At 35.3% G+C, this 57,671-nt stretch carries 52 protein-coding genes, 2 tRNA genes, 1 rRNA gene and 5 pseudogenes (1 of these 60 only partly in view); 31 read left to right on the top strand and 29 right to left on the bottom strand.

What is annotated here, in order from left to right; translation table 11 throughout:
- Positions 1 to 203: 203 nt before the first annotated feature.
- The gene (locus tag ACE38O_RS01960) at positions 204 to 818 is read right to left on the bottom strand and encodes a hypothetical protein (RefSeq protein WP_374698909.1); all 615 of its coding nucleotides are present in this window, start codon (positions 816 to 818) and stop codon (positions 204 to 206) included.
- Between the two features lie 153 nt (positions 819 to 971).
- Between ACE38O_RS01960 and ACE38O_RS01965 the strand changes: the two genes are divergently transcribed.
- The 12 genes from ACE38O_RS01965 to ACE38O_RS02020 all read left to right on the top strand — a co-directional run bounded on the left by ACE38O_RS01965 (position 972) and on the right by ACE38O_RS02020 (position 13,448).
- Positions 972 to 2,475, top strand: a 16S ribosomal RNA gene (locus tag ACE38O_RS01965).
- 100 nt (positions 2,476 to 2,575) lie between these two features.
- Positions 2,576 to 2,953 carry a succinate dehydrogenase, cytochrome b556 subunit gene (sdhC, locus tag ACE38O_RS01970; protein ID WP_010963112.1) on the top strand — a complete coding sequence of 126 codons (378 nt, stop codon included), beginning with the start codon at positions 2,576 to 2,578 and terminating at the stop codon, positions 2,951 to 2,953.
- Positions 2,950 to 3,306 carry a succinate dehydrogenase, hydrophobic membrane anchor protein gene (gene sdhD / locus ACE38O_RS01975; protein WP_374698910.1) on the top strand — a complete coding sequence of 119 codons (357 nt, stop codon included), beginning with the start codon at positions 2,950 to 2,952 and terminating at the stop codon, positions 3,304 to 3,306. Before sdhC ends, sdhD begins: the two co-directional genes overlap by 4 nt.
- A gap of 81 nt (positions 3,307 to 3,387) precedes the next feature.
- A complete protein-coding gene (locus ACE38O_RS01980; protein ID WP_374698911.1) occupies positions 3,388 to 4,668 on the top strand; it encodes a hypothetical protein in 1,281 nt (426 codons plus the stop codon).
- A gap of 117 nt (positions 4,669 to 4,785) precedes the next feature.
- The gene (locus tag ACE38O_RS01985) at positions 4,786 to 6,078 is read left to right on the top strand and encodes a sugar phosphate nucleotidyltransferase (RefSeq protein ID WP_374698912.1); all 1,293 of its coding nucleotides are present in this window, start codon (positions 4,786 to 4,788) and stop codon (positions 6,076 to 6,078) included.
- Positions 6,079 to 6,196: 118 nt separating this feature from the next.
- Positions 6,197 to 7,426: a lipoprotein-releasing ABC transporter permease subunit gene (locus ACE38O_RS01990; protein WP_374698913.1), complete on the top strand. Its 1,230-nt coding sequence runs from the start codon at positions 6,197 to 6,199 to the stop codon at positions 7,424 to 7,426.
- On the top strand, positions 7,419 to 8,150 hold the full coding sequence (locus ACE38O_RS01995) for a hypothetical protein (RefSeq protein ID WP_374698914.1): 732 nt from the start codon (positions 7,419 to 7,421) through the stop codon (positions 8,148 to 8,150). Before ACE38O_RS01990 ends, ACE38O_RS01995 begins: the two co-directional genes overlap by 8 nt.
- Entirely contained in the window at positions 8,147 to 9,367 is a 1,221-nt protein-coding gene (locus ACE38O_RS02000; protein ID WP_374698915.1) for a heme biosynthesis protein HemY, read from the top strand. Before ACE38O_RS01995 ends, ACE38O_RS02000 begins: the two co-directional genes overlap by 4 nt.
- Before the next feature lie 209 nt (positions 9,368 to 9,576).
- Complete coding sequence (atpG, locus tag ACE38O_RS02005) at positions 9,577 to 10,449, top strand: ATP synthase F1 subunit gamma (RefSeq protein ID WP_374698916.1); 873 nt, start codon at positions 9,577 to 9,579, stop codon at positions 10,447 to 10,449.
- A gap of 18 nt (positions 10,450 to 10,467) precedes the next feature.
- On the top strand, positions 10,468 to 11,802 hold the full coding sequence (locus ACE38O_RS02010; protein WP_374698917.1) for a TldD/PmbA family protein: 1,335 nt from the start codon (positions 10,468 to 10,470) through the stop codon (positions 11,800 to 11,802).
- A gap of 174 nt (positions 11,803 to 11,976) precedes the next feature.
- A complete protein-coding gene (locus tag ACE38O_RS02015; RefSeq protein WP_006279919.1) occupies positions 11,977 to 12,228 on the top strand; it encodes a cold-shock protein in 252 nt (83 codons plus the stop codon).
- A gap of 38 nt (positions 12,229 to 12,266) precedes the next feature.
- Complete coding sequence (locus ACE38O_RS02020) at positions 12,267 to 13,448, top strand: DEAD/DEAH box helicase (protein WP_374698918.1); 1,182 nt, start codon at positions 12,267 to 12,269, stop codon at positions 13,446 to 13,448.
- A 10-nt stretch (positions 13,449 to 13,458) separates the two neighbouring features.
- On the opposite strand, the pseudogene ACE38O_RS02025 reads toward ACE38O_RS02020, so the two are convergent.
- Positions 13,459 to 14,547: pseudogene (locus tag ACE38O_RS02025) on the bottom strand (IS481 family transposase).
- 46 nt (positions 14,548 to 14,593) lie between these two features.
- On the opposite strand from ACE38O_RS02025, the gene ACE38O_RS02030 reads away from it, so the two are divergent.
- Both ACE38O_RS02030 and ACE38O_RS02035 read left to right on the top strand, forming a co-directional pair.
- On the top strand, positions 14,594 to 14,887 hold the full coding sequence (locus ACE38O_RS02030; RefSeq protein WP_374698919.1) for a hypothetical protein: 294 nt from the start codon (positions 14,594 to 14,596) through the stop codon (positions 14,885 to 14,887).
- Positions 14,888 to 15,009: 122 nt separating this feature from the next.
- On the top strand, positions 15,010 to 15,369 hold the full coding sequence (locus ACE38O_RS02035) for a TrbC/VirB2 family protein (protein ID WP_374698920.1): 360 nt from the start codon (positions 15,010 to 15,012) through the stop codon (positions 15,367 to 15,369).
- A gap of 2 nt (positions 15,370 to 15,371) precedes the next feature.
- Here the strand turns inward: ACE38O_RS02035 and ACE38O_RS02040 are convergent, their stop codons facing one another.
- Complete coding sequence (locus tag ACE38O_RS02040; protein WP_374698921.1) at positions 15,372 to 16,370, bottom strand: pyruvate dehydrogenase complex E1 component subunit beta; 999 nt, start codon at positions 16,368 to 16,370, stop codon at positions 15,372 to 15,374.
- 247 nt (positions 16,371 to 16,617) lie between these two features.
- Positions 16,618 to 16,740, bottom strand: a complete 123-nt coding sequence (locus ACE38O_RS02045; protein WP_374698922.1) for a hypothetical protein — start codon at positions 16,738 to 16,740, stop codon at positions 16,618 to 16,620.
- Between the two features lie 355 nt (positions 16,741 to 17,095).
- On the opposite strand from ACE38O_RS02045, the gene topA reads away from it, so the two are divergent.
- The 3 genes and pseudogenes from topA to ACE38O_RS02060 all read left to right on the top strand — a co-directional run bounded on the left by topA (position 17,096) and on the right by ACE38O_RS02060 (position 20,661).
- Positions 17,096 to 19,546 (top strand): type I DNA topoisomerase, encoded by a 2,451-nt coding sequence (gene topA / locus ACE38O_RS02050; RefSeq protein WP_374698923.1) that lies wholly within the window; start codon positions 17,096 to 17,098, stop codon positions 19,544 to 19,546.
- A gap of 482 nt (positions 19,547 to 20,028) precedes the next feature.
- Positions 20,029 to 20,088, top strand: a pseudogene (locus ACE38O_RS02055) (hypothetical protein); the annotation flags it as partial.
- 318 nt (positions 20,089 to 20,406) lie between these two features.
- Complete coding sequence (locus tag ACE38O_RS02060; protein ID WP_374698924.1) at positions 20,407 to 20,661, top strand: hypothetical protein; 255 nt, start codon at positions 20,407 to 20,409, stop codon at positions 20,659 to 20,661.
- Between the two features lie 124 nt (positions 20,662 to 20,785).
- Here ACE38O_RS02060 and ACE38O_RS02065 read toward each other — a convergent pair whose 3' ends face one another.
- A complete protein-coding gene (locus ACE38O_RS02065; protein ID WP_374698925.1) occupies positions 20,786 to 21,613 on the bottom strand; it encodes a rhodanese-related sulfurtransferase in 828 nt (275 codons plus the stop codon).
- A 268-nt stretch (positions 21,614 to 21,881) separates the two neighbouring features.
- Between ACE38O_RS02065 and ACE38O_RS02070 the strand changes: the two genes are divergently transcribed.
- Together ACE38O_RS02070 and ACE38O_RS02075 are read left to right on the top strand one after the other, a co-directional pair.
- Positions 21,882 to 23,480 carry an ABC transporter permease gene (locus tag ACE38O_RS02070; RefSeq protein ID WP_374698926.1) on the top strand — a complete coding sequence of 533 codons (1,599 nt, stop codon included), beginning with the start codon at positions 21,882 to 21,884 and terminating at the stop codon, positions 23,478 to 23,480.
- Between the two features lie 93 nt (positions 23,481 to 23,573).
- Positions 23,574 to 24,812 carry an IS256-like element ISWpi15 family transposase gene (locus ACE38O_RS02075; RefSeq protein WP_374698228.1) on the top strand — a complete coding sequence of 413 codons (1,239 nt, stop codon included), beginning with the start codon at positions 23,574 to 23,576 and terminating at the stop codon, positions 24,810 to 24,812.
- A 19-nt stretch (positions 24,813 to 24,831) separates the two neighbouring features.
- Here ACE38O_RS02075 and ACE38O_RS02080 read toward each other — a convergent pair whose 3' ends face one another.
- From ACE38O_RS02080 to ACE38O_RS02105, 6 genes are all read right to left on the bottom strand, one after another.
- Positions 24,832 to 25,737 (bottom strand): Rpn family recombination-promoting nuclease/putative transposase, encoded by a 906-nt coding sequence (locus tag ACE38O_RS02080; RefSeq protein WP_374698927.1) that lies wholly within the window; start codon positions 25,735 to 25,737, stop codon positions 24,832 to 24,834.
- Positions 25,738 to 25,907: 170 nt separating this feature from the next.
- Positions 25,908 to 26,924 carry a DNA polymerase III subunit delta gene (gene holA / locus ACE38O_RS02085; RefSeq protein ID WP_253307336.1) on the bottom strand — a complete coding sequence of 339 codons (1,017 nt, stop codon included), beginning with the start codon at positions 26,922 to 26,924 and terminating at the stop codon, positions 25,908 to 25,910.
- A gap of 5 nt (positions 26,925 to 26,929) precedes the next feature.
- A complete protein-coding gene (locus ACE38O_RS02090) occupies positions 26,930 to 27,118 on the bottom strand; it encodes a hypothetical protein (RefSeq protein ID WP_374698928.1) in 189 nt (62 codons plus the stop codon).
- 131 nt (positions 27,119 to 27,249) lie between these two features.
- A complete protein-coding gene (locus ACE38O_RS02095) occupies positions 27,250 to 28,059 on the bottom strand; it encodes a metal ABC transporter permease (RefSeq protein ID WP_374698929.1) in 810 nt (269 codons plus the stop codon).
- 1 nt (position 28,060) lies between these two features.
- Positions 28,061 to 28,417 carry an Mth938-like domain-containing protein gene (locus ACE38O_RS02100; protein ID WP_374698930.1) on the bottom strand — a complete coding sequence of 119 codons (357 nt, stop codon included), beginning with the start codon at positions 28,415 to 28,417 and terminating at the stop codon, positions 28,061 to 28,063.
- 4 nt (positions 28,418 to 28,421) lie between these two features.
- Complete coding sequence (locus ACE38O_RS02105) at positions 28,422 to 29,288, bottom strand: 4-(cytidine 5'-diphospho)-2-C-methyl-D-erythritol kinase (protein ID WP_374698931.1); 867 nt, start codon at positions 29,286 to 29,288, stop codon at positions 28,422 to 28,424.
- Positions 29,289 to 29,369: 81 nt separating this feature from the next.
- Here ACE38O_RS02105 and ACE38O_RS02110 point away from each other — a divergent pair, with 81 nt between their 5' ends.
- Complete coding sequence (locus ACE38O_RS02110; RefSeq protein WP_374698932.1) at positions 29,370 to 32,786, top strand: UvrD-helicase domain-containing protein; 3,417 nt, start codon at positions 29,370 to 29,372, stop codon at positions 32,784 to 32,786.
- Positions 32,787 to 33,264: 478 nt separating this feature from the next.
- Here ACE38O_RS02110 and ACE38O_RS02115 read toward each other — a convergent pair whose 3' ends face one another.
- Both ACE38O_RS02115 and radC read right to left on the bottom strand, forming a co-directional pair.
- Positions 33,265 to 33,555 carry a GIY-YIG nuclease family protein gene (locus ACE38O_RS02115; RefSeq protein ID WP_007549156.1) on the bottom strand — a complete coding sequence of 97 codons (291 nt, stop codon included), beginning with the start codon at positions 33,553 to 33,555 and terminating at the stop codon, positions 33,265 to 33,267.
- A 381-nt stretch (positions 33,556 to 33,936) separates the two neighbouring features.
- Entirely contained in the window at positions 33,937 to 34,611 is a 675-nt protein-coding gene (gene radC, locus ACE38O_RS02120) for a RadC family protein (RefSeq protein ID WP_374699063.1), read from the bottom strand.
- A gap of 921 nt (positions 34,612 to 35,532) precedes the next feature.
- On the opposite strand from radC, the gene ACE38O_RS02125 reads away from it, so the two are divergent.
- From ACE38O_RS02125 to ACE38O_RS02135, 3 genes are all read left to right on the top strand, one after another.
- The gene (locus ACE38O_RS02125) at positions 35,533 to 36,639 is read left to right on the top strand and encodes a D-alanyl-D-alanine carboxypeptidase family protein (RefSeq protein WP_374698933.1); all 1,107 of its coding nucleotides are present in this window, start codon (positions 35,533 to 35,535) and stop codon (positions 36,637 to 36,639) included.
- 108 nt (positions 36,640 to 36,747) lie between these two features.
- On the top strand, positions 36,748 to 37,062 hold the full coding sequence (locus ACE38O_RS02130) for a DMT family transporter (RefSeq protein ID WP_064124961.1): 315 nt from the start codon (positions 36,748 to 36,750) through the stop codon (positions 37,060 to 37,062).
- A gap of 16 nt (positions 37,063 to 37,078) precedes the next feature.
- On the top strand, positions 37,079 to 37,423 hold the full coding sequence (locus ACE38O_RS02135; protein WP_096616925.1) for a DMT family transporter: 345 nt from the start codon (positions 37,079 to 37,081) through the stop codon (positions 37,421 to 37,423).
- Here ACE38O_RS02135 and ACE38O_RS02140 read toward each other — a convergent pair.
- A pseudogene (locus ACE38O_RS02140) lies at positions 37,376 to 37,876 on the bottom strand (PD-(D/E)XK nuclease family transposase); the annotation flags it as partial. The gene ACE38O_RS02135 and the pseudogene ACE38O_RS02140 overlap by 48 nt on opposite strands.
- Positions 37,877 to 37,947: 71 nt before the next feature.
- Between ACE38O_RS02140 and ACE38O_RS02145 the strand changes: the two are divergent.
- Positions 37,948 to 38,076 (top strand): annotated as a pseudogene (locus ACE38O_RS02145) (helix-turn-helix domain-containing protein); the annotation flags it as partial.
- A 35-nt stretch (positions 38,077 to 38,111) separates the two neighbouring features.
- On the opposite strand, the pseudogene ACE38O_RS02150 reads toward ACE38O_RS02145, so the two are convergent.
- Positions 38,112 to 39,200 (bottom strand): annotated as a pseudogene (locus ACE38O_RS02150) (IS481 family transposase).
- 54 nt (positions 39,201 to 39,254) lie between these two features.
- Positions 39,255 to 41,663 carry a tetratricopeptide repeat protein gene (locus ACE38O_RS02155; protein ID WP_374698934.1) on the bottom strand — a complete coding sequence of 803 codons (2,409 nt, stop codon included), beginning with the start codon at positions 41,661 to 41,663 and terminating at the stop codon, positions 39,255 to 39,257.
- Positions 41,664 to 42,035: 372 nt separating this feature from the next.
- Between ACE38O_RS02155 and secA the strand changes: the two genes are divergently transcribed.
- Entirely contained in the window at positions 42,036 to 44,696 is a 2,661-nt protein-coding gene (secA, locus tag ACE38O_RS02160) for a preprotein translocase subunit SecA (RefSeq protein ID WP_374698935.1), read from the top strand.
- 3 nt (positions 44,697 to 44,699) lie between these two features.
- On the opposite strand, the gene ACE38O_RS02165 is transcribed toward secA, so the two are convergent.
- From ACE38O_RS02165 to ACE38O_RS02180, 4 genes are all read right to left on the bottom strand, one after another.
- On the bottom strand, positions 44,700 to 45,257 hold the full coding sequence (locus ACE38O_RS02165; RefSeq protein ID WP_374698936.1) for a hypothetical protein: 558 nt from the start codon (positions 45,255 to 45,257) through the stop codon (positions 44,700 to 44,702).
- A gap of 263 nt (positions 45,258 to 45,520) precedes the next feature.
- A complete protein-coding gene (gene guaA, locus ACE38O_RS02170; RefSeq protein WP_374698937.1) occupies positions 45,521 to 47,083 on the bottom strand; it encodes a glutamine-hydrolyzing GMP synthase in 1,563 nt (520 codons plus the stop codon).
- Positions 47,084 to 47,179: 96 nt separating this feature from the next.
- Positions 47,180 to 47,659 (bottom strand): hypothetical protein, encoded by a 480-nt coding sequence (locus ACE38O_RS02175; protein WP_374698938.1) that lies wholly within the window; start codon positions 47,657 to 47,659, stop codon positions 47,180 to 47,182.
- Positions 47,660 to 47,803: 144 nt separating this feature from the next.
- The gene (locus tag ACE38O_RS02180; protein WP_374698939.1) at positions 47,804 to 48,289 is read right to left on the bottom strand and encodes a hypothetical protein; all 486 of its coding nucleotides are present in this window, start codon (positions 48,287 to 48,289) and stop codon (positions 47,804 to 47,806) included.
- A 152-nt stretch (positions 48,290 to 48,441) separates the two neighbouring features.
- Between ACE38O_RS02180 and ubiH the strand changes: the two genes are divergently transcribed.
- Positions 48,442 to 49,599 carry a 2-octaprenyl-6-methoxyphenyl hydroxylase gene (gene ubiH, locus ACE38O_RS02185; protein ID WP_374698940.1) on the top strand — a complete coding sequence of 386 codons (1,158 nt, stop codon included), beginning with the start codon at positions 48,442 to 48,444 and terminating at the stop codon, positions 49,597 to 49,599.
- 15 nt (positions 49,600 to 49,614) lie between these two features.
- Here ubiH and ACE38O_RS02190 read toward each other — a convergent pair whose 3' ends face one another.
- Positions 49,615 to 50,610: a glutamine amidotransferase gene (locus tag ACE38O_RS02190; protein ID WP_374698941.1), complete on the bottom strand. Its 996-nt coding sequence runs from the start codon at positions 50,608 to 50,610 to the stop codon at positions 49,615 to 49,617.
- A 77-nt stretch (positions 50,611 to 50,687) separates the two neighbouring features.
- A tRNA-Phe gene (locus ACE38O_RS02195) sits at positions 50,688 to 50,760 on the bottom strand.
- An 81-nt stretch (positions 50,761 to 50,841) separates the two neighbouring features.
- On the opposite strand from ACE38O_RS02195, the gene coaD reads away from it, so the two are divergent.
- Positions 50,842 to 51,348 (top strand): pantetheine-phosphate adenylyltransferase, encoded by a 507-nt coding sequence (gene coaD, locus ACE38O_RS02200; RefSeq protein ID WP_374698942.1) that lies wholly within the window; start codon positions 50,842 to 50,844, stop codon positions 51,346 to 51,348.
- 68 nt (positions 51,349 to 51,416) lie between these two features.
- Positions 51,417 to 51,608, top strand: coding sequence for a zinc-finger domain-containing protein (locus ACE38O_RS02205; protein WP_374698943.1), 192 nt, complete (start codon positions 51,417 to 51,419; stop codon positions 51,606 to 51,608).
- A gap of 24 nt (positions 51,609 to 51,632) precedes the next feature.
- Here ACE38O_RS02205 and ACE38O_RS02210 read toward each other — a convergent pair whose 3' ends face one another.
- The 7 genes from ACE38O_RS02210 to rpsB are packed head-to-tail and all read right to left on the bottom strand — an operon-like array spanning position 51,633 to position 56,414.
- Positions 51,633 to 52,259 carry a phosphatidate cytidylyltransferase gene (locus ACE38O_RS02210; RefSeq protein ID WP_265032577.1) on the bottom strand — a complete coding sequence of 209 codons (627 nt, stop codon included), beginning with the start codon at positions 52,257 to 52,259 and terminating at the stop codon, positions 51,633 to 51,635.
- The gene (gene uppS, locus ACE38O_RS02215) at positions 52,249 to 52,944 is read right to left on the bottom strand and encodes a polyprenyl diphosphate synthase (protein ID WP_015589050.1); all 696 of its coding nucleotides are present in this window, start codon (positions 52,942 to 52,944) and stop codon (positions 52,249 to 52,251) included. Before uppS ends, ACE38O_RS02210 begins: the two co-directional genes overlap by 11 nt.
- Complete coding sequence (locus ACE38O_RS02220) at positions 52,938 to 53,399, bottom strand: hypothetical protein (RefSeq protein WP_374698944.1); 462 nt, start codon at positions 53,397 to 53,399, stop codon at positions 52,938 to 52,940. The genes uppS and ACE38O_RS02220 overlap by 7 nt, the downstream gene beginning before the upstream one ends.
- A 6-nt stretch (positions 53,400 to 53,405) precedes the next feature.
- Positions 53,406 to 53,963 (bottom strand): ribosome recycling factor, encoded by a 558-nt coding sequence (frr, locus tag ACE38O_RS02225; protein WP_164224746.1) that lies wholly within the window; start codon positions 53,961 to 53,963, stop codon positions 53,406 to 53,408.
- A gap of 7 nt (positions 53,964 to 53,970) precedes the next feature.
- The gene (pyrH, locus tag ACE38O_RS02230) at positions 53,971 to 54,708 is read right to left on the bottom strand and encodes a UMP kinase (protein WP_374699064.1); all 738 of its coding nucleotides are present in this window, start codon (positions 54,706 to 54,708) and stop codon (positions 53,971 to 53,973) included.
- Positions 54,709 to 54,724: 16 nt separating this feature from the next.
- The gene (gene tsf / locus ACE38O_RS02235; protein WP_374698945.1) at positions 54,725 to 55,585 is read right to left on the bottom strand and encodes a translation elongation factor Ts; all 861 of its coding nucleotides are present in this window, start codon (positions 55,583 to 55,585) and stop codon (positions 54,725 to 54,727) included.
- Positions 55,566 to 56,414 (bottom strand): 30S ribosomal protein S2, encoded by an 849-nt coding sequence (rpsB, locus tag ACE38O_RS02240; protein WP_374698946.1) that lies wholly within the window; start codon positions 56,412 to 56,414, stop codon positions 55,566 to 55,568. Before rpsB ends, tsf begins: the two co-directional genes overlap by 20 nt.
- A gap of 184 nt (positions 56,415 to 56,598) precedes the next feature.
- Between rpsB and ACE38O_RS02245 the strand changes: the two genes are divergently transcribed.
- The 3 genes from ACE38O_RS02245 to glmS all read left to right on the top strand — a co-directional run.
- Positions 56,599 to 56,675, top strand: a tRNA-Asp gene (locus ACE38O_RS02245).
- A gap of 137 nt (positions 56,676 to 56,812) precedes the next feature.
- Positions 56,813 to 57,259, top strand: coding sequence for a preprotein translocase subunit YajC (gene yajC, locus ACE38O_RS02250; RefSeq protein WP_374698947.1), 447 nt, complete (start codon positions 56,813 to 56,815; stop codon positions 57,257 to 57,259).
- Between the two features lie 32 nt (positions 57,260 to 57,291).
- Positions 57,292 to 57,671 carry the 5' end (the start) of a glutamine--fructose-6-phosphate transaminase (isomerizing) gene (gene glmS / locus ACE38O_RS02255; protein WP_374698948.1) on the top strand. 1,432 nt of this gene lie beyond the right edge of the window, so the window shows 380 of its 1,812 coding nt (coding positions 1-380); it begins with the start codon at positions 57,292 to 57,294; its stop codon lies beyond the right edge, outside the window.

Genomic DNA, 57,671 nt, shown 5'->3' on the forward strand with positions numbered 1-57,671 from the left:
AAAATGTTGTGAAGACATAAGGTGCACATAGTGCAAAAAATTAAAAATAAGACACCAACTACGTTGTTTTCTTGCTGTTTAATCTGCACAGATGAAGATAACTGAATACCTTCAGTTTCATGATAAGGGAGCTGGCGGAGTTTGTCAAGTGGTTTTTCGTTTCTAACGGTTGTTGCCAAAAACTATACAAAAAGTCTAATGAGTTAACTTCCATATATCCTGAGTAGTTCTTGTGCATTAGCTTTGATTAGGATAGGGCATTTTCTGTCATTTAATAGGGAACGCAATATTTCAGTTGCACCTTTAATGTCGTTATTATGTATCTTTACTACAGCGATAGCTTCTTGGCTTGAATAAGGATACACTGCACTTGATTCTAAATTATCAATTTTATCTTTATTTATTTTTTCACCGTTGGAGTGAAGTAAGCTTATTACCTCTAAGTATTGTGCTAACTCACGCAAAACATTAGGAGCATCTTTATCATCTGCCAAATCATTATAAATAGATGCTGTGTTTGTTGGCATTGAATCTGAGATATGATTGAATGCGTGTTCAAAATTTGCTAAATACCCCCAATTTGAATCTATTTCTTCTAGCAGCGGCTTATTATCTTTTTTAAAGAATAATACTTCGTAAAACTTGTCACCCGCAGTTATAGATTGTTTTGTGTTATCAATGTTGCGCAATAAGTATAATGTGATGCCAACTAACATTGGTGCGAGTGCAAGCAGAAAGATGTATTTTTTCATGGTAATGTTCCAAATAGTTATATATTTATACATTAATGCTTTTGATTTGCAAAAACATATTGACATAGTGATTATATCACATAATAATATTCTCAAAGTTGTTTGAATAGTTGGAGATTAAAATATTTCTAAAGTAGAAATAAAGACAGCAGTATTAAGCTAAATTATTTTTTGTCGGATTTATCCGATGTACCCTCAACCTTTTATAGGTTGAAGTCTAAATTTGAGAGTTTGATCCTGGCTCAGAATGAACGCTGGCGGCAGGCCTAACACATGCAAGTCGAACGGAGTTATATTATAGCTTGCTATGGTATAACTTAGTGGCAGACGGGTGAGTAATATATAGGAATCTACCTAGTAGTACGGAATAATTGTTGGAAACGGCAACTAATACCGTATACGCCCTACGGGGGAAAAATTTATTGCTATTAGATGAGCCTATATTAGATTAGCTAGTTGGTGGAGTAATAGCCTACCAAGGCAATGATCTATAGCTGATCTGAGAGGATGATCAGCCACACTGGAACTGAGATACGGTCCAGACTCCTACGGGAGGCAGCAGTGGGGAATATTGGACAATGGGCGAAAGCCTGATCCAGCCATGCCGCATGAGTGAAGAAGGCCTTTGGGTTGTAAAGCTCTTTTAGTGAGGAAGATAATGACGGTACTCACAGAAGAAGTCCTGGCTAACTCCGTGCCAGCAGCCGCGGTAATACGGAGAGGGCTAGCGTTATTCGGAATTATTGGGCGTAAAGGGCGCGTAGGCTGGTTAGTAAGTTAAAAGTGAAATCCCGAGGCTTAACCTTGGAACTGCTTTTAAAACTGCTAACCTAGAGATTGAAAGAGGATAGAGGAATTCCTAGTGTAGAGGTGAAATTCGTAAATATTAGGAGGAACACCAGTGGCGAAGGCGTCTATCTGGTTCAAATCTGACGCTGAGGCGCGAAGGCGTGGGGAGCAAACAGGATTAGATACCCTGGTAGTCCACGCTGTAAACGATGAATGTTAAATATGGGAAGTTTACTTTCTGTATTACAGCTAACGCGTTAAACATTCCGCCTGGGGACTACGGTCGCAAGATTAAAACTCAAAGGAATTGACGGGGACCTGCACAAGCGGTGGAGCATGTGGTTTAATTCGATGCAACGCGAAAAACCTTACCACTCCTTGACATGGAAATTATACCTATTCGAAGGGATAGGGTCGGTTCGGCCGGATTTCACACAGGTGTTGCATGGCTGTCGTCAGCTCGTGTCGTGAGATGTTGGGTTAAGTCCCGCAACGAGCGCAACCCTCATCCTTAGTTACCATCAGGTAATGCTGGGGACTTTAAGGAAACTGCCAGTGATAAACTGGAGGAAGGTGGGGATGATGTCAAGTCATCATGGCCCTTATGGAGTGGGCTACACACGTGCTACAATGGTGGCTACAATGGGCTGCAAAGTCGCGAGGCTAAGCTAATCCCTTAAAAGCCATCTCAGTTCGGATTGTACTCTGCAACTCGAGTGCATGAAGTTGGAATCGCTAGTAATCGTGGATCAGCACGCCACGGTGAATACGTTCTCGGGTCTTGTACACACTGCCCGTCACGCCATGGGAATTGGTTTCACTCGAAGCTAACGACCTAACCGCAAGGAGGGAGTTATTTAAAGTGGGATCGGTGACTGGGGTGAAGTCGTAACAAGGTAGCAGTAGGGGAATCTGCAGCTGGATTACCTCCTTGGGCTTTGCGCATAACTTACCATTTTTAATGATGGTGTTGTTATGTGCTATACTGCTGTCTTTACTTCTACTTTATTTTAATTTCCCGATAACGGAATTTTATGAGTGATAGGCCTCTTTCTCCACATTTACAAATATATAAAGTACAAGTTACTAGTTTTTTCTCTATTATGCACAGATTGACTGGTATCTTGCTATTCCTTTTATTAATGATACTTTCTTGGTATTTCATATTACATGTTTACTTTCCTGAGTTACTTATAGTAAGGTACTTAAATGCATTATTATTCACTCCTGTTGCTAAATTAGCTTATGTCTTATGTTTTATAAGTTTTGTATATCATTTTCTTAATGGTATTCGTCATTTATTGTGGGATGTTGGGCTTAATTTAGAAATTACTGGCGTTTCAAGGAGTGCTATACTGCTGACAGTAACGTTACTTCTTTCTACTATGGCTTTTTTATTTATGTTCATATGAATCAACCTGGAAATTCAGTACATTACTGGTGGGTGCAGCGTGTTTCTGCAGTAATTTTACTGTTTTTATTTCCTTGGTTTATCTATTCATTTTCTTGCGCATTTTATACTGATAGCTCTTTGTCTTTTAGTGAAAAATTTATTAATCACCCTCTAGAGCTTTTATTTTTTGTTGTATTGTTGTTTTGCATTTTTTGGCACGCAGTTCTTGGAATGCAGGTAGTGTGTGAAGATTATATACACAGCGTATCTCTAAGGATTTTCACAATTACATGCATAAAGTACTTATCAAGCATTACTTATATAACCCTCGCTTTTACAATCTTTGTCTTCTACAGGCATATTTTCTTGTAAAATTGCCAATTCTGTGTTAATATATTATTAGTGTACTAGTTCTATTATTAAGCTATAGCATTATGGTTTTGGTTTAGCAATATGTTGGAAACATTGAAAGAGTGGGGAACGAGCCTTGTACTGAAAACAAAGGATCTATTTACTCCATCTGAATCTCAAGTTTATGTCAAAGACCTTAGAAAGGTAATGATGTATGATGGAAGGAAATGCCAATATCCAAAAAATTATGATCAGATTGTAAAATCTGGGAAAATTATGGAAAACAAGGATACGCATGGAAAAGCTATACTAGATAAAGATAAAAATCCAACCTATAAACTTTTATATGGCAAGGAAGACAAAAATGGAGAACAACCAAGTTTTGAATTAACTGAAGTTACTAAGATTGACGGCAAGTCTTACTTTACTATTGATTTTTTAGTTAGTAAAGGTAGGCACGAGATTGATAATTATAGTGCATTTTATAAACCATTTGGTTTTTCAAAAATAGATCTCAAAAAACATATTCCAGTTTTTGAGGTTCAAGAAAAAGACAGTAAGTTCGAATTAACTAATTCCTCTGTGCTTACTAAAAAAGTTAAGGAAAGTGGTAAGATCAAGGAAGTTGTCGATGAGAAAGGAAGAAATGGAGAATTATTATACACTAGTGATTATAAGAAATTAAACACTAGTTTTTCTGAAGTTAGAGATCAGAACGGTAATCTAGAACTAGATAAAAGTTTAATATCTGTTCCCATCGTTCTTGTTGCAAGCTTGGCTAAAGTTTGTACTAGGTTGTTAACTTTGATTCCTATAAAATTCGGGGAATATTTAATAAGCAAAGAAAATCCAATTGCAAAGTCTTTTGGCTATCTTTTGTTCACCCCTGCAATGGCAGTAAAAAATTTAGTGAATATGGGAGCTACCATACTTAAGGCTCCAATTTTATTATTTGTAGCAGATAAGAAGAAGTATGGTGATGCTTACTTCACTATGTGGAAACACCAATTGAAAGGATGTTGGGAAGAAGCAAAAAGTGACTTTAATGTTATTAAAGGTGGAGAAAGGCTAAAGCCAGGGCAAAAGGATCATAAGCCACTTAGTATAGTGGGCACATGGGATGAGCTTAACGCTAGAAGGCCAGGTATTGAAGAAGACTTAGAGAAGCCGTCAAATAAAAGTAGTGAAAGTATAGATAAATCTAGAGAACCAGATATTGGAAAAAGCTTAAAGAAGGAGAAGTTGCAAAACAAAAGTAATGAGAAAATAGCTGCGTCTAAAAAAGCAGATGTTGAAAAAGTGAGTGATACTCCTCATGTTAATGAAGTACTAAGCAGACGGAATTCATTGCAAGACGAAAAAATTCAATTACCTACTCGCTAACCGGCCACTACTTTAAATTAACATTTACTTTCTTTATTAACTATTCCACAACAAAAACTTGCATGCATTTTACTCTTAGTATAAGATGTTAATTATTTAATTAATTTTCTTAACTATATGCGCCCTGTAATACTATGTGGTGGTAGTGGCAGCAGACTTTGGCCTTTATCGAAGCCAAAGCAATTTCAGAAAATATTTAGTCAGAACACTATGTTTCACAACACTTTGTTGAGGCTAAAAAGTGATTATATGCCGCCCATAATTGCCACAAACGTGCAGTACGAGTCATTAGTGATGGAGGAGTTGCATGCGCTGCAAGAATATAAAGTGATTTTCGAACTAGTGAAAATTGGAACAGCAGCGGCAATATTAATTGCTGCACTTCTCTGCAATGGAAACGAGACAATGTTAATTCTGCCTTCAGATCATTTTATAGGTGATTTGAATAGTTTTTATGCTTCTGCTCAAAAAGCGTCTAAACTAGCCTCTGAAACTAACTCTATAGTTACGTTTGGAGTTAAGCCTCATGAATTCAATTCTGAATACGGTTATATAAATGCGGTTTATGATCATAAGAAAAAGCATCATATAGTAAAAAATTTCACAGAAAAACCTGAGCATGAGTTAAGTAACGATCATTACTGGAATTCTGGAATATTTGTGTTTAAAGCAAAGCGCTACATAGATGAGATCAAAAAATCTGCCCTGCCTCTTTATAATTTATGTTTTGCAAGTGTGAAATATTTCACACCGCAAGAGAGATTTCTGTATTTAAAACAACGAGATTTTACAGAAATTGAAGGCATATCCATTGATTACTTGGTAATAGAAAAAGCAAAAAACGTTAAAATGATAGAAGCTAATTTCGATTGGATGGATGTTGGAACTTGGAGTTCAGTTTTAGAATTAAGTGAGAAGTTTACGTTGTCATTCCAACATGTAACCAAAAAAAGAGAGCCAGTTTTGATGACAGAAAGTGATACAAGAAATTTACTAAGTAGAGTTTATAAACAGCCAAACAAGAGCCTAATTGCATTTGTTAATAAAGTTAGAAAAGCAAAAGTGATGAGAAAAGAAGTCAAGCCATGGGGATTTTGTAGTATAATTTTAGTGAGCGAAAATTTTCTCATAAAATATCTTTTTATAAATCCATTAAGCTGTACTTCTAAGCAATTCCATCACTATAGAGATGAATACCATATAGTACTATCTGGAGTTGGGTATGTTAGTTTAGACGACAAGGAATATGCTATAGTAAAAGACCATATGATAGAAATTCCAAGGAAAGTTTCCCATAGGATTGAAAATAGAAGCGCAAGCTTTCCACTTGAGATAGTTGAATTTCAAATAGGAGAGCATTTATCTGATAATGATATAGTAAGGTTGGATGATGTATATGGAAGATTTTGAAATTCTAATGTTAAAGATACTCTATAAGCCTGCTAAATTTAAGGAAGCAAAAATCTCTAGTTTTCAAGTAAAGAAAAGTCTACAATGATAGAAGTCTCGAGAATATGATCTCAATGTAATGTCCATTGCCTTTGAAATTACTATGGCTGCTTGCTATTTGCGAGCAAAAAATGCCAGATTTTGCTCTATAATGACTTTGTTCTCTATTATCGGCATTGCCCTTGGGGTTGCAACACTAATAGTGGTGATGTCTGTGATGAACGGATTCAGAGCAAAGTTGCTTGACTCAATACTTGGCATTGATGGCCATATTAATGTTTATTTTGATAGGAACATAAATTCAGATTATTGCGCAGTTTCAAAATCTATCGAGAAAATTCCTGGTATATTAAAAGCTACTCCTATGACCAATGATCAAGTCATTATTGCAGCAAATGGTAAAATTGCAGGTAGCATAGTGCGAGGTGTGTCAACTCAAAACTTGCTTAATAGCACTGCCGTTACAAATAATGTAATTATAGGTGATGTGAAAAAATTTGATGAAGGGATAATAATAGGGGCACGCTTAGCAGAAGCTTTGAACATTGACTATGGCGGCGAAATTACGTTTATTTTATCTGAAGGATTTGATGCATTGCTTGGTGAAATGCCGCGAATGAAAAAATATAAAGTTGTAGCAATATTTGATATGGGTATGTTTGAGTATGATAATACCTTGATATATATGCCTCTAAAATCAGCACAAGCCTTTTTTAATTACAAAGATAGCATAAAAAATATAGAAGTACTTGTAGACGACGTTACTAGAGCTGATAAGCTGGCAGGTTCTATAGAAAAAGAAATAGGAATGGAAGCTGAAAGTTGGCAATCACAGCAAAGCCATTATTTTAGTGCTTTAAGAACTGAAAGAAATGTGATGTTTTTAATTCTTACTTTGATTATAGTTGTAGCAGCATTTAATATTATCTCAAATTTAATGATGATAGTGCAAGAAAAGAAATCCGCGATTGCAATTATGCGTACATTTGGTGCAACAAGTGGAAGCATTATGCGCATCTTTTGCGCTTGTGGTCTATTAATCGGTTTTGCGGGAACTTGTCTTGGCTGTATTATAGGTGTCGTTTTTTCTCTCAATATCGAAAATATTAGAGTATTTTTAGAAAGCATTACTAACGTCAAGCTATTTGATCCTATGATATACTTTTTTTCAAGTTTACCAGTGATACTATTACCCCAAGACGTAGTAAATATTTCTGCACTTGCATTATTCTTATCATTTTTAGCGACAATTGCTCCTGCATTGCAGGCAGTTACACAAGATCCTGCGGAGATACTACGTTATGAATGATACTCAGCAAAAGTACATAGGTTGGTTTTTAATTATATTATTGTTTGCCAGTTATATTACAATAAATAACATAGTATTTTTGAAAATAAATCAGCAGGAAAGCGATGATAATATAAAGGTTTTGATGGAAAACATAGATGAATTGAAAATGTTGCTTGAAGTTAATCAATCTAGAACGGAAAAAAGGATATATGACTTAAAGAGAAGTCAGCATACTCAATGTGAGCAAGGTGATAATAACTCAAGATGTAAGAACCTTGCAAAATTGCTATTACTTGTGGTTAAAATGAAGGATTCGTTATTGCAAGAAGCAAAATTTGATAACCATATAAATTCAATAAAGCCTTTGATATCAGAGCTTGACGATCCAGAGATAGAAAATGCAATGAATGAATTAGAAAATTTGAAAGAGGTAGATACTTTACGTGAGTTGAAGTTATCTTTTGAGAAGACCATTGCTGTTATTAACTACAATAAAAGTACATTGTCTAAAAAAATCATTTCAAACTGGATTAGAATACAAGATAAAAATGATCCATTAAGGGCAAAATTCGCAGAAATTGAGGAGTCAATAAACGATAATGATTGGCAAAATATAACTGTTACAGTAAGCAATTTAACGCATTCAGAATTCAAGCCATGGCTGAATAAATTGAATGGTTTTATTGTAGCTTCTAAGAATATTTCAACAATATATCATCACTTATTACAATATATCTCATGATTTATTTTATAATTTTCTCTCTTTCGTTTTTATTTGGCATATGGGTCAAGGTAAGTGGTGAAGTAATAAAATTGGAATTAGGCAATTACACTATAAGTATTGATCTATATTTCATTATTTTTACTTGTGTAGTTTTATTATTTTTATTAATTACACTTGTACGCTTTTTTTCCTCCATTTTATCAACATTTGCCAACATAAGAAATAGAAGAAGGGATAGGGAAGAATTGCTTCTCTTTGAAGCTTTCTTTAGCATAGACTTAAACAATATAGAGAATGCCCAAAAGGTAGTTAAAAGTCTAAATGAGAAGAGCGATAGGTTGTCTTTAATAAAGCTCTTTAACTCAGGTAAGAAGGGAAATTACAGCTTTTTCAGTAACGGTTTAACAAATATTGCAAATAAAAATCGTACCTTAGCTCTACTTCTGGCCAATAAGCTGATTGTTCACCTCAAACAAGAAAAAGTAGTCTTTCAAAAATTTATAGAATATTGCTCTAGTTCAATTAATGATAAAATGCTATCTATTCCCTTTCAAATAGAGCATTGCATATTGAAAGAAGATTGGATTAATGCGATTTTGAGGTTAAAGGAAGCAGTTAAGTTCAATATTTTTCTTCCATTTGACCATAAAGAAATGTTTGCAGTTTTTTATTGTGCTTTGGCAAAACAATATGAAAGTAAAGGGGATTTTAAAGGAGCTATAAAGTCTTTATTCAGAGCACAAAGTTATTATGCAACCTTTCGGTCCATCAATTATTTAAAAGCAGAATTATATATTAAACTTGGAAAAATTAGAAAAGCTTCTGCAGTGCTAGAGGCAGAATATGCAGTAAATCCTACTCCTCAGTCAGCTAAAATGTACATCAATTTAAATAGTAAAGGTGCTGAAAGACTATACAACTTACGCCCTGATTATTATTTTAGTTACTGTTTACTTGCTTTGTCCTCAATGAGTTCAGGTAAATATGATCTTGCAAGTCAATATTTAGACACTGCTATGAAAAAGGCTAATTACATGTCAATCTACTTTATTGTAATACAACTTAAGGTTACATTGCAAGAACACGACAAGGTAATTTATTGGCTAAACAAGATGGGCTCAGAAGCTTTGCCTGATCCGGGCTGGAAGTGTAAAAATTGTAACAGAGAACTAAAGCAATGGGATCATAAATGTTCAAATTGCAATAGTTTTAATTGCGTTTATTATATATTATAAGGTTCCACAAAGTGTGATGATAATAATATATGGGAAATTACCATCAAAGACCTCTATTGAACAATTTTTGGAATAGATCTCTTAATATAACCCTTATTTCAAAATAATAAACCTGCAAGTTTTTTAGTTAGACTTGGTTCTAATGTCAAAAAAACTTGCTTTTAGACACTAACAATTATATATTTTAATAAATCAGGGTTGTATACAAAATGAAGAGCTTAAAGGAATTATCCTTAAGAATTAAGAATATTAGGTCTGTACAGAAAACCACGAAAATAATGCAAATGGTTTCTGCAGCAAAGTTATTACAAAGCCAAAAGAAATTATCAAATTCAAAATTATATATATCTAAGCTGCATAGCATTATTTCTTCATTAATGCTATCAGCTGATCAAAAATTACTGGCAAAAATTCTAAATATCAGTAATGACGGTTCTTACCTAGTATTCGTTGTTGCGTCTGATCGTGGCTTGTGCGGCAACTTTAACTCTTCTATTGTCAAATTTAGTCAAGAGCGTGTAAATAAGTCAATCGCAAATGGCAAAAAAGTAGATATTGTATTTCTTGGTAAAAAAGCTTTTGATGTAGGTAAAAATAGATTTGACTCTAAAAGTATCTTAAAAATTGAAAATAGTAAGGGGATCACGTTAAAGTACGTAGAAGCTTTGGTTGATGGTATAGATTTAAGTAAATACGATAAAGTTAAAGTTTTTTATAGTAAATTCTATAATACCTTCACACAAAAACCAATGTTGGAAACAATAAAACCATGGAGTGAAGACTCATTCTTGATTGACAACTCTCTGGCTGGTCCAACAACAGATTACGGCTATGAGTATGAACCACAAAATATTGAATTTATTTTAAAATCTTTGGTTCAAGATTACGTTGTAATTGCTCTTTACTCTGCTTTGCTTGAAAGTGCAACAAGTGAGAATAGTGCTAGGATGGTTGCTATGGAATCAGCAAACAGAAACACTAAAGAGATGCTGAACAAACTAGCATTGCTTTATAATCGTTCTCGTCAAGCAGCAATTACAACTGATTTAATTGAAGTTATAGGTGGTGCAGAGTCTTTATAAAAATCTAAGGAATAGAAAATGAATATATTAAATATTGCAGCAGATATCACTAAATTAATAAAAAAGCAGAATCAAGATGCGGAAGTTACAATATATGAAACTAATAAGACTTCAGTTTCTCAGCGTCTATCAAAAATTGAGCAAATATCACAATCTAAAAATTGCACTGTAGGAATCAGAGCTATAGCAGGTAAAAACAAAGCTGCGTATATTTCTACAAACGATTTGAATAATCTTAGTGATACGGTAAGCCAAGTGGTAGAAATGGCAAAGAATGCGCCAGAAGATCCTAGCATTAATTTTGCTGTAAATGGTAGTAATTATATCTCTTCTGCAGATTTAAGTATCTCAGATAATAATGTTGTAACCGTTGATAACCTAAAAGAAATTGCTGAAGCTGCAGAAAATTCAGCCCTTGCACATAAGAGTATCACTAATTCTGAAGGAGCCTCTTCTTCATACGCTTTAGTGAATACAGTATTATCGACTGTTTCTGGTTTTATTGGCTCGTTTAGTAAATCAACCTTTGCTAATCAGGTCTCTGTTGTTGCTGGAAGAGAAAGTGAAATGAAGGTTGGTTACGATTATGATATAGCATGTAATTTTAGTGATTTAAAGTTGCCAGAGTTAATGGGAAAAGAAGCAGCAAAAAGAGCAGTTGATCAATTGAATTCACGTACAATTAAAACTGGTAAATTTCCAGTTATTTTTGAAAAAAGAGCAGCAAAAGGGCTAGTAAAAAGTTTTGCTTCTGCTATAAATGGGAGAAGTATTATAAGCAACAGTTCTTTCTTGAGGGGTAGTTTAAACGCTCAGATTTTCAACGATAGAATTAATATTATCGATGATCCATTGTTGCCAAGAGGCATAGCATCGAGACCATTTGATGGAGAAGGGATAACTAGCAAGAAAAATATATTTGTAAAAAACGGAATATTACAAAATTGGATTTTAGACTTATACTCGGCTAGAAAATTAGACTCAGAAACAACCGGAAGTGCAACTCGTGCAAGTAATGCTGCAGTTATTCCTGCAGCTAGTAACCTCTACATTGAGAATGGTAATGTATCGTTTGAAGAATTAATTCAGGAAGTGAAAGAGGGAATATATGTAACTGATTTATTTGGTTTTGGTGTTAATTTAATCAATGGCGATTACAGCCAAGGCGCTTCCGGATTTTTTATAGAAAATGGAAAAATAACGTATCCAATACATGAGATTACCATTGCTAGCAATTTGAAGGATATGTTTAGCAATTTAGTCGTTGCAGATGATCTAACTTTTTGTGGGCAATTTAGTTCACCAACGATTAAAGTTAGCGAAATGACGTTTGCAGGTTCGCTTAACGATTAAAAAATTTATTTGCATTAAGTACAACAATTGTGTATTATTGTCATGTAATGTTAAGAATAGACTATGGAGTACAAAGGTTTAGTTTCAATAGCTAAGCTTAAAGCATTCTCAATCGTAATTTCAAAGTTTTTCATCACATTAGTAATGTTAGTTAATAATTTAGGAGTTGTTTAAATGGAATTTGGTAATGTAAAATGGTTTAATGCCGAAAAAGGTTATGGTTTTATCAAACCAGAAGGTAAAGGGGGTGACGTTTTTGTACATATTAGCACATTGGAGCGTTCAGGAATAAGGCCTGAGGCACTTAAAGGAGAGAATAAAGAGAAGGGAATAAAAGGAGAAAGAGTGAGCTATGAGGTTAAAGAGGAGCGTGGTAGGAACGGAGAAGATAAAAAATCTGCAATAAATTTAAGATTAGAGGATTAGTCTATTATGAGGTTTTTAATAGAATTAATTAACATATTGTGAGTAATTTTCATGAGATGGATCTTCCAGCTTCGCTTATACAAGCTTTAGATAAAAATAATCTTTTTGTCCCGACCCCAATTCAAACACAAGCGATTCCTTTAGCTCTGCAAGGTAAAGATATTCTCGGATCTGCTCAAACGGGAACTGGAAAAACTTTGGCATTTGCTATTCCGTTGGTTGCTAAGTTGCTGAATGAGCCTAACACTGGTTCAGCTTTAGTCATCGTGCCAACCAGGGAGCTTGCGCATCAGGTAACAAATGAGATAAGAAAACTCTTATTTCAAAATTCTGCACTAAGGGTCGCTTTATTGATTGGTGGTGAGCCTATTTTTAGGCAGCTAAATCAGCTTCAGAAAAAACCACAAATTGTAATAGGTACTCCTGGTCGTATTATAGACCATATTGAGCGTAAAACTTTGATTACTTGCAATGTTAGCGTTCTTGTGCTTGATGAAACGGATCGTATGTTTGATATGGGCTTTGGAATTCAAATTGAAGGGATCATGAAATATCTGCCAAAAATACGGCAGACTCTTATGTTTTCTGCAACTCTTCCTAGTGATATAGTTAAACTTACTGAGAAGTACCTTAATCAACCAGAGCGTGTTTCTGTTGATTGTCAGGCTACAACTTCTGCAAAAATTAAGCAAGAGATTGTTTATGCATCAGAATCAGAAAAATATAAAAAGCTTGTTATACAACTATGTCAGCGCGAAGGATCAATCATTATCTTTGTCAAAACAAAGCAAGGAGCGGATCAGCTAGCTAGCAGATTGCACAAAGATGACTATAGCGCTTTAGCAATTCATGGTGATTTAAGGCAGCACAAGCGCGAAAGGGTCATTAATTCTTTTCGTCGTGGCCGCAATCAAATCATGGTTGCAACAGATGTTGCTTCTCGCGGCCTTGATATTCCCCACATTCAACATGTTATCAATTATGATGCACCACAATCGCAAGCTGACTATATTCATCGTATAGGCAGAACTGCACGTGCTGGAGCTGAAGGGCATGCGCTATCTTTTGTTACACCTCAAGATAAGAGAAGACTGCCTGCGTTGGCAGACAAAGAAGGAGAGCCAAATTTTGATTGTAGTGTGCAATTTAAAAAACGTAATAGCAAAAAGGTCTTTAAAAGGCTAAGTACGTTAAAGTATAAAAGACAAGATTTAATGTGACAGACAAGAATTAACTGACAGAAGAATTGAGGTAGTCAAAACTAATATCAGGCTCTTGTTTAATGCTACTAATGTTTTTCTGAAAAGCAATATATTTACTATCAAAAAACGTTTGCATAGGTGTTTTGCCATAGCAATACTTACCCGAGTGAGGCCTTGTCTCATTATAAGAACGCAACCAATAATCAACATCAATCTGTAGATCTTCCAAAGAATTGTAGATTTTCTTTCTAAAGATAATATTGTAACACTCATCTTGCATGGTTCTATGAAATCTTTCACATATGCCATTGGTTTGTGGAGAGTTGGCTTTGGTTCTAGAATGATCGATATTTTCGATTCCCAAATATAACTGATAAGCGTGATTTTCTGGCTTGCCACAATACTCTGTACCCCTATCAGTTAGAATGCGTAATAATGGAATTTTCTGCTCATCAAAAAATGGAATAACTCTATCGTTGAGGAGGTCTGCAGCTGTAATAGCTGTTCTGTCCGTGTAAAGTTTAACCATTGCAACTCTCGAATAAGTATCAACAAAAGTCTGCTGATAAATTAGCCCTATACCTTTGATATTGCCCACATAATAGGTATCTTGAGAACCCAAATAACCTGGATGTTGTGTCTCAATTTCACCATGAGCTTCCCTTTGTTCTTTAACTTTTTCTAAAGCTGTAAGTTGTTCTTCAGTTAAAATGATTCCTTCTTAAGCTACTTTTGTCTCTAGCGCTTTAAGTCTCTTTTTGAGAGTTTCAAGGTCATTTCTTAGCCATACAGACCTTACTCCTCCCTGAGAAATTATTATACCTCTTTTTCTCAGTTCATTTGCAGCTCTTTCTTGCCCATATGCTGGAAATTCTGTTGCTATACCAATCACTGCTCTTTCTATATCGTCGGAAACTCTGTTCGCTAATAGCGGTTTTTTCTTACTTATTTCATGTAATGCTTCCTCTCCTCCATTTTCATATAACTCCTTAAACCGATAAAATGTATCTCTTGAGTATCCCATCACTTTGCATGCTTGAGATACATTTCCTAGTTGTTTTGCTAGCTCTAATAACCCTAGCTTTGGTTTTAGTATTTTTGTTTGTATTGTACTCATTTCTAACACTCCTTTCTTTTATTATTTTATAACTTACTTATTTTAAGTGTCAGATCAAGTCCTATTTAATACACCTAAACATAATAACATATATGTGTACAGCACTCTGGGTGGTGCAATTGCTGGAGCAGCAATTGCATATTTTGCAGGGGCAGCTACCTTAGCATCGCTTGGTGTTGCTATTGCAGTGTTCATCGCGTCTGCTGTTGTAGGTGCATTGGTAGGTTACGGCATTGCACAAGTTTGTAAAAAAGTGAGTGAAAAGGAGGAGCGAGGTTCAAATGTTGACTCTGAGTTACTAAGTACATTTGTTGAACGTTCTAACCAGCAGCAACTATAAAAACTTAAAAAAATAGTAATTTTAAAGCGCTTAATCGTAAACTTATTTAATCTTTTTGCTAACTTTACCAAAAATTATAGTATTTTAGGTATAATTACAATATCTAAATTTAAGGTATAGGGATGAACCCTACGATCAAGAAAATTTTCAATGCTTTTCTTATAATATTGCTTGTTTCTTTCTCTCATGTTGGGAGTGCTGCTGACGCTAATGACGATACAACTGCTCAAGTAATATGTAATATTATTGGCTATGTTTGGGGAATAGGCGGACCGCTTATGACCGTAGTGATAATAGGTGCGGCTTTGCTTGCGATATTTGGTAGAATGCCATGGCCAGCTCTTTTTGCACTCGGTATATTTTGTGCTGTATTTTTCGGTGCTAAAACTATTGTGACAAAAGTAATGGGTGGTATAGGCAGCACTGGAAATACTTCCTTGATGGACCAATGTGGAACAGGAGACACAAAAAAGAACCAATAGGGTTATTTTTTTCTAAAGCAGACCTGATGCACAGCTTCAACTATATCTTCCACTTGCGGTAATGCTTTTTTTTCTAGGTTTGCAGCGTAAGGTAAGGGGATGTCCTTGCCAGTTACGCGCATAACTGGAGCATCAAGGTAGTCAAATCCTTGTTCCATAACAACAGCCGAAAGTTCTGCTCCTATTCCTGCAAATGGCCAACCCTCTTCTACACTAACTAGCCTATTAGTTTTTTTAACAGAGTGAATAACAGTTTGAGTGTCAAGTGGTCTTAAAGTTCTAAGATCAATAACTTCAGCTTCTATACCTTCACCTGAAAGTAAATCTGCTGCGTTTAAAGCATCCATTAATTTCAGTGAGAAAGCAGTGATAGTTACATCCTTTCCTTCCCGTATAACAGCAGCCTTGCCTATCTCAAGTAGATAATCTTTATTTGACAGCTCAGAGTCAGAAACTTCATGTTCATGTCCGTAAGCTATTTCGTTTTCTAGAAATATTACCGGATTAGGGTCACGAATTGCAGCTTTAAGCAGACCTCTGCAATCGGAGGCAAAGTAAGGTGCTATCACTTTTAATCCCGGTATATGCGAATACCAAGATGCAAAGCATTGAGAGTGTTGTGCAGCAACTCTTGCTGCAGCACCATTTGGCCCACGAAATACTATGGGGCATCCAAGTTGTCCACCTGACATATAATTTGTTTTTGCTGCAGAATTCACGATTTGGTCAATAGCCTGCATAGAAAAATTAAAAGTCATAAACTCAACGATTGGCTTTAACCCAGCAAATGCCGCTCCAACAGCAAGGCCAGCAAATCCATGTTCGGTAATAGGCGTATCAACCACTCTATTTTCTCCAAACTCTTTCAGTAATCCTTTTGTTACTTTATAGGCACCATCATACTCTGCAACTTCTTCACCGATGATCAACACGTCAGGGTCGTTTTGCATTTCTTCTCTGATCGCTGTGCATAAAGCTTCTCTTACACTTAAGGTTGCCATTTATAAACTTTTATAGACTTTAACTAAAGTAACTATATCAGAATTACTAGGAAGCGTACAAATTAAGTTTTATAAACTGACCTTACCCAGATGATATGAATAAGTATTACTTGGTTGAAAGCAAGAGAAGATAATAACTTCTCAGAGTGGATAGGTGGCAGGTTGGTACTTCTTTTGAGGCACTTTCTGCTCTTACATGGAGTGTAGGAAGAAGACCTTGTGACCCAGATTCTGCCACCGGTGAGGCTCAGTCACCTTTTTGATAGCCTGAAGATGGCTTTATGTTTCCTGTTTCTTTTTTCCTTTTCCTCCATAAATATATTGTTTTTATATTCAGTTTAAATATTTCACTAATTCTTTTTATCGTCATTGTTTTTTCATCAACTGCTTTGAGAACTTATTCTCTGAGGTCTTCACTATATGGGCTTGGCATTTTTCATCTCTTTAATATGCCATTATAACCTATTCTATCCTTCAGGTAAACCTTTCTTGGGTTAGCTATAGCAGTGGGAATAGCAGTTGGAGCTTGTTGTCTGGTTGCTGCTGCAATCATATACTATTGTAATAGACCTTCAAATTCACTTGAAAATAGCAAGGTCCAAGGGTTTTCTGGAAACCATGAACAACCTACTCTGTAAAATTCACAAGACCTATTAAAATATTTTTTTACTTTTCATCGTATATTTCTCAACATATTATCTTTAAGTACTAAAATAATTAACAATATGGCGTTATTAATAGTTGAATCACCTGCGAAAGCAAAGACGATAGGTAAATATTTGAGTAAAGAGTTCAAAGTAGCTGCATCCTTTGGACATGTGAGGGATCTTCCAGCAAAAAACGGTTCTGTCGATCCGGATAATGATTTTGCTATAAAGTATGAAACCATTGAAAAAGCAGAAAAGTATATAAAAGAGTTAGTAAAAGCAGCAAGTAAAGCATCAGATATATATCTTGCAACAGACCCAGACAGAGAAGGGGAAGCAATGGCTTGGCATGTGATAGAGATATTAAAAGAAAAGAAAGCAATCAGTAATGAAAACAACATTTATAGAGTAGTCTTTAATGAGATAACAAAGAGAGCAGTTCAAGAAGCAATAAAGAATCCACGTGAAATTAATATGGACTTAGTGCGCGCACAGCAAACACGCAGAGCTTTGGATTATCTAGTTGGATTTAGTTTGTCACCACTGTTATGGACGAAATTGTCGGGGAGCAAGTCTGCAGGGCGAGTGCAGTCTGTTGTATTAAAGCTTATATGCGAACGGGAAGATGAAATCAGTAAGTTTATAATACAGGAGTATTGGAGCATAAAGGCAGAAATGCAAAATAGCAAAGATGAGGCTTTTTTTGCTATGCTAAGCCACTATGACAATAAAAAGCTAGAAAAATTTGATATTAAGAATGAAGAAGAGGCAAAGAACTTAGTCAGGGAGATTGAATCAAGGCAATATGCTGTAAGCACAGTAGAACGCAAGCAAGTTAAGAGAAACCCACTTCCTCCATTTATTACTTCAAGTCTTCAGCAAGATGCAGTGAATAAGCTGTATTTTAACGTGAAAAATGTTATGCGCATAGCGCAAAATTTATATGAAGGTATCGATATTGGTGGTGAAACTGTAGGGTTGATAACTTACATGCGTACAGATGGGTTTCATATTGCAGATGAGGCTATAAACTCAATTAGAGGGTCAATTAAGTCGTTATATGGTGATAAATATTTACCACAGTCTCCTCGTAAATATGTAAAAAAGGTCAAAAATGCTCAAGAAGCACATGAAGCAATTCGTCCAACTGATATCAATAGAACGCCGGGTAGTATTAAGGATTACTTAACGCCAGAGCAATTTAAATTGTACGATTTAATCTGGAAAAGAACCATTGCAAGTCAAATGGAATCGGCGATTCTTGATCAAGTGGTAGTTGAAATTAGTTCTACTGATCAGAAAGTGATTCTGCGAGCAAGTGGATCAAGTATATTCTTTGATGGTTTTTATAAAGTCTATCAAGATAACATGGAAGCCGAAAATGAAGGCCTGCTACCTGCCATGAAGGAAGGGGAAGCGTGTAAGCTGATTTCAGTTGAGCCAAAACAGCATTTCACTCAACCGCCACCTCGTTATAGTGAAGCAAGTATTGTTAAAAAAATGGAAGAAATCGGTATAGGTCGCCCGTCAACTTATGCAACAATTATTTCGGTATTACAAGATCGTGAGTATGTTTCATTGGATAACAAAAGATTTATTCCAAGCAGCCGCGGTAAAATCGTTACTATATTTTTAGAAACTTTTTTTCAGCGTTGTGTAGAGTATGATTTCACAGCACAAATGGAAGAAAAGCTTGATTTAATCTCAAATGGACGTGCAGATTGGAAAAAAGAACTAGGCTACTTTTGGGTGCCATTCTTTAGTCTTGTAAACTCTGTCAAGCAAATGACGCATGATGAGATTTTTAGCGGTATTAATGACTTGGTAGTCGATTGGTTTTGTTCAGAGGAAGGAAAAGAAGAAATAGGTAAGAAATGTCCTGATTGTTCCGATGGTATATTGAAATTAAACTTTGGAAAAGCCGGGGTGTTCCTTGGATGTTCTAACTATCCTGAATGCAACCATACAAAAGAAATTACGGGCAGTAATGACAATTCAGAATATCCAAAAAGTTTAGGTATAGATGATATAACAGGACAAGAGGTAGTAATTAAAAAAGGTCCTTTTGGGCTTTACCTGCAGTTTAATAATGAGTCAGAAAAGAAAAAAGCGGTTTCTATACCAAAAGATATAAATGTTAATGAGATTGATCTAAGCACCGCTACTTGGTTACTTTCCTTGCCAAAAGTGATTGGAGAACACCCAGAAACCGGGAAAGAAGTAAAAATAGGCCTTGGACGATTCGGGTACTATATTTTCTATGATGGTAGCTACTTTTCTCTTAAGAAAAGCTCCAAAGAGGTGCTGAATACAGAATTGAGCGAAGCTGTACAAATTATTGCAAACAGTCCACGCAAAGAGTTAAAATCTCTCGGAGTTAATGAAAAAGGAAAAGAAGTTTTCATCTGCAACGGTAGGTATGGATTCTATATAAAATGCGGTAAAACGAACGTTGCTTTGGGCAAGAGTGCAGATATTGAGAGTATAGATTTGAAGAAGGCTTTAGAGTTGATTAAGAATAAAAAGTAGACTTTTGTTGAAATATTATGTAGAGTTGAAATATGCTCTAATAATGTGGTGGAATAAATGACATTCGAAATACGGGATAACACTTTAGTTTTACGTGATTTAGATTACATAGATGTAAGTAAGTTAGAGACCTTTTAAGAGACAGACCAAATACTGCAGGGCTTTATTTAACTAGGTGCAAGATTAGTGTTGAAGTTGCAAAAGAATTAGCCGAGCTCAAAAATCTTACTTCACTTGATTTAACTAAGTGCGAGATTAGTGTTGAAGTTGCAAAAGAATTAGCTGAGCTCAAAAATCTTACTTCACTTCGTTTAACTAAGTGCAAGATTAGTGCTGAAATTGTAAAAGAATTAGCCAAACTTACGAGTCTTACTTCACTTGATTTAACTGAGTGCAAGATTAGTGTTGAAGTTGCAAAAGAATTAGCCGAGCTCAAAAATCTTACTTCACTCAGTTTATTTGAGTGCGAGATTAGTGCTGAAATTGTAAAAGAATTAGCCAAACTTACGAGTCTTACTTCACTTGATTTAACTGAGTGCAAGATTAGTGCTGAAATTGTAAAAGAATTAGCCAAACTTACGAGTCTTACTTCACTTGATTTAACTGAGTGCAAGATTAGTGTTGAAGTTGCAAAAGAATTAGCTGAGCTCAAAAATCTTACTTCACTCAGTTTATTTGAGTGCGAGATTAGTGTTGAAGTTGCAAAAGAATTAGCCAAATTTACAAGTCTTACTTTCCTCGGTTTAGTTGATTGCAAGATTAGCAATGGAGTTGCAAAAGAATTAGCTAAACTTACAAATCTTACTTTATTAGGTTTAAAGATTAGCGATAAAGGTGCAAACGTAAAACTGCAGAATGAGGTGCCGAACTCGCAAGAAAAACTTAAAAGCAGTAGCAAATACTATATTTGTGGAGCAGCAGTTGGTTTAGTTATTGGTTTAGTTGCAGCATATTGTTTAGGAGCTGCTGCTTTAACTCCTGTTGGCGTCTATATTGCAGTGTTTATTGCATCTGCTGTGGTTGGCGCGTTACTCGGAGCTGGGGTGGGTTATGCTGTGAGTACATATCTTGAAAACACTGAAGTTAAAAATATGCAACCTCACAAGAGTTATTGAAGATCTGTATTAAATACTAGCACAGGGGCTTTCTTCTATAGCTAACACAAGACTATTTCAAGACCTCGTCATCCCGCTGCTTGTTAGCGGCTGAGATACTGCGGCGGTATGACGTAGAGAGATCTTACTTATTATAGCTATAACACTGAAGTTTACAATCAGAACAAATCACCTGGCCACGTGGAACTGACTTCAGCTTGTCCGTTGAAACTTGATTTGAGCAGAATATACATTTTATTGTGTTGCTTGGAGTAAGTGAGTTATCAACAGTAATTCTATCATCAAAAACAAAACACTCACCTTCCCAATTACCATTTTTATTATAAGTTTTTTCAAGGTAAGAAAGAATGCCGCCTTTCAGGTGGTACACATTGTTAAATCCAAGATTTTTCATGTACGCTGTTGATTTTTCGCATCTAATCCCACCAGTGCAGTACATAGCCACTTTCAGGTCTTTACTCTCAGAGAAAGACTTTGCCCACTCAGGAAAATCGCGAAAGCGCTGAGTATGTGGATTGATTGCATTTTTAAACTTGCCTAATTTCACTTCATACTCATTTCGTGTATCTATTACTAAAACGTCAGGTTGAGAAGTAAAATCATCCCAATGCTCTGGATCAACATATTTACCCTTAAGGGAAATATCAAGATTGCCTACACCAAGATTCACAATCTCTCTTTTTAATTTTACCTTCATCTTGCTAAATGGTTGATATTCTGCTGCACTCTCTTTCCATGTAAGGTCCCTTAGCCTATAATCAGAACGTAGAAAATCGAATATTTTATCAATCGCGTTTCTTTCACCAGATACGGTTGCATTAATACCCTCTTCTGCAAGGAGTATAGTACCCTTTAATTCAATGTTGTCGCATGCAGTTTTTATTTCGTCTTTCATGTCATAATAATTAGAGAGTTCTACAAAGTGATAGAAAGTTGCAATGACGAAGCTCATGATTATTCACTTATCAACTAAAAACATGATATACAAAATTATAAAGATATTCAATAGTACGGCTGTTATAGCTAAAGTGGCTTGGGTTTACCTACAATTTGAAAAACAACAAATTCGTCATTCCGCTACTCGTTAGCGGAATCTATGCTGAGATACCGCGAATGAATCGCGGTATGACGTAGGGAAACCTTTCTTGGGTTAGCTATAATTACTGGATATCTTCAGTTTTTACATATAACATTTTAATATCAAATATAGATCCAAATTAATGTTTTTGAGAGTATTTAAAAATATATTCTTATTTTTAGTAAGTATATTATTCGTCTGTCCTATACTATCGTTAATATCGATTCTATTTACAGAATCAGCAAATTCTGGATGGGTAATCAGCACACTTTTCCCTGAATATATACTGAGTACGCTAATTTTGATGATAGGAGTGGGGGGGATATCCTTCATATTTGGAGTGATTCCAGCATGGCTCACCACATTTTTTTCATTTCCCGGAAGTAAAATTTTTGAGATTGCTTTGTTCTTTCCGATATCGATTCCTGGATATATAGTAGCGTTCGTCTATGTAAATACACTAGAATTTTCAGGTCCGGTGCAGAGCTCATTAAGAGACATTTTAGAGTGGAGCAAAGGTGACTATTGGTTTCCTGAGATAAAATCCCTAGGTGGTGGAATATTAGTAATGGGATTTAGTTTATATCCATACGTTTATATGTTAGTTCGCTCAAGTCTAAAGAATGTTGGTAACTCAGTCACTATTGCGTCAACACTTGGGTTCTCCTCATTACAGAGCCTGTTTTCTGTCATCATACCTTCCATACGTCCATCAATTATAGCTGGGTTATCCTTGGTACTAATGGAGGTAATTACGGATTTCGGCACACCACAGTTTCTTGCTATCGATACTTTTACGACAGGAATATATCGCACCTGGTTTTTACTGCATGATAAATATTCAACTACTGTTTTAGCAGTTGCAGAATTGATTTTCGTTGCAACACTAATAGCTATCGAAAAGAAACTACAAAAAAAAGGAATATCCTACTCTGCAATCAATACCAATTCAGATTATCACAACAAACGGAGTGTAAGTGGTGCTATACCACTGATTTGCACTTATATTATGTGTGCATTACCAATATTAATAGGTTTTATTTTGCCAATGATTCCACTTATATATTGGAGCATAGAGAAGGGGTTTTTCATATATGAAGCAAGATTCTATAATATAATAGCAAATAGCGTTAGTTTATCATTTATCACCACATTAATCTCAATTAGCATTGCAATAATTATTGGATATACAGCGCGTAAAAATAAGGTAATCAATAATGTAGCACGTCTCATTTCTTTAGGCTACGCAATTCCAAATGCAATTATCGCAATTAGCATAATAATATTTTTAAGCAGAGTATCCTCTTTCATTACTCAATATATTGTAGAAATTAGCTTGGTAGGAACTATTGGCGCATTAGTTTACTCATATTTATTTCGTTTTTTTGCTATATCTTTTAAGGCGGTAGAATCAGGGCTCAAAAAAACACCAAATGAAATTGAGTGGACTGCATATACCATGGGTCATGGGCCTATTTCCACATGTTTGAATGTTCATATCCCTCTCATCAAGAAGAGTATATTATCGGGATTTTTGCTCGTATTTATGGATACTATCAAGGAGCTCACAGCAACACTCATTATAAGACCATTTAATTTTGAAACTATATCAACTAGAATATATGAACTTGTAAGCGATGAGCGCTATAGAGAAGCTGCCCCATTTTCGTTGATAATAGTTATAATAGGCTTAATCTCTACAATAACCTTATTTACACTTGATGATAAGGATAAAAAATAAACGTAACCGTTCACAGATTTCGGGAGTGTTAAATAAACTGTGTCAAACCGAAAAAAAAGTAATAAATTGATATAAAAAAATGGAGGTTTGACAATGAGTCAGAAAGTAGTAAACAGAACTACCGGTTTGGTAGATTATAAAGAATTAGAAACAAATATCCTGTCGTCTATACGAGAAGGAAGACCGTTGACAGGAAGAGATGGAGCATTAACACCGTTTATAAAAAAGTTGCTGGAGGTAAGCCTGGAAGGTGAAATAGAAAACCACTTGTCGGCTGAAAGCGAAGAGAATAATCGAAGAAATGGGAGGAATGCAAAGACTTTACGTACAAGCGCAGGGTCATTTGAGCTTTTGACGCCAAGAGATAGGGAAGGAAGTTTCGAACCACAAATAGTCAAAAAAAGGCAAACAAACTTACATCCAGAGCTTGAAACGAAGATTTTGAGCACATTTGCCAGTGGTATGGGCTATAGAGATATAGTGTCACATGTTGAGGAAATTTATGATCACAAAATATCGGCGGCAGAGATATCAAGTATTACTGACAAATTGCTACCAGTAATCAACGAATGGCGTAGTCGCCCGCTGCAGTCTGTATATCCGATAGTTTTCATGGATGGCATGTTTTTTAAAGTCAAAGAGGACGGGCATTGCGTAAGTAAATGCATGTATAACATATTAGGCATAGATCAAAATGGCAAAAAAGAAGTATTAGGTTTTTATTTGGCTGAAAGTGAAGGAGCTAACTTCTGGTTGGGAGTGCTAAATGACCTCAAAGAAAGAGGAGTAGAAGATATCCTTATTGCCTGCGTTGATGGGCTGAAAAGCTTTCCTGCAGCTATAAACAGTGTCTTTCCTAATGCGGAAGTGCAGATGTGTATAGTGCATCAGATACGCAACTCACTGAAGTATGTGGCCAGTAAAGATGCGAAGAGTTTTTTGAGCGATTTAAAGAAGGTATATCAAGCTTCAAGCAAGGAAATTACCGAGAATTATCTGTTGGAATTGGATGAAAAATGGGGCACAAAGTACCCTATGGTTATAAAATCTTGGCAGAATAATTGGGAAAACTTGTCTGGTTATTTTAAGTATTCTGGTCCAGTTAGGAGGATAATCTACACCACCAATCCCATAGAGGGGCTACATAGGCAAATTAGGAAATTCACTAAGACCAAAGGCTCATTTACCAGCATAAATGCCTTGTATAAGCAGGTATATTGTGCTATAAAGAAGGCAGAGGAAAAGTGGACGATGCCTGTACATGATTGGGCATTAACTATCTCTCAACTTGATGTTTTCTTTCCTGGCAGATTGAAAATTGAGTTGAACTAAAAATGCGGTTTGACACAGTTTATTTAACACTCCCCAGATTTCCACTTAATTCTTCAATCTCACTAATAGAAAGGCCTGTAAACTTGACAATAGTGTTGACATCAACATTATTAGCCAGCATTGCTTTTGCAACTTCAATTTTCCCTTCAATTTTCCCTTTCTCTTTACCAATTTTTTTACCTTTCTCTTCAGCAAGATCAAGTCTGTATTCAAGAATGGCTTCTTCTTTCCGTAGATCCATTATTCTTTCTTCGTAAGCTACTAAATCTTTTTCGTTCCAACGAAACTTGTCTAATTCATCATATGCTAGCTTTATTATTGGCGCTTTTTCTGCTATCTCTTTTAAGTCCTCTTCTGTTGTTTCTTCTGCGTATTTAAAAAAGAAACACCACCTTTCTACTATACTTTCTAACTGCTCTACTTTACTTTTTGAAAATTTGGGCAATTCTATAAAGATAAATTGAAAATCTTTTAAGTAATGACCGTTAGTTTTTATATCACGTATATTGTGAGTAGAAATATAATCAACTTCTTCAGGAAGTAAGTTACAATTTGATATAGCAATAAAGAAGACTTTCTTTAAATCAATGTAGTTGCCAGATTTATCTAATTGTCTTGAGTAGGCTTTAGCGGCATATAATTGAGCGCGTTTTTCGAAGCCCTTGTCTCTAGCGAGCTGCATTTCTGCTATATATCTATTTCCGTGAGAATCCTTGCAGAGAACATCAACAATACTTTGTTTATCATAGGCAACTTCGGGATCCATAATAGTGCTAAGAAACTCAACTTCTTGTATTGCATTTATCTCAGTAAACCCTAAAATATCGTTCAAAAAGTGGATCAGGATATTCTTATTTTTTTCCGTTCCAAAGATTTTTTTAAAACACAAATTATTGCGAGGATCGAGAAATTTTGAAAGAGCCATGGCAAAAATGCTTGAAAATATTAATAACTATACACTATTATTAACAATTATTCAACCATATTTTTGAAGATAGCTAGTTTCTGTATTTATTTTAAATTGAAGAAAGCTCAAATGAAAGATCATGTTTTGCTAAAAATCACAGAATGCAGTCTGGTTACACCTTATCTTTGTTAGCTATAGCAAGTAATTGTATTTGTAATATGACAAATTACCTGCTGAAAAATCATTTTATGATCTAAATCAGTTTTTTTACAGGTAACTTCTAAGCTTATCAATTCTTCCAAAATCTTTTTAAGTTCTGAAAGTTGCAAACTTTTCAAATGAGATTTAAAGCTCTGCAATTGTTTAAAAAACAATGGAGGGCTTAGCTGATCAATCGCAGCCTGCTCACTCATTCCACCTTGCACTGACAGCAAAACGTTTTCAAGGCGTAGGAAATAATTTGATATAATGCGAATTAGCGCTATCGGTGAAAAATTTTCTTGCGATATCAATGCATCAGAAATTCTAATGAAGCGCGACATATCTTTACTTGCTATGGCAGAGCATAGATCATCAAGTGTAGCATAGTCGTTGCCGGAAGTTGAAAAGCATAATTCTATATCAGTAAGTTTTAGGTCTTTTCTCTCCCCTAAGTACAAAACTAACTTCTCAAGTTCTGAACATATAGGCAGTTTGCTATGATTAAAGTAAGATTGCAAATGGTAGATTATCTCATTTGTGCATTTTATATCATTTTGTTTTAAGTAACTTGATATAATGTCATAAAGATTGCTGTTGCTGTCCTTATAGCAAGCAATCACACCAAAAATTTTTGAACTCTCCATATAACTTTTAGTCGCAGAATTATATGGAAGATCACTTGCTACCATCATTACATAGTGACCACTTGCGTTATAATCCAATACGTTTTTTAACTCTTTGGATATACCTCCACTCACATTTATCAGCTTAATTAATTTTTTGCTGGTAAACATCGAAATGTTTGCCAATTCAGAAAACAGTAAACCGGGTGACTTATTCACTATTGCAAAATCCATCACCTGAACTGAATACTCATCCAAATTGGCAATTATTTCTTGTACATAAAAACCAACCCTACTGTTATCACTTCCATGAATTAACACACCACTTAAAGCATCAGGTTTCTCTAGGAATTTTTTAACTTTGGATGGTATGACCCTCATGCCATCTATATGATATCATTCTCATTTGATTGTACATGAGTATCCAAAGACTCTGAGTTTTCTTGCGCAATATTGTGCACATCATCTGCCGTACTCTGCACATCATTTAACTCTTCTGTTTTTCCTGTAATATAATTATAAAATTTTTTCACAGGTTGGCATACATATTTAGAAAAAAATCCTTCTTCGTTCATATTACTTACTCCATAAAATTAACAACTTATCATTAGCATAAAAACAGTAATATAGCAAAGACTATTTTGTGCTAAGATGGTGATGTTTTATAATGAGTATGTTACAAAATTATTAACATTCGAGACTAAAATTAAGCCAACTTACTTAACACTAACCTTATAAAATAAGCGACAATTAAATATACAGCTGCAACAAGTATAATTGCAGGTCCAGTTAACAAATCAAAACTTGCAGATAACATCAGACCTGATATCCCAGAAATCACAGAAAAAACTGTTGCAACAATAATCATCTGCATTGGAGTTTTCGAAATGAGCCTTGCAGATGCTGCTGGTATTAGCAAAAATGCAGCAATGAGTAATATTCCTATTAATTGGGCAGCAATTGCTATAAATATAGCAAGAGTGATTAAAAATTCTAGTCTAACAAAATTAACATTAATCTTCTCAATTACTGCTAAATCTTGATTAATTGAAATCATTAACCAATAACGCCATCTAAATATTAATATCAAAGTAACTATTACAGAGGTTAAAAAAATCGATATTATATCACTTTGATCGAGCGTTAATATATCACCAAACAGTGAGCTAATAATACTATTATTGCCTGATGGAAGAAAAGATATAAGTATTAAACTCGATGATAAAACTACATTGGTAACAATGTTCAATATCGTATCAGCAGAATATAATCTGTTAAAATTAAGAGAAAGTAGTATAGCAAATGTAATTGCAATGAGCATTATGCTAAGCGATGGGCTGATCTTAAAGATTAAAGCAAGTGCAACACCAAGCAACGAAGAATGGGACAAACTATCACCAAGATAAGATAACCTTTGCCATATCATAAACGATCCTAAAGCGCCTGTTACTAGGCTAATTACGACTACTGCAGCTAGACTATTGATGAAAAAGTCCTGGGTAAACATTTCAAGCATGCTATATGGCTATTAGATAACTGACAACAAATCTATCTTCGGATATTAAAACGTTATGGGTTCTGCATGCTGCACCGGTTGTCATAAATTCAAAATTTAAACCTTTTTGTTCCATAAGATAGGACTTCACTGAAGAACTTGGTATATTGCGTGTTTTACCAGTACCTATTATCAAAATTTCTATTTCCTCTGTTAAAAAAGATTTAAAATGTTCCTTGCTATTTATATCACTTTCTTTCAATTTAATCACCTTTTCAGGAAAAACTATAATTGAGCCGCAATATTCTTGATTGTTTACCAAGAATTTTCCTTCGCTGTAGCCGTTTATAAGATTTTTATTCTCGGAAATTAAGGGCATAAAGTCAAACTATTAATTGAGTGTCACATGCCCACCATTCTGGTTGCTTTTCTCTGATATTAACTGCAGCAGCTTTTGCATTTTCCTCACTATCGAATATTCCAAAGCATGATGCACCACTGCCTGACATGCGAGAAAGTATAGAGCCTTCTTGTGACTCAAGTGTTGATATCACATCCTGAATTTCAGGTACAAGACTTACTGCTATCTCTTGAAGATCGTTTCTCGTCTCTTTAAGAAGCTTTAATAAATCTTTCTCGGTATCATCGTTCCATGTAATTGGCTCAGAAAATTCTCCTTCATGTTTGGAAAATACCTCTAGTGTGCTCAAAAACTTTTTTTTCGGCTTCACCAGTACTATATTTGTGGGTAGAGAGAATTTTTTTATGGGACACAACTCTTCACCAATACCTCTAACAAAAGCAGGCTTACTATCTATACTTGCAGGAACATCAGCACCAACGCTTAAAGCTATTTCATTTAAAATCGTCCTATCAATCTTCCACAGCTTTCCTAGCGTACGTACCACAGCTCCAGCATCTGAGGAGCCACTGCCCAAACCCGCAGCAATTGGTATATTTTTCACAACCTTTACAATTACTTTAGTTCGCGCAGGGGCATATCTAAGCAATAGATTAACTGCTCTAATTACGGTGTTGTACCTGTTATTAATTCTAAGTTCGGAATTTACAAATTCAACTGTAGAGTTATCGTATCTAGAATACTTCTCACCTACTTTTATTTCCAAAAAATTAGAAAGATTAGCAAAGACAAATAAACCTTCAATCAAGTGATATCCTGTTTCCTTCTTATTTACAACATGCAAAAAAAGATTGATTTTTGCAGGCGCCTTTACACAAAAACTTTTCATTATATATCTTCACTAAGACTATTTTTACATTATATATATAATGCTATTCTAGTCAACTTTTATAAGGTTTTCGCACTTCTGATGAGATCAAATGCCATAGATCCTAATTTCTCTGTGTGGGTAAATGCGTCCGCTGGTACAGGCAAAACAAAAATCTTAATAGACAGAGTATTGAGACTTTTATTAGAAAACAAAAGAAATATTCTCTGCTTAACGTTCACCAATGCTGCAGCAAACGAGGTGGAGAATCGTGTTCACAGCATACTCAGTAAGTGGGCAATATGCTCAGAGAGTGTGTTGATAGCAGATTTAGAACAATTAGATTTCTTTCCGATGTACCCCTATTTGTCATCCCAGTGCTCGACCAGAGAAAATAAAGATTATTTAACAAGAGCAAGAGGGCTTTTCTCTGAATTGGAAAATCTTGGTCTAACTATACAAACCATACACGCTTTCTGTTACAAATTAATTTCCAACTTTCCCATAGAAGCTGGCATCGCCCCAAATTGTACGCTGAGTGAATGTAAAGAATTACATTCCATCATATTCAATAAAGTGCTTCATAACGAAACTGTGCAGGATGATATCAACCTTATTGCAACTGAAATTGATGAAAATAAACTACGCGATTTGCTTTATACTTTATGTATAAAAAGATCGATGTCAGCAAATGATTCGGAATATATCAAAGAAAAACTCAATGCTCCAGATGGAATTCATGACGCACAGAGTGAAACGACTGAGCACATAAAAAGATTAGCCGAGATATTAAGTGAAGGCAGTAAAAGAGATCAGAGTTACAGCAAAATGCTTAATGATTGGTGCAACAGCACAAATAAAGAGGACATAGAAGACCTAGCCAAGGTATTTCTCAAATCAGAATCGCACGAAAAAAAGAGCATATCATCCATTGCAACAAAAAGTATTTTGGAGAAATTCAGAGATGCAGAGCAAATAATAGAAAATATTCAGAATGTAGTATTTACCCATATAAGAGACATGAACTCTTATCAAATATTCAAGAGAACCAGTAGCTTACTTGGTATATTTAAAGTATATGTTGATCTATACAGTAGCGAAAAATCAAAAAACGCACTGCTTGACTACAATGATATAATTGGCTTAGCAACAAATCTTCTCAGCAATCCAAACTATAAAGATTGGATATTGTTTAACTTGGATCAAAAAATAGATCACATCCTTGTTGATGAGGCACAAGACAATAGCATCAGCCAGTGGAAAATTATAACAAATCTCTGTGATGAATTTTTTGCCGGTAATGATGAAAAGCGAACCTTGTTTGTAGTTGGTGATGTAAAACAGTCTATTTATAGATTTCAAGGAGCAAATCCCCATCTATTCAACTATATGCAACAATACTTTCATACGAAAACTGGTGGTAGAGATTGGATATCATGCCAACTTGAAAAGTCATTCCGCTCAACTCCAGAAGTTTTGATGCTTGTAGATAGAATATTTAACAACTTCCGCGCAGAAATATCTTTTGTTGATAATGAAATAAAACATGTTCCACATAGAGAAAATGATCAAGGATATATTGAAATTTGGCCAGCGTTACCAAAGTGTAAAGAGAAAGAACAGCGAGCTTTACAAATTCCTCTGACATGCAGGGAAAATTATATAATAACAGACCGATTACTTGCTCAAACAATAGCCAACAGAATTCACAATTGGTTAAACCAAGGGCGAATTTTAGTCGCTAAAGATCGCCATATAGAGCCAAGAGACATTATGGTTCTGGTACGGCAACGAAACGTGTTAGTTGATTACATAATAAGCGAACTTAAAAAAGCAAACGTACCAGTTGTAGGTCGAGATTATTTTAGAATTATGGACTATATAGCTGTGCAGGACTTAATAGCTTTGGCCGAATTTTTACTCCTCCAGGCAAATGATCTAGCTCTTGCAAATGCTTTAAAATCACCGTTATTCAATTTTACTGAGGATGATTTATTTAACATTGCATATGACCGTAAAGAGCAATCATTATGGGAAAGACTTGAAAATTATTCTGAAGATATCTATAGCGAATTAAACGATCTCATTAACTTATCTTGCATAGAGTCTCCTCTTGCACTATTTACACATATATTGCGTACAGGTAAGAAGAAATTTGCTGCAAGGCTAGGTCTTGAGTGCTTCGAGGTTCTAGACGAATTTATGAACCTTGTGTTGCAATTTGAAAACCCATCTCTTCAAGCGTTTGTTCAGTGGATCAAGGAGAATAACCCGGAGATTAAGAATGATATGCAATCAGAACGCAATGCTGTGCGAATAATGACAATTCACAAATCAAAAGGTCTGCAAGCTCCCATAGTATTTTTGGTTGATACAAACACAGTGCCAAGAAACAGTGAAAGCATTATCTTTGATAGAACGGAAGTACCATTTTGGTGTGGAAAAAACAATAACGCTTATTGTGATCAAGTAAAAAGAGAGAAAAAACTAGAGGATTATAACGAATATTTGCGTTTATTATACGTAGCACTCACACGTGCTGAAGATGAGTTATACATCTTAAGTAAAGAGCCAGTGCAAAAGGGCTCTTGGTATGATCTAATCACTCAGTATGGAGAACCATATGAAAAGAAACAAGCATACTTACAGCCAATATTTAAAGAAAAAGTTGAAGTGCTATGTGTGAACGCAAACTACCCTTACATTTATAAAAAACGTGATTATTTTGACGTTCCAGTCATTTCCCTTCCCCCAGCTTTAGCCCACTCTTTGGTGTCATCCCAGCGTTCTCCCCTGTCATCCCAGTGCTTGACACTGGGATCCAGTAAAAAAGAAGGGGTAGAATGGATCCCAGTGTCAAGCACACAGCTGTACGAACATTGCGATACAAGAGTAATTTTCATCAAGAAAGATGTCATCCCAGTGCCCAGACACTGGAACTTAACTTTAAATGAGTGCACTGGGTGGCTGTATAATGAAAACTGGATCCCAGTGTCAAGCACTGGGATGACAAATAGGGGTATTAGAATGACAGATGAGAGTGCTGGAATGACAAAAAGTAGTGCTGAAATGAAAGACAGCTATGCAAGAGGCCTGATCATTCACAGCATATTGCAGTATATGCCCAAGATAGAAAAAGAAAGGAGAAAAAACTGGGTCAGAAAATATCTTGACAATATAAACACCAGTGAAGATAAGGATGAAATTTACAGTAAAATATTAGCTTTTAACGAAAAATATGATTACCTATTTGACTTAGAGGGCAAGTCAGAAATTACACTGAGTGGAATAATTGATGGCGAACCAGTATTAGTACGACTAGATAGGCTATGCATAACGCAAGATAAAGCGATCATAATTGACTACAAATCACACCGTAACGTTTCTGTTTCCTTATTAAATGAAATAAAAAAGCAAATGCTGACCTATAAAACCTTAGTACAAGAAATATATCCAAACAAGCAAGTAGAGTGTGTGGTTATTTGGGTGGAAGATTTAACCATTCAATCTGACCTTTAACGAAACTTGATTGCAAGAAATAGCTACTACGTCATACCACCGCGAACCGTCATACCGCGATTCATTCGCGGTATCTCATCAGCTAACACGTAGCGGGATGACGAATTACTTAACCATCATGCCGCCGCGAATAGATCCCGCTAACAAGCAGCGGGATGACAGCAATCCTACGTCATACCGTGATTTATTCACGGTATCTCATCCGCTAACACGTAGCGGAATGACGAATTACTCAACCATCATGCTGCCGCGGATAGATCCCGCTAACAAGCAGCGGGATGACAGCAATCCTACGTCATACCGTGATTTATTCACGGTATCTCATCCGCTAACACGTAGCGGAATGACGAATTACTCAACCATCATGCTGCCGCGGATAGATCCCGCTAACAAGCAGCGGGATGACAGCAATCCTACGTCATACCGTGATTTACTCACGGTATCTCAGCCGCTAACACGTAGCGGGATCTCAGCATAGCTATCTTAAAGCTAAGTAATATAAGTCAACCCAGCTAGGATTCTTTTGATTGATCAAATTAATTTTCCACTGCCTTGGCCATTCTTTCAGGCGCCTTTCTCTTGCAATAGCTAAACTTATATCTTCAAACTCTTCAAAATATACAAGTTTATTTACATTATATCTTGATGTAAAACCTGAAACAATTTTGTTTTTGTGTTCCCAAATCCTCTTGATCAAATTTGCAGTTACACCAATATATAATGTGCTATTAGCTTTATTTGTAAGTATATAGATATATGATAACTTCATCTTAATCGTTTATAGCTAAAGTAACTGAGGTTTACCAACATTATACTACACCATCGTGCCACAATAAAACTTACCGTCATCCCGCCGCAGATAGATCCCGCTAACACGTAGCGGGATGACGAATTACTTAACCATCATGCCGCCGCGAACCGTCATCCCGTTACGGTATCTCTATAGCTAACCCAAGCAGGGTTTTCCCTACTTCATACCGCGATTCATTCGCGGTATCTCAGCATAGATTCCGCTAACGAGTAGCGGAATGACGAATTTGTCGTTTTTCAAATCGTCGGTAAACCTAAGTCACTTTAGCTATAGATCCCGCTAACACGTAGCGGAATGACGATTGTCGGTAAATCTAAGTTACTGTAGCTATAAAGGCTTTCACAACAACCTATTTTCCCTGAAACTAAAATAGCTACTGAATGTAATAATAATGTGGTCTATTAATTCTATTCCTATACTTTGGCAAGCTTCTGCTAGTTGCCTAGTGAGAGATATATCGCTATTTGAAGGTTGTGTATCTCCGCTTGGATGATTGTGAGATATTACAATGGATGTTGAACCAATCAAAAGTGCGCGCTTGATGATCTCTCTGACATAAAGAGGAGTTTGATCTACTGTACCAACGTTTTGCAGGTCTTCCGCTATTAGACGATACTTTTTATTCATATAGATGACGCGAAAATTTTCCTTATTGAGGCTTCCTATGCTTATTCTTAAATAATCAAGCAATTTTTCCCAGTTATCGATTATAGGCAGGTCTTTTATTTCTTCTCTTGCAGAACGAACAAAGGCTTGTTTCACACAAAAGATGGCAGATATTGCTGCATTGCTGACACCATCAACATTTTGCAGTGCTTCCAGGTCAGCATTAAAAACTTTATTCAAACTGCCAAAATTTTCTATCAAACTCTTTGCTATCGGCTTTACATCAATTCTACTGTATGCTGAATATAAAATGTGCTCTAAAACTTCATAATCAAGTAATGATTGTCCATTATCTAAAATAATTTTCTCTCTTAGACGCTTTCTATGCCCCTTTTCGTAATTTTTCATCATTAGTGAATTGCTTATCTCTTATATAATAAGAAGTTAGATTTTTAAGTAAAATATTTAATAAAGCGCATGACGCACAATTGTAAGAACATTCATTTTTAAAGACAGTAAATGGTGTAATGAAAGTAGCTGACGCGAGCTCTACGTCATACCGCCGCGGTATCTCAGCAGATCCCGCTAACAAGCAGCGGGATGACGAGGCTTATCGTCATGCTGCCGCGAACCGTCATACCAACCGTCATACCGTGATTTATTCACGGTATCTCTAGATCCCGCTAACAAGTAGCGGGATGACGAGGCTTATCGTCATGCTGCCGCGAACCGTCATATCAACCGTCCTCCCGTGATTTATTCACGGTATCTCTAGATCCCGCTAACAAGTAGCGGGATGACGGTTGTTGTTTAGCTACAAACATTAAGAAATTTACCAAACGAAAAAAAAGGCAAAAGAAGCCCTGGTCATTGTCTATTTTCAGTATTTGGCGTTTTTTAAGTCTTAAACACTGCAATTTAGCTGCTTTTAAGTGCAACTCACCTTAGTTCAAATGTTTAAGAAATTTACTAAGCAGAAAAAAAGGCAAAAGAAATCCCGTGTTAGCTAGTTGTCACTCTCTAATCCTGCAAATTGGCATACTATACTGTCTTAAACGACTTATAAGCGCGTTTCAGCTTGTGTAGGTAAAAACCTAGAAATATTGTGAAGACATAAGGTGCACATAGTGCAAAGAATTAAAAATAAGACGCCAACTACGTTGTTTTCTTGCTGTTTAATCTGCACAGATGAAGATAACTGAATACCTTCAATACCATGATAAGGGGGCTGGCGGAGTTTGTCAAGGAATTTTTATGCAAGAGATCTATTGAAATGCCCCTGTAAAATTATACTATTAATTAGTGCACTGTAAATTTAAAATTATAGATATGTTAAGCAGATTGGTAATTTTGCTATTAGTTTTTATACTTCCTTTTTCTTCATACTCATACCAGTTTAGAACCAAAGCAAAGCAAGCATTAGTCTTAGATTTAGCTTCAGACTCGTTCATTTTTGACCATAATTCCGATGAAAAAATGGCCCCATCTTCAATGAGCAAGTTAATGACTTTATATATAGCCTTCGATTATCTAAAAGCTGGAATAATAAATATGGAGGATAAATTTCGAGTAAGCAGAAAAGCGTGGGAAAGAAAAGGCTCTTCTATGTTTTTGAAAGAAGGTCAATCCGTTACGGTGAGGGAATTACTCGAAGGAATTACAATAGTCTCAGGTAATGATGCCTGTATAACACTAGCCGAGGGTATTGCAGGATCAGAAGAGAATTTTGTGGCTGAAATGAATGAGGTTGCACAAAATTTGAACCTGAATGACAGTCATTTTGTCAACTCAAGCGGGTGGCCAGATGGAGATCATTTTATGAGCGCAAAAGACTTGGTAATGCTGGCAAAAAGGATTTTCACTGATTTTCCTGAATATTACGATTTATTTTCTGAACAATATTTGACATATAACGAAATTGCACAAAAGAATAAAAATCTTCTACTTTTTCACGACATTGGGGTTGACGGTTTAAAAACCGGTTATACAAATGCTGGTGGTTATGGCATTGTAGCATCTGCAAAACGAAATGATAGGAGAATTTTTGCTGTCGTAAATGGTTTAAACACTGAGAAAGAGCGAATAGAAGAAGCAAAAAGACTGATACAATACTCCTTAAATCATTTTAATACTAAGAAAATATTTGCTAAAGACAGTGTAGTTGAGGAAGTAAATGTTCTCTATGGAAAAGATAAAAAAGTGCCTATTACAGTTGCAAACGATGTTACCATAACTTACAACCGCAAATTGCATGACCAAATTAAGGTGCGTATTGAATATAAAGATATGATACCTGCACCCATTAAAAAAGGTCAAGAAGTGGGCAAAGTTTTTGTAGAAATACCAGGTATTGAGCAACAAACTACACCTCTTTATGCAGCAAATGACGTACAGGAATTGAATTTCATAGAAAAGTTTTTTAGAATGTTATTTTAAGTTTAATATATTGGCTTTCAAAGCAATTTCGAAAGAGAGATCTATTGCACTTTAGTGTAGTTTTAACTAACAATTTCTGTTACAATACAAGATTGAAATGTTACGAAAATGTGCTGGTTATATTTGTTGCTGTCTAGTATCCTAGAGATACTGTGGGCTGTAACGCTAAAGTTTAGTAACAGTTTTACTAAAGTTGTGCCTTCGATTGCAACATTGGTAATTATGATCATTAGCATTTATTTTTTATCTCTTGCAGCATGCTTTCTACCTATTAGAGTATGCTATGCAGTTTCCTCTGGAATATGCACAATTGGAATAACTATAATTGGTGCAACCGCTTTCACAGAGAATATTAATTTATCTCAAGTTTTATGTATCATTTTAATTGTAATAGGAACCATAGGGCTAAAGCTCTCTATTTAAGCCTAAAAATTTATGCATGAATTGGATATATTTACTCTTATCGTCACTAATTGAAGTGTTCTGGGTCATAACACTTAAGCATAGTTGTGGATTTACTCATCTCGTACCATCAATAATTAGCATATTCTCCATGGCTCTTAGTACGTATTTACTTTCGCTCGCTATACGTTCTATACCTATCGGAGTATGCTATGCAATTTGGACTGGAGTAGGTGCTATAGGAGCTTCGATACTTGGAGTTTACCTATTTAATGAACCAGTTAATTTATTCGAAGTAATATGCTTTATTTTAGTTACATTCGGGATTATAGGATTAAAATTGTTTGATACTGCAAAACAAACTGTTGATAAAATGGAATAAGAGATCCCACTGGGATGACAGAAGCAGATACTCCACATTGTCATGCAAATTGGAATCCAGACTTTTTTCTATACAGCATGGTGGAGACGAGAAACCGTAACCGTTCACACTTAATTCTGCAATCTCACTAATGGACAGGCCAGTACACTTGACAATAATTTTTCCTTCGATTTTTCCTTGTTGAATAGAAGAAAGATAATCATCAATATGTTTCTTAGTTTGATCATAAGCAAAACGTTCTTCTTTACTCCAGTTATATTGATTTAACACATCATAAGCTCTACCAATAATAACATCACTACCTATTATTTTCTGTAGATCTTCTTCGCTAGTTTCATCGGCGTACTTAAAAAAATAAATCCATTTTTCAACAATATTTGAAAGCTGATCTTCTTTTGTCTTATTAAACTTTGGTAGCTCGATGAAAGTGAAACTAAAATCTTTGAGATCATGTATTAAATAGGACTTGATCTGACACTTAAAATAAGTAAGTTATAAAATAATAAAAGAAAGGAGTGTTAGAAATGAGTACAATACAAACAAAAATACTAAAACCAAAGCTAGGGTTATTAGAGCTAGCAAAACAACTAGGAAATGTATCTCAAGCATGCAAAGTGATGGGATACTCAAGAGATACATTTTATCGGTTTAAGGTGTAAAAGACAAGATTTAATGTGACAGACAAGAATTAACTGACAGAAGAATTGAGGTAGTCAAAACTAATATCAGGCTCTTGTTTAATGCTACTAATGTTTTTCTGAAAAGCAATATATTTACTATCAAAAAACGTTTGCATAGGTGTTTTGCCATAGCAATACTTACCCGAGTGAGGCCTTGTCTCATTATAAGAACGCAACCAATAATCAACATCAATCTGTAGATCTTCCAAAGAATTGTAGATTTTCTTTCTAAAGATAATATTGTAACACTCATCTTGCATGGTTCTATGAAATCTTTCACATATGCCATTGGTTTGTGGAGAGTTGGCTTTGGTTCTAGAATGATCGATATTTTCGATTCCCAAATATAACTGATAAGCGTGATTTTCTGGCTTGCCACAATACTCTGTACCCCTATCAGTTAGAATGCGTAATAATGGAATTTTCTGCTCATCAAAAAATGGAATAACTCTATCGTTGAGGAGGTCTGCAGCTGTAATAGCTGTTCTGTCCGTGTAAAGTTTAACCATTGCAACTCTCGAATAAGTATCAACAAAAGTCTGCTGATAAATTAGCCCTATACCTTTGATATTGCCCACATAATAGGTATCTTGAGAACCCAAATAACCTGGATGTTGTGTCTCAATTTCACCATGAGCTTCCCTTTGTTCTTTAACTTTTTCTAAAGCTGTAAGTTGTTCTTCAGTTAAAATGATTCCTTCTTAAGCTACTTTTGTCTCTAGCGCTTTAAGTCTCTTTTTGAGAGTTTCAAGGTCATTTCTTAGCCATACAGACCTTACTCCTCCCTGAGAAATTATTATACCTCTTTTTCTCAGTTCATTTGCAGCTCTTTCTTGCCCATATGCTGGAAATTCTGTTGCTATACCAATCACTGCTCTTTCTATATCGTCGGAAACTCTGTTCGCTAATAGCGGTTTTTTCTTACTTATTTCATGTAATGCTTCCTCTCCTCCATTTTCATATAACTCCTTAAACCGATAAAATGTATCTCTTGAGTATCCCATCACTTTGCATGCTTGAGATACATTTCCTAGTTGTTTTGCTAGCTCTAATAACCCTAGCTTTGGTTTTAGTATTTTTGTTTGTATTGTACTCATTTCTAACACTCCTTTCTTTTATTATTTTATAACTTACTTATTTTAAGTGTCAGATCAAGTCCTATTTAATACACCTAAAGCACTATAAGTATTACCGAGGTTTGCCAGTTGTTTAGCAACTTGAACGTGATCAAGACCGTAATGTTTCTCAAAAATAGGTAAAGCCCATTCAAGCAGCTCCTTTTGTTTCTGAAGATCACCTGAATCCCCATAAGCGACACCTAGGTTTGCTAGTGATTTAGCAACTTGAACATGATCAGAGCCATAATGTTTCTTGTCAATTGCTAAAGCCCGTTCAAGCAACTCCTTTTGTTTCTTATGATCACCTAAAGCACCATAAGCGCCACCGAGGTTTGTTAGTAGTTTAACAACTTTAAAATGGTCAGAGCCATAATGTTTCTCTTGCATTGCTAAAGCTCGTTCAAGCAACTCCTTTTGTCTTCTAGGATTACCCAGATCGTAGTATCCATCATCCATCCATATTAGCAAACGTACAAGATAATCCTTTTCTATTGTTTGCTTTTCCAAAGGTTCTAAAGGTTTTTCTTTTAGCCAACTATCTATATGTGATAGAAATGCTTCTAAATGAGGCAATAATTGTCGTTTTTTAGCATAATCTTCTAATTTATCACTGCCGTAAGGAAAACCCTTTTGTAGTAGTTGAAAAACGGTTTCTATGTCTTCTTTAATTTTTCCACTTTCCTCTGACTTTAGCCTTGTCACCTCCTGAACCAAGTTGTGCACTAACATGCTATGATCTTTTTTGACAGTTAACATAGAATAACTTATTAATATTCCAAACGCTTCATGGAAAGTTTCTAAGGAAGGATTATTTTCTTGATTATCAGCAAAGATTTCTAGTAAAGATTTAGGGATAGGACTACCATCTAGGTAAGCACAAGCAGTAAGCCAGTTAGCCGCCAAAGAAGATTCTTTTTTTATTGCTTCTACTGTAATGTTCCATGTGACATACACTATTGCTGCAGTCTCTCTATTAGCACAAGCTGGAAATGTTTCAAGCAATGTTTTATCAGACAATAAAGCTCGTTTTCTATCATTATATAATTTCAAGTAGTCTGAAATACTTATAACTGTTTTCTTTATATAAGCACTTGCTTGGGCTAAAGCTAAAGGTAAATGACCTAATGTCTTTGCTAATGTATCCACTTGAGTTATGTCTAACTTCTGTCCTTTCGCTTTTAATATCTTACGAATGTAGCTCCTTGATTCTCCAGGTTCAAAAACATCAATAGAAATAGTGTTCTGTGGTTGTGGCCAGCCAAATGTATAACGAGAAGTTAATAATATCTTTCCTCCTTTTATAGGAAGTAAATCTGCTATATCTTTGTAATTAGGAGCATTATCGCATATCAGTAGCCACCCAGCACGTTTGGGGTCTTCTAGCCAACGCTTAACAGACTTAGCATGATCTTTTTCAAGAACTTTTCCTTCATAATCATGAATAATGTTTAGTTCACGTCCTAATTTAATATATTCGTTAATTAAAGTATTTCTATCTTTTGCATCAAACCAAATTATCCCTTTATATTTTTGGAACTTACTCCAAATAAATTCTAATGCTAATTGTGTTTTACCTATTCCACCTAGTCCATGACAAGCAACTAGTGTTGCTGTATCATTAGCTTTCAGGCATTCTTCTATTTTATCTAGCAGCGCTTCTCTGCCGACAAAGTTATAATTTCGAGTAGAGACTTGCCAAAATTCATCTAGATTTTCTTTAGGTTTGAGATTATAAAGATGTTCTATAACTTCCCTAAAATAATCGTCTTTTCTTGTTAGATAAGAAACTTTGCTACCCTGTTGTGCCCACCATTTCTCTACCTTGTCATATACACGGACAAAAACTGTATCAATATCTTCTTCCCCTGATATTTTGTATACATTTCCTATTTCTTTCTTAATAATATCATCTAATTTTGAATGATTAGGTTGATTAACTACAAACCTTATTCTAAGTAAAAAATCTTCTATTTCATCTTCACTGCCGCAACTGAAGTATTTTTTCAGTTCAATATGATTTTTTATTTTGTAGCACGTTCCTCTGTGACCTTCATAAATACTTAAAATGTTATCATCTGTTAACTTTGACTCTTCCAGATACTTCTCTAATGTTTCTATGCTGCCTTGCTTTTCTGCACCTTTTTTGAAGTTCACATTAACATTGGTGTGAATGACAAGTGTAATATCACTGTTCTTACACTTAGAGTTTCGCATAATCTTAAGATAAGATTCAACAAAATATTTGTTTAATCCGAAATCCTTTTTCTGTTGCTTTCTATCATTTCCATCAATAAACAAATCTTCAAAAGTAATATTCTTCGAAGGGCGATGTGTATTGCAGTGCTTAGCTTGGACCAAGACAATTCTCGATTTGTTTTCCTGATTTTCATACTCAAAAGAAATATCATCAAAGGCTCCAAAACCTTCTACGTTTGATGCCAACCAAAAGTCAACTTTACTACTTAATCCGTGAAGCAGGTACAGCATTGATAGTTTTACTTCATATTTACGACCATGATCACCTGTTGATGTGCCATCTCTCTTCTTAAATTTAGGATTACCAAGTTCTTCAGACTGCTTATTTTCTACATTTATACCCTACTAAACCTACGAATAACTTCTTTCTATAAAAAATTAAAGTCACCAAGTACCTAAGATAATGCAACAGATTCTTTAATATTTCGATAACAGTGCCGAACAGGGTTGATTTTGTTTTCTATCTTAAGTATAAAGATTCCCCAAATCTAATATGTAATTGCTGTAGGCTGCATTTAGTAATATAATCTCGTATTAAATAAGACGTTACTTAAGTTTATGCTAGATTCTCCGCTAATTTTGACAGCCATTCTTATATTTTTCATTTTTACGTTGTCATTCTTTTTTATAAGAAAGATATTTGGGTCAACAAACAAGAAGATAATAAAATCCTTTAGGAAAATTGTTCAGCAAATAAATACATTAGAAATAGAAATGCAGAGCTTATCTGATGAGGAGCTTGCTGGTAAAACTGGGGAATTTAAACAAGAATTGAAAAATGGCAAAACACTAAATGATCTTCTCTTACCTGCATTTGCAGTTGTGCGTGAAGCCTCTCGAAGGTTTCTTAACATGAGACACTTCGATGTTCAACTGATCGGTGGGATGGTGCTCCATCACGGCATGATATCAGAAATGAAAACAGGAGAGGGAAAGACACTCGTTGCAACTTTAGCTGCATACCTTAATTCTTTAGAAGGGAAAGGTGTGCACGTCGTAACTGTTAACGATTATCTTGCAAAACGAGACACAGAGTGGATGAGCAAATTATATAATTCTCTTGGGGTTTCTGTTGCGTTTATCACGAATAACTTGACAGATGAAGAGAGAAAAGAGGCTTACAGTGCAGATATCGTGTATTCCACAAATAACGAGCTTGCCTTTGATTACCTGCGAGACAATATGAAATTTTCTCAAGAAGACATGGTTCAGAGAGGCTTTCACTACGGAATAGTTGATGAAGTAGACTCAATACTCATTGATGAAGCTCGCACTCCGCTTATTATTTCTGGCCAGATTGAGGAAAACAATCAGATATATAAGCATATCAATAAAATAGTAACCAAATTAGTTGACTCTGATTATGAGGTGGATGAAAAGGGTAGGGCAGTGTTCCTTACTGAAGATGGTATTTCACGAGTGGAAGAACTACTCAGGTCATACAATCTCATTCCTGAAAATTCCTCGCTCTATGATACTGACAGCATGATAATGACTCATTATATAGACCAAGCATTACGTGCACATAAGCTGTTTACTGCTGATAAAGATTATATAGTAAAGGATGGCAAGGTAGTGATTATTGATGAATTTACTGGGCGTATGATGGAGGGCAGGAGATATTCCGATGGTCTTCATCAGGCACTTGAAGCGAAGGAGAATCTTGAAATTCAGCATGAAAACCAAACTTTAGCATCGGTCACATTTCAGAATTACTTTCGTATGTACAATAAACTTTCCGGAATGACTGGAACAGCAGCAACAGAGGCAGAAGAGTTTCGTGATATATACAGACTAAATGTAGTAAAAATTCCAACCAATGTACCTGTAAAAAGAGTTGATATTGATGATGAAATTTATGGCACAGGAAAAGAAAAATTTAATGCTGTGTTGAAGTTTATAGAAGAATGCCACAAACGCCTTCAACCGGTCCTTGTTGGCACGGTAAGCATCGAAAACTCTGAGAAGCTTTCTGCGCTTTTGCAAAGCCATTCTCTTAAGCATTCAGTATTGAATGCTCGTTATCATGAACAAGAGGCGTACATAATAGCACAAGCTGGAGTGCCAGGTAGTATCACTATAGCAACTAACATGGCAGGACGTGGAACTGATATTCAACTCGGTGGAAACGCTGAAATGATTGCAAAGGTAGAGCTAAAGAAGATAAAAAATGCTGATGAAAGAGAAAAAAAACACCAAAAAATAGTCGAAAGAGTAAAAAAAGATAAGGAAATTGTTATAAAAGCTGGTGGTTTATGTGTGGTTGGAACCGAAAGACATGAAAGCAGGAGAATAGATGATCAATTACGCGGCCGTTCTGGTCGTCAGGGGGATCCTGGACTTTCTAAGTTCTTTTTATCGCTTGAAGATGACCTAATGAGAATATTTGGTTCTGATAGAATGAGAAGCTTTTTACAAAAAGTAGGGTTAAAGAATAACGAAGCTATTCATCATCCATGGATCAATAAGGCACTTGAGAAGGCGCAGAAGAAAGTTGAAGCTAGAAATTATGATGTGCGGAAGTCTTTGCTTAAGTTTGATGACGTAATCAACAACCAACGTAAAGTTATTTTTAAGAAGAGAAACAATATCTTAGGCAACGAAATTAATGATTTACCTGAAGTATATAGCGAAGTAAATGAGCGCATAGTAGAAGGTATAATCCAAAGTGGCTATTATGAGGATTATATTGAAGATATAGCCAAAGAATTCCATACAAGGTATGGGGTAACATTTAATAGGGAAACCCTAGCAAAGTTTTTGAATAAACAAGAAGCTTTGAATTATATAAATGATAAGATACAAGAATTTTTTACTGAGAAAGAAAAATATTTCAACAGTCAGCACACTACAGATTTGTGGAATACGATCGTGAAGCAAATGATGATAATGGCACTTGATCATTTATGGAGGGAACACCTTTCAGTTCTAGAGAGCCTAAAACAGAGCATAAGCTTACGTGCTATGGGGCAGAAAGATCCACTGAATGAATTTAAACGCGAAGCTTTCTTGATGTTTGAGTCAATGCTTGAAAAATGGAAGGAACTCACCATTCATCGCTTAGCACACTTTAAGTTGGCAGACAACCAAGAGATAGGCAATAGGTTACATTCTGCTAGAAATAGCAGACTTCCCAAAGTCTCAAGAAACGACAAATGTCCTTGCAACTCCGGAAAGAAGTACAAACACTGCCATGGCGCAGTTACTGTGGTGAATTAGTAACTATGGTTGTACAGTCTCTTGCTCACGTATATTATTGTATCTAGCCTCTTTTAACTCGTTCGATAAATTTTGTGACTCTTCTTCTGTTAGTCGAGAAGGTTCTTTCTCTGATGACTTCATTAGTCTCTTGATTTTATCTGATGCAATAGCTATTCCAATTGCAGCTACAATTGGAAGTACTGGTGCTGCAAACCCTATTGCTATTAAAGAATCCATCGTGATTGATAAAGACGATAAAGAGTCTACTTTGACTATTGGAACAACACTACCAAAGCCAACTCCAACTGCAACACTGCCAATAAATAAGCCAGCTAGACATGCAATTTCTTTTAATGTGAAATCACTTATACGACGACCATTGCAAGCTGCAAATTCGGATAAGGGCTCTTTTATAAAAGTTGCAATTAATGGCACTACAGAAATAGCGCCAACAATTCCACCTATCATCAGAGGTGAAAGACTAGTCAAGGTACTGAGTGCAAGACCTGTTAAAATACTTACTATAGCCCCTATTACTACAGCTATTCCCAGAATTGCTAAATAAATTATCCCTAGCATTTTGCTCCTTTTTATACTTGCAGTCTTTCCAGACTTCAGAATTTTATCATGGCGTATGAAGTGGATTATGTCAATGAAGAACTAAGAAACTGGTTCTTCTTTTTTTCTATAGCTTTAGGTTTACCTACAATTTGAAAAACAACAAATTCGTCATTCCGCCGCAGTATCTCTAGATCCCGCTAACAAAGCGGGATGACAGCAATCCTACGTCATACCGCAGCGGTATCTAGAGATACCGCTGCGGTATGACTAGACTTTTTGATTTACTCCCACTCAATGGTTGCTGGTGGTTTAGAAGTTAAGTCATAGACAACTCTATTTACTCCGGAAACGTTATTAATAATTATACTGCCAACATTCTGTAAAAAGTCCCAAAACACTAGCGAATGCTGATCCTTATCTTCAAATGGAAATGCATCAGCCGTCATACCATCGGACGATGTTACAGCCCTTAAAGCACAAACATATCCGTATGTACGACCATCTCCCATGACGCCTACAGTTTTTATTGGTAATAATACAGCAAAAGCTTGCCATATCTTATCGTATAGATCGTAATTTTTCATCGTATTAATATATATTTCATCTACTTCTTGCAATATTCGCACCTTTTCTTCATCGACTTCACTTATAATCCTCACTGCAAGTCCGGGTCCAGGAAATGGATGTTGAAATATTATCTCGTCTAAAAGCCCAATTTCTTTTCCAAGTAGCCTTACCTCATCTTTAAAGAGGTAGCGTAAAGGCTCTACTAGCTTCAGGTTCATCTTTTCTGGCAATCCACCAACATTATGGTGAGACTTAATTGTACTAGTGTTGTCTGAGGCATGCCCTGACTCAACTACATCAGAGTAGATGGTACCTTGCATCAAAAAATCCACATCACCTATTTTTTTTGCTTCTTCTTCAAACACTTCAATGAAAGCGTTACCGATAATTTTTCGCTTTTCTTCTGGATCAGTTATCCCCTTCAACCTACTCAAAAATAAATTTGATTTATCAACGTAGTTTATCGGGATCTCTTTTAACATAGTAATGGTCTGGTTCTTGCGTAACAACCCAGTATCGATAAAAATACAGTTCAATTGTTTTCCTATAGCTTTATGTGTGAGAGCCGCTGCAACACTTGAATCAACCCCACCACTTACTGCAGCGATTACTTTTTTCTCTCCTACTACATTTTTGATTTTTTCCTTCTGCTTTTCAATAAACGATTTCATTGTCCAGTCTCTTTCACAATTTGTAATATCCAAGAAGTTAGAGAGCAATTTACTCCCATTTGTTGTGGGCCTCACTTCAGGATGGAATTGAGTACAGTAAATCTTCCGCTGTTCGTTAACAATCATTGCAATTGTTTGATTTATCACACCTGATGCGATAACAGTAAATCCCTGTGGTATAGTATCAACACTGTCCGCATGGTTCATTAATACATCCACTTCAGAATTAACATCCCAGGTATCCTTTATAATGGGGGATTCTTTTAGTATCTTGATTTTAGTTCTGCCAAACTCCTGTTTGAAACTCTCTTTTACTTTTGCTCCAAAATAATGACAAATGAGTTGCTGTCCATAGCATATTCCAAGTATAGGAACGTTTGTTGCCTTATTAAGTTTTATAATTTCATGTACTACTCTACTTGTTTCAGAACAATCATCATTTACAGATTGTGGTCCTCCAGAGAGAATAAACCCATTGAATTTTGATATTGTTTCAAAACTGATGTTGCTTGGAAATATTTCGCAATACACACCCATTTCCCTGACTTGTCTTGCGATAAGCTGTGTAAATTGTGAACCAAAATCAATAATGGCAATTGCTGACAACTTACTCCTCCATATTATCCTAACTAATATCTATAATAAAGAAAACAATGGAGCAAGTAAACTAAGACCTCTTTAAAAGCCTTAATGTGTGGTTAGTTATAATTTATTTTGAGCTGACAGAAACTTTGCACGTTGGTAGCTCAGAGTTTTTGGTCCCTCATTAGGATCAAGGCATACTTTGAAGCAGTTCCAACCATTATAGCTTCCGCCACCAGCCAGTATTCTACATGCTATGGATGGAGACTTAGCCTCAATCACTTTTCCAGTTTTATTGTCTACAAACTTTTTCACTCCCTCAACTCTAACTTCGTATTTCTGGCCACTATTTGAGCGATCCCATACAAGTGTTTTCCCTATAAAAAGAGCTTTAATAACTTTTTGATTTTGCGTTAAGCCATCATCATCAACTTGCACAATTTCTTTAGGTTTATCTATTTTGAGCTCATTTAGTGGCTCATTACCCACCATATTGTTTAATACTTTATTTATTATATATGTTACTGCCTCATCTTTGACTTCTTCTACCCTTTTATCTACATATTTTTCTACTTCACTACGTACATGCCCTTTTTGCATGCTTGAGATACATTTCCTAGTTGTTTTGCTAGCTCTAATAACCCTAGCTTTGGTTTTAGTATTTTTGTTTGTATTGTACTCATTTCTAACACTCCTTTCTTTTATTATTTTATAACTTACTTATTTTAAGTGTCAGATCAAGTCCTATTTAATACATATAACGTCATAATATGCTCGAGTTTCATCAGTTTCTGGTTGTTGCTTTTCTTTGAGTATTGCCCTTAACTTTGCACCTATTGATTGTAAATCAAATTCTTTTGTGTCTAATTCTCTTTTTATAGCTTCAGTAACATCTTCACGATACTTTTCATAATCTTCAAAACTCTTTAATATTTTATGTTTTACTTCGTTTTTTAACATCTTTAGCAAATCTTTAGCATGAGTTTTTTCCATTTTTTCCTTCCACTCATCATACGTATATTCTTGTCGACTACCATGTTTTGTATCTTGACACTCGCCTCCTATATTAAACAGTTCTTTGTTACAGATTTTATCACCCTTATAAAAGTAATCGCTTATATTGATTTTATCGTTAATTAGTATTTGTTTAATTACTGCTTTATTTTGCCCAAGTTCTTCTCTGTACCTAGGAATGCAATCTGATAATTCTGTTTTGCAATTTGTAGTCATAAACTGGCTCCTTTAATAAAATTAGATCTATTTTAGCATAAAATAATTAATACTTTGTTACTAATTCTAGATATTCTAAGGTGGTAATAAGAAATCCAAAGTTTGTTTAAACTATTTTTAAAATGGGTAAAATGTAATTTTAGGTGAATAAAATGAGTTACGATGTAATCATTTCAGGTGGTGGGTTGCTTGGCCTTACTACCGCTATTGGCTTGAGTAACGACTCTGTATCCGTGGCTGTGATTGAAAAAAATAGTTTGCCACGTATAATCGATGACAATCGAGCATTTGCTATCTCTCAAGGTTCGAAAAAAATATTAGAAAAGTTAGGGATTTGGCAGTGTGTAGAGAGTGAAGCTGAACCTATACTTGATATATGCATATTAGAAGGAGATAGCCCAATTGCTGTGCATTATGATCATAAAATGGTTGGTGAAGAGCCAATGGGTTATGTTATCAACAACGCTATTATATGGAACGCAATAAATAATAATTTTTTGAATAAACTGAATGTATACTCTCCACATTCTTATAAAAGAATTACTTGTGATGCAGGATATGTGGAAGTTATCCTTGATAATGATCAGGAATTAATATCATCGCTACTTATCTGTGCTGAAGGCAAAAACTCTAAATTACCAAAGTTATTCTCTATACCGACAGTGAAGTTTGATTATAAGCAAAGTAGTATAGTATTTAATGTAGAACATGAATTACATCACCAAAACTTAGCTGTGGAGCGATTTTTCCCTGGCGGTCCATTTGCAATTTTGCCGATGAAAGGTGGCTATACCTCTTCAATAGTCTGGACAGAAAAATCTGGAATTTCAAAAATGCTAATGGATCTGTCTGAAGAAGAATTTATTATAGAGCTTAAAAAAAGATTTGGTTCTTATTTAGGGAAGGTAAAATTAGAGGGTGAAAGAAAACTTTATCCTTTAAGTTTTGCTTTCGCAAAAAGATTATATAAAAGTAGAGCTTTGCTGATTGGTGATGCAGCGCATTCAATTCATCCAGTTGCAGGCCAAGGGCTTAACCTTGGAATTAGAGATGTAGAAAGCGTTATAAAGCACACAGTTGCTGCAAAAGCATCTGGTGTTGATGTTGGCAGCAGTTATCTATTAAAGAAAATTTCACGTGACAGATACTTTGATAATTTTACAATGGCGCTTGCAACTGATGGATTAAATAGGATGTTCTCCAACAGAATATTCTGCGCTAAAGCGCTAAGAAATCTTGGCTTAATTGCAGTTGAAAATTCAAATTTTCTCAAAAAAAGCTTCATTCAACATGCTATGGGATTTATATAAACCACTATTTTAGCACTAAGCACGATAAAGAAAATCATTTATAATTGCTATAGCAACTAGTGTAGACACTTGACGTTCCTTGTGATTTGATAAATAGAGGTTTTTATCTGATTTTACAACAAGGGCTTCCAGGTGGCTTTGAAAGTAAACATTACCGTACTTATCTTCAATTGCTTCTATTATTCCGTCATTGGAAAATGCTGCAATTTTGTATCCAAGTAATTCTAATTTTCTTCTATTTTCTGGCGTATTATTTACTGCTCCTGAATGAGCATCTGGAAAGTACGTTGAAAACCAGCTGTTTTCATCGGGTAGTAAAAATTTAGCCACCACCTCTGCTAGACGGCTGTTTGGAATGATCTTTATCTGCTGGAGAGCTTTCTGTGGATTAGGCGCAGATTTTAAATGAGATCTTCGCTTCTCTTCATCACTCACAACACTCACTACTTCAATTCCTTTTGCATTCATTATGCCTTCACATATACCAAGTAAATGAATTGCAGGGTTATCATCCACTATTTTTGCAATTGCTTCAGTAACAAGCTGGCGACAAGGAGTGGGTGCTGAATGAAAATTATCTGGAATAAATATTCTATTTATTTTGTGCTCTTCAATAAATTGTGCAACTTCAATTTTTATTCGGTCTAATGTCAGCTTCTTTGCCAATGCTTCATCTTGTTTTGCGAACTCTGTCTGAATTTTTTTAAGGCTAATTATCTTATTATAATCAATCAGTACAGTCTTAACCCCAAAGTTATTAAACATCTCGTAGATATTTTGAGATAGCCCAAGCTCATATGGGTATGTTTCTTCTTCCGTTTTCAACAAACCAACAACTATGTCATTATTTACTGTATTTTCTGCCTTCAAGGCAGTTGACGCTGGTTCTTCTTTTCTGGTTACATGTTGAGATGCCGGTTTTTCGCTAACGTCAGCATAAGTAATATTGCTTAATAATAGAACTATAATTAATGAGATATTAAATACTTTATTATAATATTTATATACCATGACTTGCCTCCCTAATATTTATATTACGATATAGAGTATTTTATAACAAAAAGGCAAGTTTGCCACGAAAGAGAAAGTGGCCTGAGCAGGAATCGAACCAGCGACACAAGGATTTTCAGTCCTTTGCTCTACCAACTGAGCTATCAGGCCAACTGTATACTTTCATTTTTAGATAAAAAATGTTATCATGTCTATCAAAAGTTTTTAAAGTAGTGTATATAAAAATAAAGGATGAACATTAATAACAAAATAGGAATCTACCCTGGCACATTTGACCCTATAACTTTTGGGCATATTGACATAATTAAAAGAGCGTGTAAACTAGTCGATAAATTAATAATAGGAGTTGCAGAAAACGTTAATAAGCATATTGCCTTTGACACAAAGCTACGCACAAGTATGGCTGAAAATGAAATTAAAGGACTAGAAATTGATGCAGATGTTATATCTTTTAATGGGTTGCTAGTGAAGTTTGCCAAAGAGCAGAATGCTTCTGTTATTATTAGGGGATTAAGAGCAGTGTCGGATTTTGATTATGAGTTTCAAATGAGTTGGATAAATTATAAACTTCTTCCTGAAATCGAAACCATATTTCTTCCCGCTTCTGAAGATACTCAATTTATCTCATCAAGTTTTGTAAAGGAAATAGCAAGATTAGGAGAAGATGTTAGCAAATTTGTATCAAAAGGCGTTCAAAACGAATTGATTAACCTGAATAGGATAAAAAATGGAGAATAGCGTGTGTTGTTTTTTATTTATAAATGGGTATATTTAATATATAAAATGTTATAAGCTAAAGGAGTAGCATGTTAAAAGTGAGGGTTAATAAAAGAAAAGTTTGCTGCCATGGTAATGAGGACAATGAGAGTTCCGGCCATCCATTAATATATTTAGATATGGGAGAAGAAGAGGAAATAGCCTGCCCTTATTGTGAAAAGACGTTTGTCCATGACTGTACTGTAGAAGCGGTTGGGGAGCTGACTAGGGATGAACTCTAATGGCACTTTATTTCTTCTGCAGACTTAGCTTATGTAAATAGCAATAAGAGGGGCAGTAAAAATGAAACTATCCATACGATCGAGCACTCCTCCATGGCCAGGTATCATACTTCCACTATCTTTAACACCGTAAGCTCTTTTAACAAGCGACTCAGTGAAATCGCCAAGTTGCGCTAGAATAGCGATTGCAAGGCCAATGATTGGAGAATAAAAAATTGAAAATAGACCAAAAAATATTGATCCAAAAATTGTGCACACTACTCCAGCTAAAATCGCACCAAGAAGTCCTGTCCAAGTTTTTCCAGGGCTAAGAATTGGGCAAATTTTAGCTCCACCAAAATTCTTACCAAATAGGTAGGCAGTAATGTCAATTCCCCAAATGGTTAAGACGAACCATACTAATGCGTATTTTCCCTGTGGTAGGTTATATAAATATATTAATGAGGCGCTTGGTAGTGCAATCAATAATAATGCGAAAACGTATAAAATTTTGTTTCCTTGGGTTAGATTATACCATTCAAAAGAAGATAAAACTGCTATTGAAAAAATCAATAGGTAAAACGATAGATCACTGAAATATGTAGCAAAAGAAAATATGAATAATATTACTATTGAGGACAATATTCTAATTATAAAATTATTATCTACCATATTTTTTCTCTCTTTTTGTATAATCTTCTAATGCTTTGCTCAAATCTTGACAAGAAAAATCAGGCCATAAAGTATCACAAAAATATAATTCAGCATAAGCTGCTTGCCATAATAAAAAGTTGCTTAACCTTTTTTCGCCGCCAGTGCGAATTAATAAATCCAATTTTGGCAGATCTTTAGTATATAGAAATTTTTCAAATTCCTCTTCTGATACATAAGCAATATTTTCTTTTATAATATTGCTTATAGCTTGTGTGATTTCTTGCTTTGCTCCGTAACTGACTGCCACAGTGAGTAATAAACCATCGTTCTTATGTGTCATTTCTTCTGCTTTTTTAATTTGATCCAATATTTTACTGGATAACAGACTTAAATTGCCAATAAAATTCAACTTGATGTTACAGTTGCAAATGAAATTGACTTTATCTTCATTAGTTAAAACGGAGTAAAATAAATCAAATAGACAGTCAGTTTCGTTTTTGGGTCTAAGCCAATTCTCCATAGAGAATGCATACAAAGTTAAGTAGGGTATGGTTAGGTCCGTACAATACTTGGCAATATCGTATGCAACTTCACTGCCCTTTTTATAACCATCAATTTTTACCTTTCCTTGATTGTTCGCCCATCTACCATTACCATCCATAATAATTGCTAAATGTTTCGGTAAAGATTCTTGATTCAACATTTAGAGTTCACCTCAAACACAAAGGTGTCATCCCAGTGCCCAGACACACAATTATACGAACGTTGTAACTTTGAATACAAAATTGGTGTCATTCCAGTGCTACGACACTGGAATCCAGTTTTTTCATAATGGACATTATTTTTAGCATGGAATCTGCTATTTTTATGGCTATCAAATCTATATACTTGTTTGTTAGTAATTAAGGGCTGGATCCCAGTGTCACGCACTGGGATGACAGGAAGAGAGTTACTGGAGTGACACCAATAGTTGATAGTTAACACCAATCCTATCGTTTTACGGGATGTTCGTACAGTTGTGTGCCCAGACACTGGAATGACATCATTTACTGTATAACACTGTGCAATATTGCAACGTTCATACAGTTGTGTGTCGACTACCTCCATGGCACCCTTGCATGTAATTTTTTCTTTTTCACTACTGAAGGTTTCTTTCATATTACCTTAGTGATGCAATATATCCTTTTCTTTGATGGACAATTCACCATCAATCTTTTTTATATTATCATCAGTAATATTTTGTATTTCCTTCTTAGCACCATGAAAATCATCTTCTGAGATCTCCTTATTTCCCTTCATTTTCTCTATTTCTTCCATAACATCTCTGCGTATATTTCTGATGGCAATCCGCGCATTTTCAGAAAACTGATGCAATAATTTTACTAATTTTTCACGGGTTTCTTGTGTTAAGTCCGGAAGAGCTATACGTATGGTATTGCCCTCAACAACAGGATTTAAATTCAAGTTGGCATTTAATATAGCATTTTTCACTTCACCTACAACATTAATATCCCAAACTTTAATTGATAGGGTTTTGTTATCTATAACTGAAACGCCTGCAACCTGATTTAACTTTTGATGTCCACCATAGATATTTACAACTATACCATCAAGCAACGATGCGCTAGCTCTACCAGTGCGTACGCCTTTAATATCATCATGAAAGGACTGAATAGTTTTTAGCATTCTTTCTTTTGTTTTAGCTTTTATTTCATTTAACATAAATTACCTACTGTTTACAATCTGAAACTATAGTATAAGTACCTTGACCCTTAATAATATTGACTATTTTTTCTCCCTTCAAAGAAAAAACTATAATTGGAATAGAATTCTCACGAGCAAGTGAAATTGCTGATGCATCCATAACTTTTAAATCACGAGTCAATAAATCCGTGTAAGAAAGCCTATCATACATTACAGCATCCTCATTTTTTTTCGGATCAGCGGAGTATACACCATTTACTTGTGTACCCTTTAGAATAACATCACAATTCATTTCAACAGCACGTAAGGCTGCAGCTGTATCTGTAGTAAAAAATGGGTTGCCTGTGCCTGCTGCAAAAATTACCACTCTACCTTTTTCTAAATGACGAATAGCTTTCCTTCTTATGTAAGGTTCACATACAGTGGCCATGGGTATCGCAGACAATACCCTAGTAGCTACTAGATTTTTTTCTAAAAAGTTTTGTAAAATTAAAGCATTAATTATAGTTGCAAGCATTCCAATATAATCACTGCTTGCTCTTTCACAGCCACTTAAAGATGCAGATGTGCCACGAAAGATATTTCCACCACCAATAACAATACATACCTGAACTCCAAGCTTGTTAATATCAGCTATATCTTTGCATAATTGGCTTATTACTCCCATATCATAGCCAAAAGACTGTGATCCCATCAAAGCTTCACCAGAGATTTTAAATAACACCCTGGAGTATTTTATTTCGCTTTTTTCATTCGTTGAAATAGACATTTTTTGCTATTTAATTTGCATCACCCAAAACAAGCAACTTGTAATTAGATAGTTTAACAGCACTCAACTCGCTTGATCTTATAAAATCAGAAACCTTCATTTTATCATCTTTTATGAACTTTTGTTCTAGTAAAACAACTTCTTCATAGTACTTAGCCATTCGTCCATCTACTATTTTTTTTGCTACTTCTTCAGGTTTATTTAAGCTCCTTACTTGCTCTTCAATTATAGAACGTTCATTTTTCAACTTCATTTGATCTAAATCATCTATAGACAAAGCTTCAGGCTTCATAGCAACTATGTGCATCGCTATTTGTTTTCCAATTTCCTGTAACTTTGCCTTATCACCGGGTGATTGCAATGCAACTAAAGCGCCAGTTTTACCTAAACCACGTACGTCACCGTGTACATAACCAGCAACAACTCCATCCTTAGTCTCTAGGTAACAAAGCTTGCTCAACTCTAACTTTTCACCAAGAACTGACGTACCATTCATAATAGCTTCCTGCACTGTGCCAATGCTTTCATACTTGGCATTTTTTAACTCATCAACGCTGATACAGCGTTCTTGATGAGCAATTGATGCTAAATTTGAAACTAACTCTATAAATTTCTCATTCCTTGCAACAAAATCGGTTTCGCAATTGAGTTCAACCAATGCACCATAATTTTCAGTCAAACACATAGCAACGAGCCCATCTGAAGCTACTCTATCAGATTTTTTGTCAGCTTTAGCAAGACCTATTGTACGCAACTTATCAACGGCTTTCTTGATGTCACCATCACATTCTTCTAATGCTTTTTTACAGTCACTTAAGCCAAGCCCTGTCCTATCACGTAATTCCCTTATATTATCTGGATTCATCTTCATTTGTTACTACCTCCCTTTCTTCTTCTTTGTAAACTTTACTACGTTTCCTTTTAGTTTGCACAATACTATCTTCTTTTTCTTGAATAAACTCATCACCTTTTATATTATCAATCTTAACTCCAGATCTTGCTAGACTAGACTCTATTCCAGCTAATATAGAGTCGGTAACTAATTTACAATAGAGCTCTATTGATTTTCTTGAGTCATCATTTCCAGGTATTAGATAAGTAATATCATCTGGATCAGAATTAGTATCAAGTATTGCAACTATTGGAATTCCTAACTTTTTAGCCTCCTTAACCGCAATATGCTCTTTATTAGTATCAATGATGAATAAGATATCAGGAATTGCTCCCATTTCTCTAATACCACCAAGCGCCTTATCAAGCTTTTGCTTTTTCTTTTCAATGTTCCCCAATTCTTTCTTTGTTAAAATGCTATCCTCGTCATTTAATATTTTCTCATATTGCATCAAGGTTTTTATCGAAGAAGAAACAGTGCCCCAATTAGTAAGCATACCACCAAGCCATCGATGATTCACATAATATTGACCACAACGAATCGCTTCACTTGCAATAATATCAAAAGCTTGAAACTTTGTACCAACAAATAGAATGCGACCACCTTGAGATGCAACGTCATATAAAGCCTTCATGGCTATCTGTAGCAATGGTAACGTTTTTCGCAAATCAATTATATGTATACGATTTTCTTGATGTACTCCATATATGTATGGAGCCATTTTTGCGTTCCAGCGACTAGTTTTGTGACCAAAATGCACACCAGATTCGGCTAAATCACGCACAGTGACTTCAGGCAAACTTGCCATAATTTACTCCTCCAAATAGTTTATCCTCCATGGCACGGCCCTAATGGGACTACTTGTACAAGCCATGTGTGAAATTAAATTATTTATATAGTAATAGAAAAGACAGTAAAGCGCAAACAAAAAATATTGACAAAGGGCAGCATATTTATTAATTTTAAAATTGCAAACGCTAAAAAGAAATAGGGGGGGTGTAGCTCAGTTGGTTAGAGCGCATGCCTGTCACGCATGAGGTCGTGAGTTCAAGTCTCATCACTCCCGCCATACGGATTTTAGCATAATCTAAAATCCGCAATATTATTGCCGGTATTTAGAAATGTTTTCACCAGACTTGACATGGCATGGTATTGTAATTAATACTTAAACAGGTTTGTTTTTATTATTAACAATTAGGATTAAATATGCTCATTTCTGAAGTTTTTGCAGCAGATGCAACTAGCAATGCATCAAGTATCGGCGCATCTTTTGCTAGTTTTATTCCATTGATTTTAATATTTGTGGTATTTTATTTTCTCATTATTCGCCCAAACCACAAAAAACTAAAAGAACATAGAAAAATTATAGATCAAATAAAACGTGGTGATACAGTCATTACTTCTGGTGGGATAATAGGTGAAGTTAACAAAGTCGATGAAGTAAATGCACAATTTATAATAGAAATAGCACCAAAAGTTGAGGTGAAAGTCCTAAAGTCCGCTATATCTGAAGTTTTAAACAAAGAAACTCAAAAAGCGGCAGCTAAACCAATTGAAAAAGGCAAAATCGAAAAGAGTGATAAAAAGAATAAAAATCAACCACCAGAGGAAAGTAAAAAGGGAAAAGATGATAAAGGCAAAAATGCTGCATAACTTTAAAAGAAAGTTCATTTGGTGATCCATTTGTGTGCGGAATATTTGGTGTAGTAAGTAGCGGTGATTCAGTAATACCAACTTTACTAACTGGATTACAAAAGTTGGAATATAGAGGATATGACTCTTCAGGTATAGCAATCATAAATAACGAAGGCGAGATAGAAGTCAAAAAATCAGAAGGTAAAGTTAAAAGATTGTATGAAGTTGTTGATGAAAGCAAGATGTCTCACAGTACAGTTGGTATAGCACATACCCGCTGGGCTACACATGGAGTCCCAAGCCTTAAAAATGCTCATCCCATTCATACAAATAATGTTGTTGTTGCTCATAACGGCATAATTGAGAATTACAATCTGCTAAAAAAGAGTCTAGAAGAGAGGGGAATGCCGTTTAATACTGACACTGACAC

Source organism: Wolbachia endosymbiont (group B) of Limnophora tigrina, assembly GCF_964263235.1.
Taxonomy (GTDB): Bacteria; Pseudomonadota; Alphaproteobacteria; order Rickettsiales; family Anaplasmataceae; genus Wolbachia.

Excerpts from the sequence above, each read along its gene's own strand:
- ACE38O_RS01960 (WP_374698909.1), bottom strand. The coding sequence starts at position 818 with ATGTCAATATGTTTTTGCAAATCAAAAGCATTAATGTATAAATATATA.
- sdhC (WP_010963112.1), top strand. The coding sequence starts at position 2,576 with ATGAGTGATAGGCCTCTTTCTCCACATTTACAAATATATAAAGTACAA.
- sdhD (WP_374698910.1), top strand. The coding sequence starts at position 2,950 with ATGAATCAACCTGGAAATTCAGTACATTACTGGTGGGTGCAGCGTGTT.
- ACE38O_RS01980 (WP_374698911.1), top strand. The coding sequence starts at position 3,388 with ATGTTGGAAACATTGAAAGAGTGGGGAACGAGCCTTGTACTGAAAACA.
- ACE38O_RS01985 (WP_374698912.1), top strand. The coding sequence starts at position 4,786 with ATGCGCCCTGTAATACTATGTGGTGGTAGTGGCAGCAGACTTTGGCCT.
- ACE38O_RS01990 (WP_374698913.1), top strand. The coding sequence starts at position 6,197 with ATGTCCATTGCCTTTGAAATTACTATGGCTGCTTGCTATTTGCGAGCA.
- ACE38O_RS01995 (WP_374698914.1), top strand. The coding sequence starts at position 7,419 with ATGAATGATACTCAGCAAAAGTACATAGGTTGGTTTTTAATTATATTA.
- ACE38O_RS02000 (WP_374698915.1), top strand. The coding sequence starts at position 8,147 with ATGATTTATTTTATAATTTTCTCTCTTTCGTTTTTATTTGGCATATGG.
- atpG (WP_374698916.1), top strand. The coding sequence starts at position 9,577 with ATGAAGAGCTTAAAGGAATTATCCTTAAGAATTAAGAATATTAGGTCT.
- ACE38O_RS02010 (WP_374698917.1), top strand. The coding sequence starts at position 10,468 with ATGAATATATTAAATATTGCAGCAGATATCACTAAATTAATAAAAAAG.
- ACE38O_RS02015 (WP_006279919.1), top strand. The coding sequence starts at position 11,977 with ATGGAATTTGGTAATGTAAAATGGTTTAATGCCGAAAAAGGTTATGGT.
- ACE38O_RS02035 (WP_374698920.1), top strand. The coding sequence starts at position 15,010 with ATGAACCCTACGATCAAGAAAATTTTCAATGCTTTTCTTATAATATTG.
- ACE38O_RS02040 (WP_374698921.1), bottom strand. The coding sequence starts at position 16,370 with ATGGCAACCTTAAGTGTAAGAGAAGCTTTATGCACAGCGATCAGAGAA.
- ACE38O_RS02045 (WP_374698922.1), bottom strand. The coding sequence starts at position 16,740 with ATGACGATAAAAAGAATTAGTGAAATATTTAAACTGAATATAAAAACA.
- topA (WP_374698923.1), top strand. The coding sequence starts at position 17,096 with ATGGCGTTATTAATAGTTGAATCACCTGCGAAAGCAAAGACGATAGGT.
- ACE38O_RS02065 (WP_374698925.1), bottom strand. The coding sequence starts at position 21,613 with ATGAGCTTCGTCATTGCAACTTTCTATCACTTTGTAGAACTCTCTAAT.
- ACE38O_RS02070 (WP_374698926.1), top strand. The coding sequence starts at position 21,882 with ATGTTTTTGAGAGTATTTAAAAATATATTCTTATTTTTAGTAAGTATA.
- ACE38O_RS02075 (WP_374698228.1), top strand. The coding sequence starts at position 23,574 with ATGAGTCAGAAAGTAGTAAACAGAACTACCGGTTTGGTAGATTATAAA.
- ACE38O_RS02080 (WP_374698927.1), bottom strand. The coding sequence starts at position 25,737 with ATGGCTCTTTCAAAATTTCTCGATCCTCGCAATAATTTGTGTTTTAAA.
- holA (WP_253307336.1), bottom strand. The coding sequence starts at position 26,924 with ATGAGGGTCATACCATCCAAAGTTAAAAAATTCCTAGAGAAACCTGAT.
- ACE38O_RS02090 (WP_374698928.1), bottom strand. The coding sequence starts at position 27,118 with ATGAACGAAGAAGGATTTTTTTCTAAATATGTATGCCAACCTGTGAAA.
- ACE38O_RS02095 (WP_374698929.1), bottom strand. The coding sequence starts at position 28,059 with ATGCTTGAAATGTTTACCCAGGACTTTTTCATCAATAGTCTAGCTGCA.
- ACE38O_RS02100 (WP_374698930.1), bottom strand. The coding sequence starts at position 28,417 with ATGCCCTTAATTTCCGAGAATAAAAATCTTATAAACGGCTACAGCGAA.
- ACE38O_RS02105 (WP_374698931.1), bottom strand. The coding sequence starts at position 29,288 with ATGAAAAGTTTTTGTGTAAAGGCGCCTGCAAAAATCAATCTTTTTTTG.
- ACE38O_RS02110 (WP_374698932.1), top strand. The coding sequence starts at position 29,370 with ATGAGATCAAATGCCATAGATCCTAATTTCTCTGTGTGGGTAAATGCG.
- ACE38O_RS02115 (WP_007549156.1), bottom strand. The coding sequence starts at position 33,555 with ATGAAGTTATCATATATCTATATACTTACAAATAAAGCTAATAGCACA.
- radC (WP_374699063.1), bottom strand. The coding sequence starts at position 34,611 with ATGAAAAATTACGAAAAGGGGCATAGAAAGCGTCTAAGAGAGAAAATT.
- ACE38O_RS02125 (WP_374698933.1), top strand. The coding sequence starts at position 35,533 with ATGTTAAGCAGATTGGTAATTTTGCTATTAGTTTTTATACTTCCTTTT.
- ACE38O_RS02130 (WP_064124961.1), top strand. The coding sequence starts at position 36,748 with ATGTGCTGGTTATATTTGTTGCTGTCTAGTATCCTAGAGATACTGTGG.
- ACE38O_RS02135 (WP_096616925.1), top strand. The coding sequence starts at position 37,079 with ATGAATTGGATATATTTACTCTTATCGTCACTAATTGAAGTGTTCTGG.
- secA (WP_374698935.1), top strand. The coding sequence starts at position 42,036 with ATGCTAGATTCTCCGCTAATTTTGACAGCCATTCTTATATTTTTCATT.
- ACE38O_RS02165 (WP_374698936.1), bottom strand. The coding sequence starts at position 45,257 with ATGCTAGGGATAATTTATTTAGCAATTCTGGGAATAGCTGTAGTAATA.
- ACE38O_RS02175 (WP_374698938.1), bottom strand. The coding sequence starts at position 47,659 with ATGCAAAAAGGGCATGTACGTAGTGAAGTAGAAAAATATGTAGATAAA.
- ACE38O_RS02180 (WP_374698939.1), bottom strand. The coding sequence starts at position 48,289 with ATGACTACAAATTGCAAAACAGAATTATCAGATTGCATTCCTAGGTAC.
- ubiH (WP_374698940.1), top strand. The coding sequence starts at position 48,442 with ATGAGTTACGATGTAATCATTTCAGGTGGTGGGTTGCTTGGCCTTACT.
- ACE38O_RS02190 (WP_374698941.1), bottom strand. The coding sequence starts at position 50,610 with ATGGTATATAAATATTATAATAAAGTATTTAATATCTCATTAATTATA.
- coaD (WP_374698942.1), top strand. The coding sequence starts at position 50,842 with ATGAACATTAATAACAAAATAGGAATCTACCCTGGCACATTTGACCCT.
- ACE38O_RS02205 (WP_374698943.1), top strand. The coding sequence starts at position 51,417 with ATGTTAAAAGTGAGGGTTAATAAAAGAAAAGTTTGCTGCCATGGTAAT.
- ACE38O_RS02210 (WP_265032577.1), bottom strand. The coding sequence starts at position 52,259 with ATGGTAGATAATAATTTTATAATTAGAATATTGTCCTCAATAGTAATA.
- uppS (WP_015589050.1), bottom strand. The coding sequence starts at position 52,944 with ATGTTGAATCAAGAATCTTTACCGAAACATTTAGCAATTATTATGGAT.
- ACE38O_RS02220 (WP_374698944.1), bottom strand. The coding sequence starts at position 53,399 with ATGAAAGAAACCTTCAGTAGTGAAAAAGAAAAAATTACATGCAAGGGT.
- frr (WP_164224746.1), bottom strand. The coding sequence starts at position 53,963 with ATGTTAAATGAAATAAAAGCTAAAACAAAAGAAAGAATGCTAAAAACT.
- tsf (WP_374698945.1), bottom strand. The coding sequence starts at position 55,585 with ATGAAGATGAATCCAGATAATATAAGGGAATTACGTGATAGGACAGGG.
- rpsB (WP_374698946.1), bottom strand. The coding sequence starts at position 56,414 with ATGGCAAGTTTGCCTGAAGTCACTGTGCGTGATTTAGCCGAATCTGGT.
- yajC (WP_374698947.1), top strand. The coding sequence starts at position 56,813 with ATGCTCATTTCTGAAGTTTTTGCAGCAGATGCAACTAGCAATGCATCA.